Origin of the sequence: Pseudomonas sp. PDM30 (assembly GCF_019218985.1) — a bacterium.
In the GTDB taxonomy this organism is placed as follows: domain Bacteria; phylum Pseudomonadota; class Gammaproteobacteria; order Pseudomonadales; family Pseudomonadaceae; genus Aquipseudomonas; species Aquipseudomonas jessenii.
In genome coordinates this window covers 230,687-288,357 of the sequence record NZ_JAHUWM010000004.1, presented here as the reverse complement: position 1 = coordinate 288,357, position 57,671 = coordinate 230,687, and the positions used below count along the sequence as shown (strand labels likewise).

The window sequence follows — 57,671 nt, the reverse complement described above, 5'->3', positions numbered from 1 at the left end:
CGGGAAATTCGACGGCGCCTCGAGGTCGAGCAAGCGCGGCAGCACGCGGCCGTAACCGCTCGCATCGAGCAGGAAGTCAGCCTCGATGCGGTACTCGCTACCGTCTTCGCGGCGCACGCCGAGCTGCGGTTTCCCCGGGGCAATGTCGACGCTGACGATGGTTTCGCCATAGCGGATCTCCACGCCTTGCAGCGCGGCCTGATCGGCCAGCAGCTTATCGAAATCGGCGCGCTGGACCTGAAAGGTCGTCGATTTGCCGTGGCTGAACGTCTCGCCGAAATCGAAGGCGCTGTAGCGCTCGCCCCAGGCAAACGCGGCACCGGTTTTCAGCTGGAAGCCGGCGGCGTTGACGGCGTCGAGCATGCCCGCTTCTTCGACGAAATCCAGGCAATGGGCCAACAGGCTTTCGCCGATGGAAAACCGTGGAAAATGCTGCCGCTCGATCACCAGCACATCGTGTCCCTTGCGCTTGAGCAACGCGGCGGCGATGGCGCCGGAAGGTCCGGCGCCGATGATCACGACCTGGCGGCATTCCATCTCAACGGTTGGCATGGGGGCTCCTTGCGGGGACAGCGGCTTTCAGGGGGATTCGGTGCATGCCGGTCAGGGCTGGCAGCAGTGTAGCGATCAGGCCCATCAGCATCAGGGCAAAGTACAGCGGCGGGCTGATGAGTTGCTGTTGCAGCAGCAGGTTGAGAAAAACGATCTCGCTCAAGCCACGGATGTTCAGCAGCACACTTTCCCGCCAGCGGCTGGCGCCCTGGAACGAGGCCCCGGCCCAACCGAGGCCGAGCCAGTTGCCCAGCAGTTTGCTCAGCATCGGCAACAGCAGCAGGGCGACCAGTTGCCCCCAGCCGAGGCTGTCCATCGCGCTGTGCACGTTGATCTGCACGATGCCGAACGTGAGGATCAGCGGGATGGCGATGTATGTCTGCAAGCGGCTCATCCAGATGGCCGGCAACGGCAGGACCAGTGGGGCTTTCAGCGCGGCCATGATCAACACATAGCCGATACCGAAAATCAGTGCATTGAGCTTGAAGTGTTCGGCGACGACCAGCAGGGCGAAAAAGCTCAGGCTGTAGAGCCACGTCTGGCGCAGGCCCAGCAGCCGCAGCAGCACCGGGAGGCACGCGCCGGCCAGGGGCAGCAACAGGCTGCTCAGGTGCAGGCTGCCCTGGGCGATACCGAACAGGGTCCAGCAGGCGAGGTCGATGAGGATCGCGGTTTGCACCAGTCGCCGGGTGGCGGTGGGCGGGTAATCGATGTGCCGCAGGTACAGGTACAACACCGGAATCGCGGTGATGGCGAACAACAGGCCTACGGCCAGCGAGCTGATCCACGGTTGCGGCGGCAACAGCCAGACGGCCGTGGCCAGGCCGCAGGCAAACGGAATGCAAAAACTGGGCAGGGCGATTTTCAGGCTTTGGCGATCCAGTTGCAGGTCGATCACATCGCTGAGGATGTAGCCCAGCAACAGGGCAAAGCTCAGGCTGTAGAGGTTCTTCAGCCAGCCCGGCGACACCAGCTGCGCACCGCTCAATTGCCATTGGGGCTCGATCCAGAAATACATCAACAGCGGCAAGCCGAGGGTCGCCAGCAACAACTGGCTGACGATGGGAATCAGGCCGAAATGCCGGCCGACACGGGTCGCCAAGGCGAACAACACCAATGCCATCGCCCAGAACAGAACGACCATCATGTTGCCCGCTCCACGGCCGTGGGCTCATGCACCTGGCGACCGGCCCACGGTGCGAGCAGGAAGCTGAAGATCAGGCCCAGGCTCACCGACAGTCCGAAGTTGCTCACCGCCGGGGTGCTCGATACCGCCAGCAGGCCGAACGACAGCCAGGTGGTCAATGCCGCCAGCAGGGTGCCCAGCAGGCTCACGGCTGCGCCACCGACCTGTTCGCGCATCAGGATCGCGTAATCGACGCTGATCGCCGTCACCAGCAGCAGGCCGAACAGGCTGAACAGGGTCAGCGGCTGCCCTAGCCAGCCGAGGCTGGCCAGGCTGCACAACGCCGCGAGCAGGGGCAGGGACACGATGCGCAACGCACCGCCCAGGCCGAATGGCAGGATCAGCACCAGCACGATCAACACGCAGGAGGCGAGTTTCAGTTCCGCGGCACTGATTTGGGTGGCCGCGAAGACGTTGTTCAACTCACCCAGTCGATCCACCAGTGTCACGCCGGGCAGATCCTCGCCCTGGAGCCGCAGCAGGGCCGTGTTGTTGATGCCTTGCAGGCTGACCATTGCCGCCACGCCGTCTTCGGTCGGCCCCAGCCACAGGGCCCGGTAGGGTTCTGCCAACGGGCCGCTCAGCGCTGCTTCGATGTCCACGGTCGGCAATGCCTGAAGCTTCGTCAGCTCGGCTTGCAGCGCCTCGACCGGTACGCCGACTTCGAGCAAGGGTTGCCAGAACGAAGACAGTTTGCTCAACGCTGCGCGCACCTGTTGCTGTTCGTTCGGCGGGCTGACCAGTTGATTGAGCGACAGATAACCCTGGAGCTTTTCCAGGCCTGTCAATTGATCCAGTCGTTCGCGCAGTGCGTTCTGGCGTTCGAGCAGTTGCTGCTGATTGGCGGCGCGTATCAGGAAGAACTGGCTGGTGGGTTGATAGCCGGTGATTCGGGCAATGGCCTGGGCTTCGTCGGTCAATTGTTGCGGTGCGCTGATCCACTGGCGGATGTCGTTTTTGCTGCTCAGCTGCAACAGGCCGCCCACGCAAAAGGCGACCAGCAGCGCCAGCAAGACTGGCGTTTTCAGCTGTTTGAGCAGCGCTTCACGGCAACCCAGCAAAAACTCGCAAACGCGCAATGGCCAGTGCGCCGGGCGCAGGTCTACGCCCTTGAGCAATGCCGGCAGCAGGCACACGGCGGACAAATAGGCGCCGAGCAACCCTGCGGCAGAGAACGCGGCAATCTGGGTCAGCGCCGGGAAGGGTGTCCAGGCCAGGGCCAGGTAACCGATGCCGCTGGTGATCAGGCTCAGGGTCAAGCCCGGCAGGGTCAGGCGCAGGGCTGGCCAGCTGCGCCAGGGTTTCAGGCTCCAGCTCTTGGACAGGTAATGCAGGGGGTAGTCGACCGCGACACCAATCAGGCTCGAACCCAGCACCAGGGTCATTACGTGCATATGGCCGAACAACGCAACGCAGGCCACCGCACCGAAGAGCATGCCCACCAGCACCGGCACGAAGGCCAGCAAAACGCGCCAGCGCCGGAAGGCCAACAGCAGCAGCAACAAAATCCCCACGGTGGCACCGCCGCCGACCCAGGTCATCTCCCGGGCGGCCTGCTGCTGCCCACTGGCTGCGTACAACAGGCCGCTGGCGGCGAGCAGTTGCACGTCGTGCCGGGCGGCTTCTTCGCGGCTGTGCTTGAGCAGGTCGGCCACTTGCAGTGGCAGGTTCATGTCGAAGGCGTTGCCGGTGGTGCGCGCGCGCAGCAGCACCCAGCTCTTGCCATCGGCATCGGCGACCAGAGCGCCGCTGCCGATGTCCAGTTGCACCGAACCACGTTGCGGCTGGCTGTTCTGGATGCGCCCGGTCAGGCCCAGCCAGTCGTCCTGGCTCGGCACCAGGCTGTAACCGTTGAACGGGTCGAACAACGCCTGCACCCGCTGCTGGATAAAAGTGTCGGGGTGCTCGATCAGAAGTTGTCGGTCCGCCGCCTGGAGCATCGCCAGGCGACCTTGCAGCAACTGCGTGCGCAGCGCCGGCAAGTCGGCTTGCAGGGTCCATTGGACCTTTTCGAACACGCCGCTGGCCTGCCATTGTTCGCCGAGTGTCTGCGCCATGGCGACGGCCCGCTGGCGATCGCTGTGGCCGACCAGCACCAGCATTTCGCGGTTCAGCGGTTCTTGCATGCGTTGTTCGGCGCGCAGTTCCAGGGCATCGGGCGCTGTGCCGGGCACCAGATCCATCAGGTTGGCCGACAGCGGCGCGCCGTCACGCCATTGCCAACCGGCGAGCGCCAGTACTGCCAGCAGCAGGATCAGAAACAGCCGTGGCAACCACCGTTCACTCGGCAAAGTCATGCTGCTCCGCGTCGCTCAACGGTTGGGTGCTGGTGCTGTCCTGCATGCGCAACAACGTGCTGTCGCCCTGGGTCTCGAGCAGCTCAATGCTGTGTACCAGTTCTGCGCCGGTAATGTTGATCTGGTTGAACACCTGCTTGAGCAGCATCGAGCGTGGCAGCAGCGTGAGCTTCCAGTTCTGCGCGTCGCCGCTCAGGGACAGCTCGAAATCCCGTTGCAGGCCACTGCTATCGCCTTGCAGCACGGCGAGGAACAAACGGTTCTGCTCGGCACCGGCGCTTTTGCCCGGCAGCATTTGCCAAACACTGCCGTCACGTCGGGCAATGCCTTTGGCGGTGATGCGATAGTCCTGTTGCAAGGGCGTTTTCAACAGCCATAACAGGCCGTGGTTTTTTGCCAGCACGAACGTGCCCTTGCTGGTCAGCGGCTGGGGCAGGGCGCGCAGGTGTTTTTCCTGGATGAAACTGCCGTGGATCACCTCGGGTCTGGCCAGTTGATCGCTGAGCTGTTGCAGATCGAAGGCGCTGGCCAGCCCTGGAATGCCCAGTAGCACGCAGAACACTGTAGGAGCGAGCTTGCTCGCGAAAAACCTGAGGGCGCCACGGGGTGTCAGATACCCAGCGTTATCGTTAACGACCATCGCGAGCAGGCTCGCTCCTACAGGGGAACGGGGATGGCAGAACATCATGGCAGGGCCTTCTCGACAGCATCGGTAAAGACCTTCGGCGAGGCCAGTTGCATCTCGCGGCTGGCAATGTCGACGGCGACCTGTACCGACATGGCCCGGGTCAGGCGCTCACCGGTTTGCAGGTCGCTGATCAGGTAGTTGATCTTCAAGCGGTTCTCCCACTCCACCAGGTTGGCGCGCACGTTGAGTTTCTGACCGAACACCGCCCCGCGCACGTAGCGCAATTGCAGGTCGATCACCGGCCACGCATAGCCGGATTCGTTCATCGCCGTGTAGTTGTGGCCGATCTTGTCCAGCAGCGCACAGCGGGCGACTTCCAGGTATTTGACGTAATGGCCGTGCCAGACCACGTGCATGCTGTCGACGTCAAAGAACGGTACGACGATTTCCGTGTCGGTGTAGAGAAATCCCTTGCTACGCATGCAGCCTCCAGTGTTGTTCGGCGATGCGTTGCAGGCACAGGCGCAATTCGCCTTCCAGTGCGCGGTCTTCGATGACCGGTGGGAAGTCCTTGGCCAAGGCTTCATGCATGGCGGCCAACGCGGGTGGCAGGGGGCGTGCATCTTCGACCTGGCCGCGCAGCCAGACGCCCTGATTGGCCGCCAGCAGCGTAGCGGCCGCCACCTGTTCGGTGAGTTCCAGCACGCGGATCGCATCCCGGGCGGCGATGGTGCCCATGCTCACTTTGTCCTGGTTGTGGCATTCGGTGGAACGCGAGAAGACGCTGGCCGGCATGGTGTTCTTCAGCGCTTCGGCGGTCCAGGCGCTGGTGCCGATTTGCACCGCCTTGAAGCCGTGGTTGAGCATGGCGCGGTCGGCCGTGGCGCCCGACAGGTTGCTCGGCAAGCCATGGTTGTAGCGCTCGTCCACCAGCAGCGCGAGTTGCCGATCCAGCAGGTCGGCGACGTTGGCCACGAGGTTTTTCAGGCTGTCCATGGCGAAGGCGATGTGCCCGCCGTAGAAGTGCCCACCGTGCAGTACGCGCTCGGCCTCGGCGTCGATGATCGGGTTGTCGTTGGCGCTGTTGAGCTCGATCTCGATGAACGAGCGCAGCCAGTTCAGGCTGTCGGCCAGTACGCCCAGCACATGGGGCGCGCAGCGCAGGGAATAACGGTCTTGCAGGCGATGCAGTGGTGCGGTTGGCGCGTCGATGGCCAGGTCCTGGCGCAACCACGCGGCGACCTGCATCTGCCCCGGGTGTGGCTTGGTCGCGAACAGGCGCTCGTCGAAGTGCTCCGGGTTGCCTTGCAGGGCGACCACGTTCAGCGCGGTGATGCGCGTGGCCAGATGCAGCAGGTAATCGGCGCGGGCGTACGCCAGGCAGGCCAGACCGGTCATCACCGCGGTGCCGTTCATCAGCGCCAGGGCTTCTTTCGGACGCAACACCAGTGGCTGCCAGCCGAGTTCGCGGTGCACATCGGCAGCCTGCCGGCGCTCGCCGCGGAACATCACTTCGCGTTCGCCGGACAGCGTGGCGGCAACGTACGAAAGCGGCGTCAGGTCACCACTGGCGCCCACCGAACCTTCCTCCGGAATCAGCGGCAGGATGTCGTGTTCAAGGAACGCCTGCAGGCGCTCCAGCAGCTCCACGCGCACCCCGGAAACACCGTGGCACAACGACTGCAAACGCGCCGCCAGTACCGCGCGGGTGGCCTGGGCGTCGAGCAGTTTGCCCAGGCCGCAGCCGTGGAAGGTGTACAGGTGACGGGGCAGCGCCTCGACGTGATGCAGCGGCACCGCGACCACGCAGGAATCGCCATAACCGGTGGTTACGCCGTAGATCACGCCTTCCTTGTCCAGCAGAGAGTCCAGAAAACGCGCGCCCTTGGCGATGCGCTCGCGGTAGGCAGGGTCGCTTTGCAACTGCGTCGGCACCTTGCGGTTGGCCAGTGCCAGCACATCTTCAATGCGCAAAGGGCGTTCGCCGAAGGTTACCGGCTCAAGCGTTGGCGTCGTCATCGGTCTTCCAGAAAGGGTAAAAGTTGAACCATTGTTGGGGCGCTTCGAGGCAATAGTGACCCAAGCGTTCGGCGTAGCGGGAGGCCCACTGATGAATGACCTGTTCACGGTCGCTGCGCTTCCAGGTGATTGCGTCAGCGAAGGGTTCAATGGTCAGTCGATAGTCGCCGTCGGGCTTTTTCAGGCACAGCAGCAGGTTGACCGGGCATTTCAGCAGGCCGGCCAGCAGCCACGGGCCTTGGGGGAACCTGGCCGGATGACCGAGAAAGTCCACGGTCACGCAGCGCCCGCCATGCAGCGGCACTCGGTCGCCGGCAATCGCCAGCCACTCGCCGCGTTCCAGGCGCTCGCTCAGTTGCAGCATGATCCCGGGGTCCAGTTCGCTGACCTGGATCAGGCGCAAATTGGTCGCCCCGGCTTCGCCCAGCAAACGGTTGAACTGTTCGGCGTGCTTGGTGTGCACCAGCACGTTCATCGTGACTTTCTCGCCGAGCTCCGCCAGTGCGCGGCAGACTTCCAGATTACCCAGGTGCGCGCCCACCAGCATTTGCCCGCGGGCGCCGCGCAACTGGTCGCGCAGCAGCGCCGGGTCGATGATTTCGATCTGTTCGATGCTCAGCTTGCCGTTCCATACGTCGAGTTTGTCGAGCATGGAATCGGCGAAAGCCATGAACTGGCCGAACACCCGCCAGTGGCTCGGGCGCAGTTCGCTGCGACCGCTCCAGTCGGCCAGGCGTTGCTGGTATTGCCAGGCGCTGTGTCGGGCGCTGCGGCCGAACAAAAAAAAGTACAACACGATGCCGTACAACACTGGGCTCAGTACTCGACGGCCCAGCACTTTGGCACCGAACGCGGTGAGCTTCATCAGCCAGAAACTGCCCCGTTCTTCGCGGTCGGCCCAATGCTGCTTGTCTGAACTCATGCCCGCCACCGTCGCCAGAGGATCACTGGCGCGCGCAGCAACATGCCGAAGAACAGCCGCGTGTGCATGCTGGAAATCAGGACGTTGTCGTGGAACATCCGAAAATGCGAAACGCCGTCCAGCGGGTAATGGACTTTGGTTTGCAGCCATTGCATCGGCTGATTGCGCCAGGTCAGGCGCACCAGGATGTCCGAGTCGAAGTCCATGCGCTTGCCGATTTTCGCTGACTCGATCACCGCCAGGACCGGCGGCAATGGGTAAACCCGGAAACCGCACATGGAGTCGCGAATCTGCAATGACAGGGTGTTGATCCAGACCATGACGTGAGTCAGGTAGCGCGCATACAAACGGCCTTTCGGCACGCTGGCGTCATATTGCGGATAGCCGCAAATCAACGCTCGTGGGTAGCGGCGTGATTGTTCGATGAAACGCCTGACGTCCTGCAAATCGTGCTGGCCATCTGCATCCACCTGCAAGGCATGGCTGAAACCCAGGCGCGAAGCTTCGCGCAAACCGGTCATGACCGCGCCACCCTTGCCCTGGTTTTCGGCCAGCCGGATCAGGTAAACCATTTCACGCTGGGCCAGGCGATCCAGCACCCGGGCGCAGCTCGGGCTGCTGGCATCGTCCACCAGAATGCACGGCAGGTTGCTGGTGATCAGGGCATCGACCACCGTAGTGATGGCGCTTTCGTGGTTGTACACGGGGACGACGGCGCAGGGGCTATGCATGCTCCGCCTCCAGCAAGATCCGCCCGCTTGAGCAGGTGGCGGTTTCGTTGCGATAGGCGAAATACAATTTGCCGCGCGCCGGGTCGTAGCGCAGATGCAGCTGGATTTCGTCTCCCGGGCGCACCAGTTGCTGGAACTTCAAGACTTCCATGCCGGCGAATTTTTTCGGCAGGTTCATCAGTTGCCGGCCCAGGCTCAGCGCCCAGTCCACCTGCACCACGCCAGGCAACACAGGCGCCTTGGGGAAATGACCGCTGAAGTAGGCCAGGTCCGGTGGCACGGCCAGTTGCAGGCTCCACTCGCCATTGCTTTCGACTTGCTCCAGCACCTCGGGCGCTTTGGGGCGCGGCGCCAACAGCAGGGCGTCGACGTCGGCCTGGGGCAGTTTGCCCTGAGCGTTCAGTGGCAGTTGTCGCAGCAGGCGCCAGCGTCTTGGCAGGGCCAGGGCTTCGCAGTGTTGGCTCAGGTGCTGGCGCAATTGCTCGGTGAGGCTGCGTCGACCGTGATTGCGCAGCACATGCAAACCGGCCTCGCTCAGCACCAACAGCGCCCCCAGGGAGGCGCGGTTTTCCTGAACGACGCCGAGCCGAGCTTCGATGACCCATTCATGGGTCGTCAGCGCCTGTTCCAGCATCGGCAGCGAGATGCGTTTTTCTTCCAGTTTGACGATCCGGTCCAGTCGCCCGAGCAATTCGAAGCGACCATCGGCGGCGATGCGCGCTGAATCGGCAGTCTGTTCGACATGGCCGCCAGGCAAGTAGGGCGAAGCGATCAACAGCGCTCCATCACTGTCTTGAGTCAGCGTGACATCGGCAAACGGCCGCCAGAGTTCAGCGCCCTGACGCCAGGCGATGCCACCGGTTTCCGAACTGCCGAAAATTTCCGTTGGCCATTGCCCCAGGCGCTCATGCAGGCTCTTTGCGGCCTCGACCGGCAATGCGCCGCCGGAGGAAAACACCCGGCGCACGGCGCTCAAGGCCGACCAGTCGAGGTTGTCGCCCATGCGCTTGAGCAGCGCCGGGCTGGCCACCCAGGCGAAGGCCGGGTACTCGCGGCTGGCGCGTTGCAGGTCTTCCGGAAAGGCCAATTGCCGACGTACAAACGGGCGCCCGGCGCACAGCGGCCACAGCACCCGGAACAACAGTCCGTAGATGTGCTGGGTGGCGACGCTGCCAATGATGCACGCCGGGCCCAGGCCAGAGCCCCACAGCTGTTCCAGGGCTTCGACTTCATTGGCCAGTTGGCGCAGGTGTTTTTCGATGCGCTTGGGTTCGCCACTGGAGCCCGATGTGCACAGGCTGAGTTGGCAGTGATCGAGGTCCAGCGTCGCCGCACTCAGCGGTGGATGACGAAAGTCGCTCAGGTGTGCATCGTCGGGCTGATCGCTCAGCCACAGGTCAACTTCGCCTGACCAGCGTTTACGGGTCTGCGGTTGCAGGTCAGACGGCAGCAGCACGCTGACTCCGGCACGCCAGGCGCCAAGCAGTGCGACCGCCAGATCGGCCGCATCCTCAAGGTGTACGGCCATCTGCCGCACGCCCCGGGCTTGCAGGCCGGCGGCCAGGCGCAGCGCCTGTTCGCACAGTCGGGCGTGATCCAGTGCCGGAGCAGTGGTTACGGTGCGCTCCGGCTGAGCCTTGAGCAGCAGGTGCTCAAGTTTTATCCAATTCATGGGTGGCCTCGTACCCTTATTCGTATGAGCCATTCAATGGCAAACATCAGGCCTATCAATCCGTAGGAAATCAGGCCGGTGTACAACGTCCACCAGCTCAGCGGCGCCCAGAGGGTCAGGGCGGCGGCACACAAACCGTTGCAAAGAAAAAAAACGCTCCAGGCGATGGTCACCTGACGGGTATAGCGAATGCCCTCGGCCGGCAATTGCGGCTCGCGTACCCGGGCCAGGCGTTCAACGATCGGTGGGCCGAATGTCAGGCTCGATCCGAACAGCACCAACATGAAGCTGCTGATCAACACCGGATACCAGCGCAACAACACCGGGCTGTCGAACAGTGCCAGCAACAGGCAGAACACAATGGCCACCGTGGCCATCCACAGGCTGCCGGGCCGTCGTTTGCCGGTCAGCGCCCGGGCCAGCCACAGCCCGCCCAGCAGCAGCCCGAACTGCCACGGGGCGAAATGCTCCATGCCGAAATACACCGCAAAGGGATACAAAAGGCCTGCCAGCAGCAGGCCGAGGCCAATCAGTCGATTCATGCGGCGGGTTGAACCAGACGGTAGACCGCCTCGACCACGTCACTGACGGTACGCACCGATTTGAATTCTTCGGCGGCGATTTTCTTGCCGGTCTGACGTTTGATGTGATCGATCAGGTCGACCGCGTCGATGCTGTCGATTTCCAGGTCCTGATACAGGTTGGATTCCAGGCTCACACGCTCAGGGTCCAGTTCGAAAAGCTCGACCAAGGCATCGCGCAGGGTGTTGAAAATGTCGTCACGAGTTTGCATGGTCCGGTCTCAAGCTGCCTGTTTTGCGGTGACGAACGCCGCAAGGCTCGCCACGTTACTGAAGTGGTTGCGTGTGTCCTTGGCATCGGCGTCGATTTTGATGCCGTACTTTTTCTGGATGGCCAGGCCCAGTTCCAGGGCGTCCACCGAGTCCAGGCCCAGGCCTTCGCCGAACAGCGTCTGCTCGTTGCCGATGTCTTGGGCGCTGATGTCTTCGAGGCCCAGGGCGTCGATGATCAGTTCTTTGATTTCCAGCACCAGGCTAGGGGTGTTCAGATCGCTCATCTTCGGCGAGCTCCTTGATGAAGTAAGAATGCAAATAATCGTTGAGCTTGCGCGAGGCCTGCGGAGCCGGCCCCTGCGTGGCGAAGGTCTGTGGGTCTATATCGGCCCCGACCCGGAAACTGAAGTGCACGCGCCGCTTGGGGATGCGATACCAGGGTTCGGCCTTGGTCAATGTGGTCGGGCTGACCTTGATAATGACCGGGGTGAGGATTTTCGCACCACGCAGGGCGATTGCCGCGCCGCCCCGATGAAAGGCCGGCGGTTGGCCGGGCTGGGTGCGCGTACCTTCCGGGAAAATGATCAGGGTCTGACCGTCTTTCAGCGCGTCGGCAGCCGCGTCGAGCATGTCCATGCTGCCGTCGTTGCTGATGTATTCGGTGCAACCCAGCGGCCCGCGGGTGAAAGGGTTTTCCCAGAGGCTTTGCTTGACCACGCAGTTGGCGTGGCGCACCAGACCGATCAGAAACACCACGTCGATCAGCGATGGGTGATTGGCAATGATCATTTGCCCGGGGCGACCGAGTTTCTCCGCACCCTCAATGTTATAGGTCAGTACCCCGGTACGGGCCATGAAACGCACAAAAATCCAGAAACAGCGGCTGACCGTTTGCCGGGCCCGCAGCCGATGGGTCCGGGCGTCGCCCGGCAGCCAGTTCAGCACAGGGAAAATCACCAGGCGCAGGCACAGCCCGCCCAGCCCGAACAGGGCGAAGCTCGCGGCGGTGGCCAGCAAACGCCAGTAATAGGCGTCGCGGTTTTTCTCGGTCATGGGTTGCGTTGCCAGGTCCATACACGATTTTTCCAGGCATGTTGGCAGGTGGTTTGCTGGCCGAGCAGCGCACACAGCAGATTCAGCGCGTGAGGCCAGCGGGGTTTGGACAACGCATCCGAGGGGCTGTTCAGGGACAACTGCCAGTCGGTACCGGGTGTGATCAGCAAGCCGACGGCATAAGGGAACGGCACGTCGTCGATCCAGGTCGAGTAAGCCTCGGGTGGCTTCTCTTCGGTGACCACCAGCAGTACCGCGCGAGCGCCTTCAGCCAGCAGCGCGGCAGCTTCAAGCATGCCGTGTTCCAGGCCATCGCCTGCGGCGGCCAGGGCGGTCATTTCGCTGGTTTCACCCCGCATGATCGACCACAAGCCGATGATCGCGTTATGCACCGACAAGCTGAACCGGGTCGGCGACAGCGGCTGGTCGGCGGCCAGATCACTGAGAATATCGACGGTGCGGGGCGTTTCGCCGTGACGGGAAACAAAGACCAATGGCAGATCCTGCCGACCTTCGGCCAAAGGCCAGCCGACACTGAATGCCATGCGCGCCAGACGGCTGAGCCGTCGACGCTGCATGGCCGGCAGAAAGGAAACGTCGGGAGCGGCATCGCTGTCCGGCAGCACGACCGGTTGTCGGCACCAGGCCTGCCAATCGGACACGCTATCAAGCCCCGGGGCCCAGGCGCGCCATTGGGCGATGTTGAAGTTGATCACAGACATTCATCCCACCCTCACGGGCTTACTTGACGCGGGGGAGTGGCCGAGGGCCGAGACTTACCCTGCGTGGCGTTTGGCGCCGAGTGGCGCGCATTATCCCGGTGCCGGGAACGTGTAGCAAATGCTGGTTACATTTTGCTCAGAAGATGAAGCGGCAGGTTCGCAAAAATTGAATGATTGGCAACTATTCACAGAATTATTACCCCGTCTGTCGGTTCTGGCGTCGAACTGCCGGGCCGCTCAGGGCTTTTCATGCAAGAGAAGGCAACTGACTGTGTAGTCCTTGCACTGGTGAGGTAGCGTAGCCATACCGTGGACCACTACACTCGGTCATTCTTTGATACACGGAGGTTTTGACATGCGGCGCGTGGTGTTCAATCAGAAAGGTGGCGTTGGCAAATCCAGCATTGCCTGCAATCTGGCGGCAGTCAGTGCCAGCGAGGGTTTTCGCACCTTGTTGGTGGACCTCGATGCCCAGGCCAACTCCACTCAGTACCTGACGGGGCTCACCGGTAGCGATATTCCGATGGGTATCGCCGATTTCTTCAAGCAGACGCTGTCTTCCGGGCCGTTCTCCAAAAAGAATCAGGTCGACATCTACGAAACCCCGTTCGATAACCTCCATGTCATTACCGCCACCGCCGAGCTGGCGGACTTGCAGCCAAAGCTTGAAGCCAAGCACAAGATCAACAAGCTGCGTAAGTTGCTTGAAGAACTGAGCGAAGACTACGACCGGATTTACCTCGATACCCCGCCAGCGCTGAATTTTTATGCGGTTTCGGCGTTGATTGCCGCCGATCGTGTGCTGATTCCCTTCGATTGCGACAGTTTTTCACGCCAGGCACTGTACGGCCTGATGGCGGAAATCGAAGAGTTGAAGGACGACCATAATGAAGGCCTGGAAGTCGAAGGCATCGTCGTCAACCAGTTCCAGGCCCGCGCCAGCCTGCCCCAGCAAATTCTCGATGAGCTGATCGCCGAAGGCCTGCCGGTGCTGCCGGTGTACCTGGCCAGCTCGGTACGCATGCGTGAATCCCACCAGGCCAATACGCCGCTGATCCATCTCGACCCGCGGCACAAGCTGACCCAGCAGTTTGTCGAGCTGCACAACCTGCTGGAAAACGCCTGATTCTGGCGGATAACACAGAACCCCTGTGGGAGCGGGCTTGCTCGCGAAAGCGGTGTATCAGGCGACACCTCTTTTGAATGTCAGCCCGCCTTCGCGAGCAAGCTCGCTCCCACAGGGTTCCGTGTTGTTTCAGATGCCTTGACTACGCAACCAGCTCATCAGTTGCTGTAACGGGAACGCCCCGCTCTGCCGGGCGACTTCCCGGCCGTTCTTGAACAGGATCAGGCTCGGAATCGAGCGAATCCCCAACTGCGCCGACAACTGCTGGTTCGCCTCGCTGTCCAGCTTGGCCAGGCGACACTTGCCCGCCAGTTGCCCGGCTGCCCGCTCGAACACCGGTGCGAACGACTTGCACGGCCCGCACCAGTCCGCCCACACATCCACCAGCAGCGGCAGATCGCCCTTGATCTGGCTGGCGTAGTCGCCTTGCTTCAATTCAAACGGTTTGCTCAACAGGACTTCGGCCTTGCAGCGCCCGCATTTCGGGTGGTCGTTGAGGCGCTCGGCCGGGATGCGGTTGAGGCCGTTGCAGTGAGGGCAGGGGATGAGGAGTGGGTCGGTCATGACAAATCGTCCAATCGAAAGCGAATGATCCATATCTGGAGACATGACTCCAGATTTTCAATCGTGCAGTGCCTCACGATGAACAACTGATCTCCAGATGCTTGCCCCATTCCGGTGGCCGCTCGGCGTAGCTTTCCATCCCCGGTTGTTCCTCGAACGGATTGCTCAGCACCGTGTGCAGTCGACGGACTTCCGAGTAGTCGCCGTTCTGCGCTGCATCGATGGCGTTTTGCGCCAGGTAGTTGCGCAGGATGTACAACGGGTTGACCGCGTGCATCCGCTGGCGGCGCTGCTCTTGATCAAGCGTGCCTTCACGGGAAACCCTGGCGACGTAGAGCTCGCCCCAGGCGTCAAAGCCCTTGAGGTCGACGAAGTCATCACGCAAGAGGGTGATGGCCTGTTCCGGCGTTTGATCACCCAAACGGCGGAAAAACAGGCTGTAGTCGACGCCGCTGTTTTGCATGAGTTGTAGCAGGTTCTCCAGCAGTTTCTGGTCGTCATCCTCGGCGGTGGTCAGGCCGAGGCGGCGGCGCATCAGGTCCAGGTAATGGGCCTGGAACAGTGGCAGGTACAGGCCGAGGGTTTCGCGCAGGGCTTCCACGCTGATGAACGGCGTCAGGGCCTGGGCCAGGGCGCTGAGGTTCCACTGGCCAATCGGCACCTGGTTGCTGAAGGAGTAACGGCCTTGGTCGTCTGAGTGATTGCAGATGAAGTTGGCGTCGAAGTCATCGAGGAACGCGAATGGGCCGAAATCGAAGGTGATGCCCAGGATCGACATGTTGTCGGTGTTCATCACCCCGTGGCAGAAGCCATAGGCCTGCCATTTGGCGATCAGTTCGGCGTTGCGCTCCACCACTTCGCGGAACATCGCCAGGTACGGCTCCGGTTGTTCCAGGCACTGCGGGAAGTGCATGGCCAACACGTGATCACCCAACTCTTTCTGTTGCTCGGGGCGCTTGGTGTAGTAGAAATATTCGAAGTGGCCGAAGCGCACATGGCTCGGCGCCAGGCGCAGGACCATGGCTGCGCGTTCCTGCTTTTCGCGCCACACCGGGGTGTCGGAGCCGATTACGCACAAGGCGCGGGTGGTCGGGATATTCAGTGCGTTCAGGGCTTCGGAGGCGAGGAATTCGCGGATCGACGAGCGCAGTACCGCCCGGCCATCACCCATGCGTGAAAATGGCGTCTGGCCGGCGCCCTTGAGGTGCAGGTCCCAGTGTTCGCCGGCCTCGTTGTACACCTCGCCGAGCAACAGGCCGCGACCGTCGCCCAATTGCGGGTTGTAGGAACCGAACTGATGCCCGGAATAGACCATCGCCCTTGGAATTGCGTCGGCCCAGAGCTTGTGGCCGCTGAACAGTTCGGCGAACTCCGGGGTTTCGGCCACGGCCGGGTCGAGGTCCAGCAGCGCCATGGCGGCGGGGCTGGCCACGACCAGGCGTGGATTATCGATGGGCTCGGGCAGCACATGGGCGGAAAACGCATCGCCCAGGCGGTCGAAGCGATTATCGAAAGTGAGTTCGTCGAGGGCTTTCAAGGGCCGGCTCCAGCAGAATGTCCGAGCATTCTGCTGGGGAAAGGCCGGTTAGTCGAGTTTGGCGGCGGGCGGTTCTTGCGCGGGCCTGCCGTCGACGATCGGCACGATGGTTTTCGCTTCCGGCTCGATCGGCACCATCTTGTATTCCTGGCCGTGCAGGTTCTTGAGGTAGACCTCCATCTGCCGGAACGAGATGTTGATGTGCTGCTTCTTGAACTCGCGGTTGATGAAGCGGTTGACCTCGTCGAGCACCGGGTTGCGGTCGCCGAGGTCGCGCACGTGCATGCGCAACTCGTGGTCGAGGGTGCTTTCGCCGAAATTCAGGAAGTACACGTGGGGCTCCGGGTCTTTCAGCACGCGCGGGTTTTCGCGCGCGGCCTTGAGCAACAGCTCTTTCACCAGGTCCAGGTCCGAGCCGTAGTCGACGCCGAGCTTGAGGGTCACCCGGGTGATGGTGTCGGTCAGCGACCAGTTGATCAGTTGCCCGGTAATGAACGTCTTGTTCGGGACGATGATGTCCTTGCGATCGAAGTCGGTGATGGTCGTGGCGCGGATGCGGATCTTGCTCACGGTGCCCGACAGGTTGCCGATGGTGATGGTGTCACCGATCCGCACCGGACGTTCGAACAGGATCATGATGCCGGAAATGAAGTTGGCGAAGATCTCCTGCATGCCGAAACCGAGGCCGACCGACAGCGCCGCCACCAGCCATTGCAACTTGTCCCAGCTCACGCCGAGGGTCGACAGCGTCGAGACGAAACCGACGCCGGCGATCACGTAGGACAGCAACGTGGTGGTCGCGTAGGCGCTGCCCTGGGCAAGGTTGAGCTTCGACAGCACGAACACTTCGAGCAAGCCCGGCAGGTTGCGCGCCAGGGCGAAGGTGATGCCGATGATGATCAGTGCGCCGAGCATGTCGCCGATGCTGATCGGCACCATGCTCATGTTGGCGCCGGTACCGCTGGTGTATTCGTAGAGGGTGACGTTGTCCAGATACGAGAACACCGTGATCAGGTCGGCCCAGACCCAATACAGTGCCGCCATGAAGCCGCCGAGCAGCGCCAGGCGGATCAGGCGCAGGGACTGTTCGTTGACCTTCTCGATGTCCATGCTCGGCTCTTCGATCACCGCTTCGCCGTCTCCGGCCTCTTTGGCGGCCAGCCGTTTGGCCAGGGCGCGCTGGTAGGCCAGGCGCCGGGCCGCCACACTGAGGCCGCGCACGAAGGTGGCTTCGATTACCAGCCAGAACATCAGCAGGTACAGGGTGTTGATCAAACGGTCGCTGAGTTTCAGCGCGGTGTAGTAGTAGCCGAAGCACACCGCCACGAACAACGCGATGGGCAGGGCGGTGAACAGGATCCCCACCAGTTTGCGGAACAGCGAAGCGTTTTCGTGGGTCGGGCTGCTGATGAGCAGGCGGCTGAGCAGCAAGGTCATCAAGGCGTAGCAGATCAGCACCACCGGCATGCCGAGCACGTCATCGGCCAGTGCCGCCGGTTGCAGTTCGGCAACGGCGACTACGGTCACCAGTGCCATGACCACGATGCCGAGGCGGCGGATCCATCTGCGCAGGAATTCCACCTGGGGCTTTTCCCAGCGGAAATGCAGTTCTGCCACGCCACCCGGCGCGAGGATCCGGTACGCGGTGTAGAACACCAGCCAGGCCCCGGCCATTTGCAGCAGTGCCGCGCCCATATTGGCGTTCTGCCCACGGGCGTCGATTTGCAGGGCCAGCCCGCACAATGCGAGGCCCAGTGAAACCGGCATCGCCAGCAGAATGTTGATCAGAATTGCCTGCGGCGTATGCCACTGGCTGTCGCGTTTGAAGTGACCGATGTCCTGGTGAACCTTGTTCAGTCGCGCGTATAGACTCTTGCGCCGCCACAGCAGTGCGCCGATCAGCAAGGCCAGTGGCAGGAACAGCAGCGGGCGCTGGGTCAGGCCGTCGGTCAGTTCGCTCAGGCTTGAAAGTACCGGCAGTGTATCGACTTGCCGCTGGAGGCGATCCGGCACACTGTGAATCCACTCCAGGTCCAGCGGCTTGTTGCTGGGAATCCAGAACATCTGTTCATCGAGGGTCGCCCGCAGGCTTTGCGCGGTGCTGAGCAATTGCTTCTGGTTCAGTTGCAGGGTGATGGATTCATTGAGCACCGCGCTCAGTTCGCGGTTCAGTCGCTCCAGCAGGTCGGCGCGGGTGGTGGCCAGTTCCATCAGGCTTTTGCGCAACTGCGCCGTGACTTGCTCGGGGGGTTGGGTCGACAGCAGGTTTTCGACGTAGGTGGTCGGATTGCTCAGCAATTCCCGTTGCTGGCTGACTTCGAACTGATACAGGCGAATGTCGGCGATCTGATCGGCCAGGTTGCGGTCGAGCCGCAGGCGCGGCAGCGCCTGTTTCTGTTTGTAGAGAATCTTCGAGAGCAGCAGGCTGCCTTTGAGCACGTTGATTTGCTCGTCCAGGGCCGCATCGCTCTGGGTCAGGCTGTCCAGCTGCTGCTTGGTCTGCAGGTTCTGCTGGGTGACTTCGTTGAGGCGGTCGGTGCTTTTGAGCAGGTAGTCCGAGAGCTTCAGGTTGGCCGCGCTTTCGGTGGCCAAAAGGCTGCTGCCGCCGGCCTTCTGCGCCTCGATGGATTGCTGGGTGACCGTTTCCTGGGACAGCGCCAGACGCTTCTGGTTGATCAGGGTTTGCAGTTCCTGGATTTCCTTATCCAGGCGGTCGGATCGCTCCGACAACAGGTCATGCTGGCTGTTGCCGAGGTCTTGCAATTGGGTATTGCCGGCCAGTTCCTGGCGCCGCAGCGGGATCAGGGCGTTCAGCGCCGCCAACTCGGCATTGAGCTGGTCGCGCTGCTCGGCGCTCAGGGTCTTGCCGGCGTCCTTGCCGTTCTTGAGGATGGTGTTGATCTGCTGAATGCGCGTCTGGCTGCTGGATATCTCCGCCTGGGCGCGTTCGGGGCGGGTCTGGGCGGTGATGATCAGGCTGTTGGCATCGGCCAGGGCCTTTTGCAGGTCGCTTTGCTGGGTGGAGCGCTCGGTGAGCAATTGTTCAAGCTGCTGGATCGGTTCCTTGGCGAAACGCTGCGCCACCGGCACCACGGCACTGGCCTTGAGGCGGGTCAGTTCACGCTGGTTCTCGATGGTCTGTTTGGGCGCATTGCTCAATTGCTGCTTGAGCGCGACCAGCTTCTGCTCGTAGTCACGCTTGTTGTTGAGCTGGCTCAGCGTGCCTTGCAGGACCGATTGCAGGGCCTTCAGATCGGCTTCCGGCAGTTTGCGGTCGGCGATCTTGTCCAGGCTCGCTTGCACGGCTTCGCTGGAAGGCGGTTCGGCCGCTTGCGCCGCTTGCGATAAACCAAGGGTGCTGACAGAGAGACTCAAGCCCAGCAGGGCGACGGCGAAAATGGAGCGCAGATTAGGCATAAAGACCGGTCAAGCAAGTGATAGTGGAAGCAGTTTAGAGGAAGAGTCCGGGACCCGGGCGACTTCCTTCGGGGAATCTGACGCCCACTTTACCGATCTTGTTCCCGTCCATGACGGCCACGGTCCAAATGGTGTTGTTCCATTCCACCTGGTCACCCACCACCGGCGCACCGCCAACCTTCTGGGCAATGAAGTGGCCCAGGGACATGTCCGGATCGATGCCTTCGACCTTCAGGCCATAAAGGGCCGCAACCGCGGCCAGCTGGGCGTCTCCTTCGAGTACGAAGTCGCCGAAGAAGCGCAGATCGAGGCCCCGTTGTGGCGCCTGGCTGAAGAGTTTTCCGAGGGCCGGCAGGTTGTGTTCATGGCCGATAACACACAACAAATCATCGACTTCCAGCACTGTACTACCCGACGGATGGAGCAATTGCTGGCCACGAAACAGGGCGGCGATACGGGTGCCTTCGGGCATGTTCAGCTCGCGAAGGGGCGAACCGATGCACCATTTTTCCGCGCCCAGGCGATAGACGAACAGTTCCCACTCGCTGGTGACGTGCACTTCCAGGGCCGAGCGGGAGATGGGTGCAGGCTCCGGGGGCACCGTCACCTTCAGCAGCTTGGCGACCCACGGCAGGCTCGTGCCCTGAACCAGCAGCGACACCAGTACGATAAAGAACGCGAGGTTGAAGTAGAGCTGAGCGTTGGGCAGGCCGGCCATCAGCGGGAACACCGCAAGAATGATCGGGACCGCGCCGCGCAAGCCGACCCAGGAAATGAATGCCTTCTCGCGACCATGGAACGCCTTGAACGGCAGCAGGCCAACTATCACCGACAGTGGCCGGGCAAACAGAATCATCCACAGCGCCAGGGCCAGTGCCGGCAAGGCGATAGGCAGCAGGTCGTGGGGCGTCACCAGCAGCCCCAGCACCAGGAACATGCCGATCTGCGCCAGCCAGGCCATGCCGTCGAGCATGTGCAGGATGCCGTGGCGGCTGCGCACCGGACGGTTGCCGATCACCAGGCCGCAGATGTATACCGCCAGGAAGCCACTGCCGTGCAGGGCGTTGGTCAGCGCAAACACCACCAGGCCGCCGGCAATCACCAGGATCGGATACAGGCCGGTGGCCAGGTTGATGCGATTGACCAGTTGCAGCATCAGCCAGCCACCGCCCAGGCCAATGACGCCACCGATACCGAACTCGCGGATCAGGTGGGTCAGCAAACTCCAGTGCAGGCCGGTTTGGCCGCTGGCGAGCATGTCGATCAGGGTGACGGTGAGAAACACTGCCATTGGGTCGTTGCTGCCGGATTCGATCTCGAGGCTGGCGGTTACCCGTTCGTTCAGGCCCTTGCCGCCCAGCAGCGAGAACACCGCGGCGGCGTCGGTAGAACCGACGATGGCGCCGATCAGCAGGCCTTGAATCAGGTTCAAGTCGAACAGCCAGGCGGCCGCCATGCCGGTCAGCCCGGTGGTAATCAACACCCCGACCGTCGCCAGCGACAGCGCCGGCCATAACGCCACGCGGAAACTCGACACCCGGGTGCGCAAGCCGCCGTCGAGCAGGATCACCGCCAGTGCGAGGTTGCCCACCAGATAAGCCGTGGGGTAGTTATCAAAAAGAATGCCGGCGCCATCGACACCGGCCGCCATGCCGACGGCCAGGATGATCACCAGAATCGGGATGCCGAGACGGGACGAAAGTGAGCTCACCAGAATGCTCGCACCTACCAGCAACGCGCCGATCAAGAACAGGCTGTTGATGGTCGTCGCATTCAAAGGCAGTACTCCAGAAAGCTGAAAGGCGGGCGCAAACTGACCATGCAGTCTGCGTGCCAGCGATTCTAACCTGTTGAAATGTGATGCTGTCAAAAAGCTTTTTGCAGGCGATTCTTCACGCCGGGTGAAATCATTGTGGCGAGGGGGCTTGCCCCCGTTCGGCTGCGAAGCAGTCGTAAATCCGGTAGATGCGATTTAATGGATGTACGCGGTTAACAGGGAAGGGGCCGCTGCGCAGCCCAACGGGGGCAAGCCCCCTCGCCACAGAGTCAGCGGTGCTCGTTAAAGGCTGAACCGCCCAACCAGGGTGTTCAGGTCTACCGCCAGGCGCGACAGTTCATTGCTCGCCGCACTCGTCTGATTCGCCCCGGTGGCCGACTGCACCGACAGGTCACGGATGTTAACCAGGTTGCGATCCACTTCACGGGCCACCTGCGCCTGTTCTTCAGCGGCGCTGGCGATCACCAGGTTGCGCTCGTTGATTTCGACGATGGCGCTGTTGATGGTGTCCAGCGACATCCCGGCGCCGCGGGCGATGTTCAGGGTCGATTCGGCGCGTTCGGTGCTGTTGCGCATCGAATCCACCGCGTGCTCGGTGCCGCTCTGGATGCTGCCGATCATGCGTTCGATCTCGCTGGTCGACTGCTGGGTGCGGTGAGCCAGGGCACGTACCTCGTCGGCCACCACCGCAAAACCACGACCGGCCTCACCGGCGCGCGCGGCCTCGATGGCGGCGTTCAAGGCCAGCAGGTTGGTCTGGTCGGCCAGGCCACGGATTACATCCAGCACCTTGCCGATATCACGGGACTCGTTGGCCAGGTCGCCGATCAGGGTCGCGGTGCTCTGCACGTCGGCGCTCATGCGTTCGATGGCGCTGACGGTTTCCTGCACCAGGTCACGGCCGTCACCGGCAGATGTGGTGGCGTTCTTCGAGGCCTCGGATGTGCTGACCGCGTTGCGCGCGACTTCTTCCACGGCGCTGGTCATTTCGTTGACTGCGGTGGCAGCCTGTTCGATTTCGTTGTTCTGCCGGGTCAGGCCACGGGCGCTTTCGTCGGTGACACTGTTGAGTTCTTCGGCAGCGGATGCAAGTTGCGTGGCCGAGCCGGAAATGCGCTGCAGTGTGTCGCGCAGTTTTTCCTGCATCTTCGACATGGCCAGCAGCAAACGGCCGGCTTCATCCTGGCCGTCAACGGTGATCGGGCGCGTCAGGTTGCCTTCGGCAATCTGTTCGGCGGCGCCCAGGGCATTGGCGATCGGTTGGGTGATGCTGTTGGTCAGCAACCAGGCGAGCAGCAGCGTCAAGGCGGTGGCGATCACCAACAGGGTGATTACCAGGTTGAACGCCGAATCGTATTGATCCGCCGACTGCTGGTTGGTGTCGTGGCTCTGCTGGGTGTTGATCTCCAGCAGGCGGTTCAACACGGTGTTGACCGCTTCGGAGTTGTTGAGCAAATCGGTGTTGAGCAGGCTGCGCAATTCATCGATCTGATTATTGCGCGACAGGGTCTTCATCCTGTCTTCGATCTGGCGGTATTGGCCCAGCAGCTGTACGTATTGATCGTAGGTTGCGCGTTCCTGTGGGCTGGCGATCAGCTTTTCGTAGGTTGCCTGGGCGGTGCGAATCTGCTGGTTGCGCGTCTCCAGCAATTCCATGGTTTTCTGCTGCACATCAGGCTCGCGGTTCACCAGCAAGCGATAGGACAACACGCGCAGGCGCAAGGTGAGCTGGGTGAAGTCGTCCAGGCTCTTGATGCTCGGCACACTGTTGTTGGTGATGTTCTCGGCCGCGCCACGGATCTTGCTCATCTGATTCAAGGCAAACACCCCCAGAACCATCATCAAGCCGCCAATCAGGGCAAAGCTGAGGAACGCCCGAGGGGCGATATTCATATTACGAAGGGACATGGCAATCACCGAAAAGAGCGCATCCGTGCGGGGCTGAGGCTGCTGTATGGATGACTTATCGGTCGCCGGACTGAAGTCTTGAGTCCTTGCGCGTTTTTACTGCGACGGGGTGGTTACCTTGTAGGAGCGAACCCGCTCGCGAAAAACGCATGGACAACGCAATCATTCAGACAGGGCGCGATATCGTTCGCGTCCATCGCGAACAAGCTCGCTCCTGCATAGGCGGGCGACGAAGTGCAGGAACCAGATCGGGGTATCACAGTCTCTACAGTTCGCGAGAAAGGTCACTCGTCAGCAAAATCAAGGCTTTGCGCCTGTATAACCCTGGCATCCAGGGTGACTTTTCTTTATCGTACGCGCCCTTTGAAAAAGCCCGGAAAATCAAAATGTTGGAAGCATCCCTAAGCCAATTGGAACAACTGGTCAGTGACCTGGTGCAACAGAACCAGACGTTGCTCGGCACCAACCAGACCCTGATCGCAGAACTGGCCCAGGCCAAGGATGAAAACGAAAGCCTGCAACTGAACCTGATGGAGCAGGAAGAGAAGCAAGGCGCCACGGCGGCTCGCATCCAGGCCCTGGTTGAGCGCGTCAGCGCAGGCCCTGTCAGCGCATGAGTTACAACGCCGCAGGGGTAAAAGTCGTCTCGATCCTGGGGGAGGACTATTCGATCAAGGCACCGGCCGGGGAAGAACAGACCCTGCTGGACGCCGCGATGATGTTGAAGGCAGCCCTGGCCGAAACCAAGAGGAAGTACCCGACGCTGATCGGTGACCGATTGCTGGTGCTGGCGGCGATGAATCTGTGCTCCCAGCAGATCGAAATGCAGAAACAGCACAAGCTCGACCTCGACCGTTACCAAGAGCAAGTCAGCGCCACGGTTGAAGTGATTGCAAGGACCATGGGGCAAGGTTGATTGGAAGTTTTTTCATATGTGCATTTAATTGAGGGACAACCGGCAGCAGTTTTCTTTGTTAAGTGGCACGGCCAAGCGGGGAGGCGGTCTGCCTCCCGATTTTTTGTCGGTAGTCTATAAGTCAAGAATAGATTATAATTTGGACCGAGTATAAGTGCGATATAGGGTGTTTCAGGAAAAACTTAGTGCCCACTTTGATATTGCTCAAGTCGAAGCCGATTAAAGGGTCGCCGGCTGTCGCATATGGCAAAATGCTTAGGCTTGGGCTTATTGGTGTAGTTAATTCAACTGTCGGATGGTTTTCAGCTTCAACAGTCATTTTGAAGCTTAATTGCTCGTCGTCAGAGTTGTGTCTTATAAGTTCTTTCGAAGTTACGCGGTACAGTGGTGGGTTGCTAGTTCCTACTTCGAGGTAGTAGTAGGTTTCGCTGCGGTGCGCCAGTTTGATTGAATCAGTCTTACTTACCCAAATGCTTTCAGAGTCAGTTGCATTTGCGTTAGATGAGACGTCCAATTCCCCGTTCAAGGGCGAAAAAGTGACGGAGTCAAAGAATAGTCCATTTGTGCGTAATTGGAAATGTTGATGATCAACTTTAAATGTTCCTTTTGGGGTAGTTATGGAATCGCCTGCGTGCATATATCGGCCCGCTAAAGAGACTGGAGTTTCAAATTCAATCGCCGGCCAGCCTTGGCTACTTTCCAAGGTGAGTTTGCGAGTTATTTGTTCTGGAAAATAACCGGTGTGATGGTTTGATTTGAATATCTTGGAAGTTACTCTGTAGGTTCCTCTGTTATCTTCGAAGTTAAAATGATCTCCAATGTCAGCAAAGTTGATTACATCTTCCTCTGGAAGGTTTGCTTCTGACTTAATCGAAATGTCGGTAGTCATGAGATTGTTCCTGTTGGGTGTGCTGATTCACTGATGGGCGAGTGATAAGTTTCATAGGCATCGTGGTGCTTCATTTTTCGATGTTTGTTAATATTTCGTAATAAATGTTAGCTTTGGTTGAGTGGGTGTCAACTATCAGGACTGATAGTTGACAGATTTATAAGTTTTGCTTTTGTGTTTTGGTGATTTGATTGTTGGCATTTTTAAATGCAGTTGAATCAAAGAATTGCAGGTTTTTGGTAGCGATTCGAAAATGATTTACGCGCGGGACCCAGTCATGATGGTTGTAGAAAAACAAAGAGGAGGATTGAATATTACCGCTAGTCTCCGCGAATTTTTGATTGCCGTTACTGGCGAACAAAAACCTGTGCCCAGCAGATCGAAATGCAGAAACAGCACAAGCTCGACCTCGACAGTTACCAAGAGCAAGTCAGCGCCACGGTTGAAGTGATTTCCAAGACGATCAATCAGGCCTGATCGGCTTTGCGCACAACCAAAGAATAGATTGTCGGTTGGCTTGTATACAATCGGCACGGCTGTTGCAGTGTTTCAGCCTCTTATTCTTTGGGGGTGCTCCATGCAGTTCTGGCAACGCAGTATTCAATGGCAGTTGATCCTGAGCATGGGCACCGCCCTGCTGGTCAGTATCCTGATCGTGGTTGGCATTTATACCCTGGTGGTCAACCGCCTCGCCCAGAGCTATCTGGTCGAGCAAGCCTTGCCGTCGAGCATCGAAGCGATGCGCAACGACATCGAGCGGATCCTCGTCCAACCCCTTACCGCCGCCAAGGACATCGCCAGCAACAGCATGGTGCGCGACTGGCTGGCCGGGGGTGAGGACAGCGCCAAGACCGCCAGCTTCGCGCAGTATCTGGAAGGCATTCGCGCCGAGCACAAAGCCTTTACCGCGCTGATCATCGGCACCGCGTCCAGCCATTACATTACCGAAAAAGGCCTGGACCGCACCCTCAGTCGTTCCAATCCCAAAGACGCCTGGTTCTACTCGTTCCTCGACAGCAACCAGCCGCGCACCCTCAATATCGACATCGACACGGCCACCGGAGAATTGGCGCTGTTCATCGACCTCAAGGTCGAGCAGGCCGGTAAAGTCGTGGGCGTTGCCGGGCTTGGCCTGAGCATGAAAGAGCTGTCGGAGCTGATTCACAATTTCAGCTTCGGAGAGCGCGGCAAGGTCTATCTCGTGCGTTCCGACGGTTTGATCCAGGTTCACCCAGAGGCGCAATTCAGCGGCAAGCGCACCTTGGCCGAACAGATTGGCGAGTCAGCTGCGCAAGCGGTCATGGGTCAAAAAACTGCCACCAACAGCAGCTTCCAGCGTGATGGCGAAGACTTTCTCGCGTTGAGTCTGCCTTTGCGCGATCTCGGCTGGACGCTGGTGGCCGAAGTGCCGCAATCGCAGATCTACGCCGAAGCCCGGCGCGCCATGTGGATGAGCAGCGGTATCGGCCTGGCGGTGGCGATTGTGTGTCTGTTGCTGGTGGTGCTGCTGGCCCGTGGTTTGGTGCGGCCGATTCGTCAGGTAACAGCGGCATTGGTTGCCATTGGTAGCGGTGGTGGAGATTTGACCCAGCGGTTAGATTCCAGTCGCGCCGATGAGCTGGGCGACCTGGCGCGCGGCTTCAATCGCTTTCTCGACAGCCAGCGCGACATGATCGGCGAGGTGCTGACCACCAGCGAGCGACTGCGCACCGCTGTCGGCCAGGTTGCACGGGTGGTGGATAACACCGCTGAGCGCTCCGGCCGCCAACAGGAAATGACCGACATGGTGGCAACCGCTGTCCATGAAATGGGCCTGACCGTTCAGGAAATCGCCCATAACGCCGGTAATGCGGCGCTCGCATCACAAACGGCTCGGGATGAGGCGATGCAGGCACGGGAAGTGGTGGGTGGCTCGATCCGCCATATCGAAAGCATGTCTGACGAAATCGGCGTCGCGGCTACAGCGGTGGGTGAACTGGCTCATCAAGTGGCGTCGATCGACCAGGTGCTGGCGGTGATTCGGGGGATTTCCGAGCAGACCAACCTGCTGGCGCTCAACGCCGCTATCGAAGCTGCGCGAGCCGGGGACATGGGGCGCGGGTTTGCCGTGGTGGCCGATGAAGTGCGGACTTTGGCGCGGCGTACGCAGGCATCTACCGATGAAATCCAGCAGATGATCGGCAGTCTCAAGCAAGGTGCGGAGAATGCGGTGTCGTCGATGCATTCCGGGCAAGCCGCGACCGGCACGGGTGTCGAGTCCAGCCAGCGTACCGGGGCTTCGTTGACCGCGATTACCGGGCAAGTGGAGCGCATCAGCGACATGAACCATCAGGTGGCGACGGCGACGGAAGAGCAATCGGCGGTGACCGAGGAGATCAACCGGAACGTTCAGGGCATCTCCGACCTGGCGCGGGCGACGGCGGGGGAGGTCAGGGCCTGTCGGGAGGATTGTCAGACGTTGCAGCGGTTGGCGGATGATTTGGCGCGGCAGATGGGGGGGTTCAAGCTGAGTTGATGTATTGATAGTGCTGACGCCATCGCGAGCAAGCTCGCTTCCACAGGGTTTGTGTGTTGAACACAAGATTTGTGGCCAACAGGGATTCCTGTGGGAGCGAGCTTGCTCGCGATTGGTTTTCAGCTACACCACAAAGGTTGGATCAGAACCACTCATCCTGCATGCCCAGGCACACATCATCCCGGGCCTCAAGAATCGCCAGCTCATGATGGCAACCCGGCACTTCCCACGTCAGGAAGTAGCGCGCCGCCTGCAGCTTGCCTTTATAGAAGCTGACATCCGCCGCATTCCCCTTCACCAGGCCTTCTTCTGCGCGGATCGCCTGTTCCAGCCAGCGCCAGCCGATCACTGTGTGACCAAACACTTTCAGGTACAGCGCCGAGTTCGCCAGGCTGCTGTTGACCTTGCCTTGGGCCAGATCAGTCAGTAGGCCGATGGTCACGGTTTGCAAGCGGGTAACCAGTTTCTCCAGGGGCTCGCGCAGCGGCGTCAATGAATCAAACGCCTGTGCTCGTTCGCCAGTGTCGGCGATCAGGCGGATCAGTTGCTTGAGCCCCGCGCCGCCGTTCTGCGCCAGTTTGCGGCCCAAAAGGTCCAGCGACTGAATACCGTGGGTGCCTTCGTGGATCGGGTTCAGGCGGTTGTCGCGGTAGTACTGCTCCACCGGGTACTCACGGGTATAACCGTGGCCGCCGAGGATCTGGATCGCCAGTTCGTTGGCCTTCAGGCAGAACTCCGACGGCCAGGATTTGACGATTGGTGTCAGTAAATCCAGCAGTTCATGGGCCTGTTTGCGTTCGGCTTCGGTCGCAAGCGTGGTGGTGTCATCGAACAGCCGCGCCGCATACAGACCCAAGTCAAACGAACCTTCGACGTAAGCCTTCTGCGTCAACAGCATGCGTTTCACGTCGGCATGCTGAATGATCGCCACTGGTGCAGTGTTCGGGTCCTTGCTGTCTGGCACGCGGCCCTGCGGACGCTCGCGGGCGTATTCCAGCGAGTACAGATAGCCGGCGTAACCAAGCATCACCGCGCCCATGCCGACGCCGATCCGGGCTTCGTTCATCATCTGGAACATGTAACTCAAGCCATGGTGCGGCTTGCCCACCAGATAGCCGACACACTCGCCGTTATCGCCGAAATTCAGTGCGGTGGAGGTGGTGCCGCGCCAGCCCATCTTGTGGAACAACCCGGCCAGCAGCACGTCATTGCGCTTGCCCAGGCTGCCATCATCGTTAACCAGGAACTTGGGCACGATGAACAGCGAAATGCCCTTCACCCCGGCCGGTGCGTCCGGCAGCTTGGCCAGCACCATGTGCACGATGTTCTCCGACAGCGGATGATCGCCACCAGAGATGAAAATCTTGTTGCCCTTGAGGCGATAGGTGCCGTCGGACGCAGGTTCTGCGCGTGTACGAATATCCGACAGCGACGAACCCGCGTGGGGTTCGGTCAGGGCCATGGTGCCGAAGAAACGGCCATCGATCATCGGTTGCAGGAAGCGGCGCTTCTGCTCTTCAGTGCCGAAGCTCTCGATCAGGTTCGCCGCGCCCATGGTCAGGAACGGATAGGACGTCGAAGCAGCATTGGCCGATTGAAAGTGCGCGAAGCAGGCCTGGGACAGCAGCGTAGGAAGCTGCATGCCGCCAGCGTCGAAACTGCGCGCGGCGTTGAGGAAGCCGGCTTCGAGGAAGGCGTCTACCGCCGGTTTCACTTCCGGAATCAGAATCGCCTGACCGTTCTCGTAGCGCGGCTCGTTCTCGTCGCCCTTGCGGTTGTGCGGGGCGAAGAACTTCTCGGCGATGTTGCGGGCGGTGCCAATGGCGGCATCGAAGGTTTCGCGGTTGTGCTCGGCGAAACGCTCACGCTGGGTCAGGCCCTCGGCATCAAGGACTTCATACAGCTCGAAAGCCAGATTACGGGAACTGAGCAACGTCTCGGACATGGCGGCCTACCTTTTGTTGGAGTGGACCGAGTCTAGGCTTGTGAATTTATGCTGAATAGCATGATTGATGAGCGTGATGGTGGGGCAGAGCAGAGCCTTAGCAGGAACTACAAAACAACTGTGGGAGCGAGCTTGCTCGCGATGGCGGCAGATCAGTCAATATGGAAGGTGACTGATGGATCGCTATCGCGAGCAAGCTCGCTCCCACAGGGGGATTGCATACCGGGCGGCCAATGCGGCAGCCCGGCTTATCGGTTTTAGCCGATGGTCATCAAACTGGCATTACCACCCGCCGCAGCGGTGTTGACGCTCAATGCACGCTCAATCACCAGACGCTCCAGCGCAATGTTGGTTTCGCCTTGGGACAGACCCTGCACACCGACGATGGCGCCGGCACGCTTAGCAATCTGCTGGCACACCGCACGCAACTGGTCGGAATGGCCGTGATGCAGAACCGCATCAAACACCACTTCGTCCTTGTTCCAGTCGGAAACCAGCTTGATACGCGCCTGAATGTCCTTCGGCAGGCGTGCGAACAATGCCTTGGTCATGTCAGCTTCCGGCCATACCGCCGAACCGCCGACAGCCAATACCGCCGCCAGTTGCGTCAGCAGATCGCCTTCGACTTCCGCCAGGCACAGCACGTGTTCCCGTGGCAGGATCGCATAGCTGTTGCGTTCGCCGGTCGGGCCGGCCAGGAGGCGGGTGATACCGCTTTGCGATTGTGCGGCGAACTGCACGCACAGGGTGCTCAGGTCGGCGAACTTGTGGTTGTCGGCCCAGGCTTTCAAGGCGGTCAGCGGCTTGCTCATGGCATCGCGCAGACGAACGTCCGGTGCCGCGGCAGCATCGCCACGAGCGAAGGATTGTTCGATCGCATCCGCAGGGCGGGTCGACAGCAGGCGGTACAGGTACAGCGGGCCGCCGGCTTTCGGGCCGGTACCCGACAGGCCTTCGCCGCCGAATGGCTGCACGCCTACTACTGCGCCAACAATGTTGCGGTTGACGTAGACGTTACCGGCGTTGACGTTGTCGATCACCTTGGCAATGGTCTCGTCGATGCGGGTGTGCACGCCCAGGGTCAGGCCGTAGCCGGAAGCGTTGATCTGACCGATCAGTTGATCGATGTCCTTGCGCTTGTAGCGAACCACGTGCAGCACCGGGCCGAAGATCTCCCGCTGCAGTTCGTCGAAGCTTTCCAGTTCGATCAGTGTCGGCATCACGAAGGTGCCGCGTTTGACTTCTTCGGCGTCGGCGATGGCCACCTGGTACACGCTGCGACCTTTGTCGCGCATGGCCTGGATGTGCTTCTCGATGCCAGCCTTGGCTTCGGCGTCGATCACCGGGCCGATGTCCACGGACAGACGCTCAGGGTTGCCGAGACGGCTTTCAGCCATGGCACCTTTGAGCATTTCGATGACGCGGTCGGCGGAATCTTCCTGCAAGCACAGTACACGCAGAGCCGAGCAACGCTGGCCGGCGCTGTCGAACGCCGAGGACACCACGTCGATCACCACCTGTTCGGTCAGTGCCGAGGAGTCGACGATCATCGCGTTCTGGCCACCGGTTTCGGCGATCAGCGGGATTGGACGACCCTGGCTGTCCAGGCGGCCGGCGATGTTGCGTTGCAGCAAGCGCGCGACTTCGGTGGAACCGGTGAACATCACGCCTTTGACGCGATCGTCGCCGACCAGGCCGGCACCGACGGTTTCGCCACGGCCCGGCAGCAGTTGCAGCACGCCTTCCGGGATGCCGGCTTCGAGCATCAGGCGCACGGCCTGAGCGGCGACCAGCGGCGTTTGTTCCGCAGGCTTGGCCAATACCGGGTTACCAGCGGCCAATGCAGCAGCCACCTGACCACTGAAGATCGCCAGCGGGAAGTTCCACGGGCTGATGCATACGACTGGGCCCAACGGACGGTGAGCGTCATTGGTGAAATCGTTGCGTGCCTGCACCGCGTAATAACGCAGGAAATCCACGGCTTCACGCACTTCGGCGATGGCGTTGGCGAAGGTCTTGCCGGCTTCGCGGGCCAGCAGGCCCATCAGCGGCTGGATTTCGGCTTCCATCAGATCGGCGGCACGTTCCAGGATCGCGGCGCGCTCGGCGGGCGGCGTGGCCTGCCAGATCGGTGCAGCGTTGAGGGCGCACTGAATCGCGTTGTCGACGTCTTCGACGGTCGCTTCCTGCACATGACCGACCACGTCACGCAGATCGGACGGGTTCAAGACCGGTGCCGGTGCTTCGCTGCTGGAAGCGCAACCGAGCATCGGCGCCGCTTTCCAGTGGTTGTGTGCGGTTGCGAGAAGCGCGCAGGACAGGGATGCCAAACGATGTTCGTTGGCCATGTCGATGCCGCTGGAGTTGGCGCGCTCGGAGCCATACAGGTCACGCGGCAGCGGAATGCGCGGGTGCGGCAGGCCGAAACCACCTTCCACGGTCGCCATTTGCTCGATGCTGGCTACCGGATCGGCCACCAGTTCCTGGATCGAAATCGACTGGTCGGCAATACGGTTGACGAACGAAGTGTTCGCGCCGTTTTCCAGCAGGCGACGCACCAGGTAGGCCAGCAGGGTTTCGTGGGTGCCGACTGGAGCGTACACGCGGCACGGACGGTTCAGCTTGCCTTCGGAAACTTTGCCTACAACCTGTTCGTACAGCGGTTCACCCATGCCGTGCAGGCACTGGAACTCGTACTGGCCCGGGTAATAGTTCTGACCGGCGATGTGATAAATGGCCGACAGGGTGTGGGCGTTGTGCGTGGCGAACTGCGGGTAGATGACTTCCGGTACCGACAGCAGCTTGCGGGCGCAAGCGATGTAGGACACGTCGGTGTACACCTTGCGGGTGTAGACCGGGTAGCCTTCCAGGCCTTCGACCTGGGCGCGCTTGATTTCGCTGTCCCAGTACGCGCCTTTTACCAGGCGGATCATCAGGCGATGACGGCTGCGGCGAGCGAGGTCGATCACGTAGTCGATCACGTACGGGCAACGCTTCTGGTAAGCCTGGATCACGAAACCGATGCCGTTCCAGCCAGTCAGTTGCGGCTCGAAGCACAGGCGCTCGAGCAGATCCAGTGACAGCTCCAGGCGATCGGCCTCTTCGGCGTCGATGTTCAGGCCGATGTCATATTGCTTGGCCAGCAGGGTCAGCGACAGCAGGCGCGGGTACAGCTCGTCCATCACGCGCTCGTACTGGGCGCGGCTGTAACGCGGGTGCAGGGCGGACAGCTTGATCGAGATGCCCGGGCCTTCATAAATCCCGCGACCATGGGAGGCTTTGCCGATCGAGTGGATGGCTTGTTCGTACGAGGCCAGGTACTTCTGCGCGTCGTGCTCGGTGAGTGCGGCTTCACCCAGCATGTCGTAGGAATAGCGGAAACCTTTGGTTTCGAACTTGCTGGCGTTGGCCAGGGCTTCGGCGATGGTTTCGCCGGTCACGAACTGCTCGCCCATCAGGCGCATGGCCATGTCGACGCCCTTGCGGATCATCGGCTCGCCGCTCTTGCCGATGATGCGGCTCAGGGACGAAGTCAGGCCGGCTTCGTTGTGGGTCGACACCAGTTTGCCGGTCAGCAGCAAACCCCAGGTGGCGGCGTTGACGAACAGCGACGGGCTGTTGCCCAGGTGCGGCTGCCAGTTGCCGGTGCTGATCTTGTCGCGGATCAGGGCGTCGCGGGTGCCTTTGTCCGGGATGCGCAGCAGCGCTTCGGCCAGGCACATCAGCGCCACACCTTCCTGGGACGACAGGGAGAATTCCTGCAGCAGACCCTGGACGATGCCGGCACGGCCGCCAGCGCTCTTCTGGTTGCGCAGTTTTTCAGCAATCGAGGCGGCGAGTTTGTTGGTGGCTTCGGCCATCGGTGCCGGCAGGCGAGCCTGCTCGATCAGCATCGGCACGACTTCCGGCTCAGGGCGACGGTAGGCGGCGGTGATCGACGCGCGCAGTACCGATTGCGGCAGGATGCTTTCGGCGAATTCGAGGAAGCACTGGTGGGCGTGATCCAGAGGCGCGTCGACGGAGTCGTCGAAATCCTTGGTCGAACCGTTCAGCTCGGACAGGGTTGCACCACCCTCGAGTTTTTCCAGGTAATTGAAGATTGCCTGCTTGATCAGCCAGTGCGGCGTGCGATCAATCGAGGTCGCGGCGGCCTTGAGGCGTTCGCGGGTCGGGTCGTCAAGTTTGACCCCAAGGGTGGTGGTAGCCATGTTTTTATCCTCATGTTTGCCACGACTGCGTGGCATCAGCTGGCGGCAAGATTAGCCGTGCGACTGTTGAGGTGCAACCGGGTGCAACCCTTTTTTTGTCGGAATATTACGCAGCTCGTCAGGAAATAAATTCTGGTACGGCGGTGCTGCCTTTGCTTGGTGCTTTTTAGGGTGGTTGGCCCGAGTTCTTGCTCCGAAAAGGAGCAAAAAACCGGGTTTGAAATTTATTTCCGACTGGGTGCAACTTATTCTCAAGAAACTGGTTGCACCTTATTTGCTTTGTTGAATAGCATTCGCGCCCAAGGTGCAACCCGGTCGAAGCCCAGGTGCTCCGGCTGATGGCTTTCCTGGGGAAACATCAGTCATAAATGCGCGGGAATCCGGATCGTCTGTCAAACGTATGCGTTTGCGAGCGGTTCACCAGCCGCAGCTACATAAAAACAAAGCCAGGGCGTAACTTAATGAGCGTAAGCAATCCAACCCTGATCACGTTCGTGATCTACATCGCAGCAATGGTGCTGATCGGCTTGATGGCCTATCGCTCCACCAACAACCTTTCCGACTACATTCTGGGCGGTCGTAGCCTGGGCAGCGTCGTGACCGCACTGTCCGCCGGTGCCTCCGACATGAGCGGCTGGTTGTTGATGGGCTTGCCCGGCGCGATCTACATGTCCGGTCTGTCCGAAAGCTGGATCGCCATCGGCCTGATCGTCGGCGCCTACCTGAACTGGCTGTTCGTCGCCGGCCGTCTGCGTGTGCAGACCGAGCACAACGGTGATGCACTGACCCTGCCGGACTACTTCGCCAGCCGTTTCGAAGACAAAAGCGGCCTGCTGCGGATCATCTCCGCGGTCGTGATCCTAGTGTTCTTCACCATCTACTGTGCTTCCGGCATCGTAGCCGGCGCCCGTCTGTTCGAAAGCACCTTCGGCATGTCCTACGAGACTGCGCTGTGGGCCGGTGCTGCGGCGACGATTGCCTACACCTTTATCGGTGGTTTCCTGGCCGTGAGCTGGACCGATACCGTACAAGCCACCCTGATGATCTTCGCGTTGATCCTGACGCCGGTTATCGTGTTGCTGGCCACCGGCGGCGTCGACACCACTTTCCTGGCCATCGAAGCGCAAGATCCAAGCAACTTCGACATGCTCAAGGGCACCACTTTCATCGGCATCATCTCGCTGATGGGCTGGGGTTTGGGCTACTTCGGCCAGCCGCATATCCTGGCGCGTTTCATGGCTGCCGATTCGGTTAAATCGATCGCCAACGCCCGTCGCATTTCCATGACCTGGATGATCCTGTGCCTGGGCGGCACCGTGGCAGTCGGCTTCTTCGGTATCGCCTACTTCTCGGCGCACCCGGACGTGGCTGGCGCAGTCACCGAGAACCACGAGCGTGTGTTCATCGAACTGGCCAAGATCCTGTTCAACCCATGGATCGCGGGTATCCTGCTGTCGGCCATTCTGGCTGCCGTCATGAGCACCCTGAGCTGCCAGTTGCTGGTGTGCTCGAGCGCCCTGACCGAAGACTTCTACAAGACCTTCCTGCGTAAATCCGCTTCGCAGCTGGAACTGGTGTGGGTCGGCCGTGCCATGGTGTTGTTGGTTGCCCTGGTGGCGATCGCCCTGGCGTCCAACCCGGAAAACCGTGTACTGGGTCTGGTGAGCTACGCCTGGGCCGGTTTCGGTGCCGCATTCGGTCCGGTCGTGCTGATCTCCGTGATCTGGAAAGACATGACCCGCAACGGCGCACTGGCCGGTATCCTGGTCGGCGCGATCACCGTGATCGTCTGGAAACACTTCGAACTGCTGGGCCTGTACGAAATCATCCCTGGTTTCATCTTCGCCAGCCTGGCGATCTACTTCGTCAGCAAAATGGGCACGCCGACTGCCGGCATGTTCCAGCGTTTTGCTGCTGCTGAGGCGGACTATCGTTTGAACAAGTGATGAGTGATGGGTTGAACTCTTCCCGCCTCTGATAAAAGAACGGCTCGCAGCTTTAACAGTGCGGGCCGTTTTTTTTGCTTCTCCGATATCCGTGGTGCGAATTTTCCGGGCAGGGTCCTCGGACGTTTCCTTCAAAAAGTAGCGGTTTTCATGAACTGGTGCGACCGGAGATCCATCGATAGTCTTCGGTAGCCACTGACAACTCAGTGGTGGGGTGTAGGAACCCGTTAAGACCAGAAACGCTTTGACGTCGACACCTGATTTGCGGCCACTAACTTGCGCCCGTAAGATCTGTTTCGGCGGCTGTGCGCGGGCACGCTTCGGCGTGGTCGAGTTCTCTGGTCTCGATATTCCTACCCCGCGTATGGCTGCCACCCAAGCCTGTAGGAAGGCCGATGGTAGCCCTCACTTCTACCAGAGGTTTAAAAAATGAAAACGATTCACCCCGACCCACCCTACGTAAAGCCAATCCCCCATCCCGACAACCGCTTCATGGCATTGACCAGCAACTGCACCGATATGCCCACCCTGTCCATGCGCGGCTCGATCGAGTGCGAGTCCTTCATCCTCAGCGATTTCGCCTTGCTCTGCGCAATTACGTTGCGCGATGGCTGTGATGTGCTGGATGTGGTTGGGCGGCGGTTGCGGGCACGGCCTTCGGCGTAGCGCCGGGTGGCTTTTGTGGTGAGGGGGCTTGCCCCCGTTGGGTTGCGCAGCAACCCTGAGTTCAGCGACCCGGTGTTATCAGGCACACCGCAGTACTTGGGGTTGGCGACTGCTTTGCAGTCGAACGGGGGCAAGCCCCCTCGCCACAGGGCTTTGTAGTGCCTCACCGGCCGCTTGGCTGCCAACCCCTGACTTGCCGCCCGGTAAAAGGTAAACTTCCCGGCCTTCGCAGGAGCAGCCATGAATTATCGTCACGCCTTCCATGCCGGCAATCACGCCGATGTGTTCAAACACCTGACCTTGACCCGCCTCATCGCCCTGATGTCGCGCAAGGAGCAGCCGTTTGCCTATCTCGATACCCACGCCGGCATCGGTCTGTATGACCTACAGGGTGATCAGGCCAATCGTACCGGTGAGTACCTGGAAGGCATTGCGCGTTTGTGGGATCAGCCGGATCTGCCGATCCTGACCGCTGATTACATGCAGGTGCTGCACGAGATGAACCCGGATGGCCAGTTACGCTATTACCCGGGGTCGCCGGAGTTGGCGCGGCGTCTGACCCGCCCTCAGGACCGTGTGTTGCTCAACGAGAAACATCCGGAAGACGGCGTTTTGCTCAAGGACAACATGGCCGGTGATCGCCGGGTCAAGGTACACCTGGGTGAAGGCTGGCACGTGTCGCGGGCCTTGCTGCCGGTGCCGGAGAAGCGTGCGGTGATGTTGATCGATCCGCCGTTCGAGAAGCTCGACGAGATGCAGCGCTGTGCCGCGTCGTTGAAGGAAGCGATTGGCCGGATGCGTCAGACCGTGGCGGCAATCTGGTACCCGGTGAAGGATCAGCGCGCGCTGCGCCGCTTCTATCAGGACCTGGCCGGTACCGGTGCGCCGAAGTTGTTGCGGGTGGAGTTGCTGGTACATCCGCTGGATACGCCCAACAGCCTGAACGGGTCCGGGCTGGCGATCGCCAATCCGCCGTGGGGGCTGGAGGAAGAATTGCGTGAGCTGCTGCCTTGGTTGTCCGAGAAGCTTGGGCAGACCCAGGGTGGGTGGCGGATGGATTGGTTGATTGCCGAGAGTTGATCTGTAGGAGCGAGCTTGCTCGCGAAGGTCGTGAACGTTAACGCGTAAAACCGGATGCCCAGCGGCGTCCTTTGGTTTTTCGCGAGCGGGCTCGCTTCTACAGTCAATTGTCAGATCGGGCAGGTCACGCCTGTGCCGCCAATTCCGCAGTAGCCTTCCGGATTTTTCGCCAGGTATTGCTGGTGATACGTCTCGGCAAAGTAGACGGTCGGGGCCTGGTCGATTTCGGTGCTGATTTCACCGAGACCGGCCTTGGACAGCTCGGCCTGGTAGGTTTCCTTGCTCTTGAGCGCCGCGTCCAGTTGTTCCGGGCTAGTGGCGTAGATCACCGAACGGTACTGGGTGCCGATGTCATTGCCCTGGCGCATGCCTTGCGTCGGGTTGTGCAGTTCCCAGAACATCGCCAGCAGTTCTTCGTAGCTGACCTTGGCCTTGTCATACACCACCAGCACCACTTCGGCGTGACCGGTCAGGCCCGAGCAGACTTCTTCGTAGGTCGGGTTCGGTGTGAAACCGCCGGCGTAGCCGACCACGGTGCTGACCACGCCTTCACGCTGCCAGAAGCGGCGTTCCGCGCCCCAGAAGCAGCCGAGGCCGAAGATCGCGAAGTCGACATCTTCGAAGAACGGGCCGAGCAAGGGGGTGTCTTTAAACACAAAGTGCTTTTCAGGCAGGGTCATCGCGGTTTCGCGGCCAGGCAGAGCTTGTTCTTTAGTAGGGAGCACGTTTTTGTTCACCAGAATTTCCGAGCGCAGAACCATGATCAGTCCTCTCAGTCAGGTTGGGTTGTAAATAAACAGACTGTCAGTGTGCCCAATACCTGCCCGATACGCACTACCCCTGTAGGGGTGAGTCTGCTCGCGATAGCGGTGTGTCGGTGTCATGGGGGGATGACTGGTCCACCGCTATCGCGAGCAAGCTCGCTCCCACAGGTTTTTTGCCTGCCACAGAGTTTATGTCTGCCACAGGTTCTGTGTCTGTCAGGCGATTGGGCCACGCGGGTAGCGTTTGAGCTTGTCGATCAGCTCATTGCCCGGGATCGGACGGTCGAACAGGTAGCCCTGGCCGACGTCGCAGCGGTGACGGCGCAGGAACGACAACTGCTCGGCGGTTTCGATGCCTTCAGCCACGACCTTGAGTTTCAGGTTGTGGGCCATGGCGATCACCGCGGAGGTGATTTCCATGTCGTCCTGGTTGTCCGGGATTTCGTGGATAAAGCTTCGATCGATCTTGATGATGTCGATGGGGAATTTTTTCAAGTAACTGAGCGACGAGTAACCGGTGCCGAAGTCGTCCATGGCCAGGGTCAGGCCCAGGCGCTTGAGCTGGTCGAGCTGCAAGTGGGTGTCTTCGGTAGCCTCCAGCAGCAGGCCTTCGGTCAGCTCCAGCTCCAGTAAATGCGCCGGCAGGGCTTCTTCCTTGAGGATGTTGGCAATGGAGGCCACCAGGTCTGGGTCGGAAAACTGCTTGGGCGACAGGTTGATCGCCACTTGCAGGTTGCCCAGGCCGGCGGCGGTCAGCGCTTTGCTCATGCGGCAGGCCTGGCGGGCGATCCATTTTCCGATCGGAATGATCAGCCCGGTTTCCTCGGCGACGCTGATGAACTGATCCGGGCGGATCATGCCTTTTTCCGGATGGTCCCAGCGCAGCAGGGCTTCCATCCCCAGCAGGCGACCGCTGCGCAGGCACAGCTTGGGCTGGTAGAACACGTCGAGTTCGTTCTGGGTCAGGGCGCGGCGCAGGTTGTTTTCGACGAACAGCTTGTAGCTGGCCTCGGCGTTCAGCGCTTCGGTGAACACCTGCACCTGATGTTTGCCGTTGGCCTTGGCCTTGTGCAGCGCCAGCCCGGCATTGCGCATCAGGGTTTGCGGGTCGCGCCCGTGCAGTGGCGCACAGGCCAGGCCCACGGAGCCGGTGACGCTGATCAACTGGTTGTCGACGAACATCGGTTTGTCGAGGGTCGCCAGCAACTGGTTGGCCACTTGCTGGCCCGTCGTGAGGTCGCTGTTGTCCAGCAACACGGCGAATTCGTTACTGGCGAATCGCGCCAGGCTGCCGCTCGGGATCAGGCTGTTGCGCAGGCGCCGGGCCAGGCTGATCAGCAGTTTGTCGCCGGTCTGGTGGCCGAGGCTGTCGTTGATCCGCTTGAAGTTGTCGATGTCCACCAGCAACAGGCTGATCGGCGCGTCGCTGTCCCGAGCGAAGCGTTCATCGAGGTTGCGGATGAACGCCGGGCGGTTGCCGAGGTTGGTCAGGTTGTCGGTGTAGGCCAGGCGCTCGATACGTTGTTGGGCGAGCTTGGTCTGGGTGATGTCTTCGTAGATGCCGATGTAGTGGGTCAGCTCGCGGTTGTCGCCGTAAACCTTGGAGATCGACAATTGGCCCCAGTAGGGTTCGAGGTTTTTCCGGCGGCTCTTGAATTCACCTTGCCAACTGTTGCTCTTGGCCAGCGCCGAAGGTGCATCGAACAGCAGTTCGCTGAGGTTCTCCAGGGCCGGTAGTTCTGACAGCCGCTGACCGTGCACTTCTTCGGTGGAATATTGGGTGATCGCGGTGAAGCTCGGGTTGACGTATTCCACCACGCCATCGCAGTTGACCAGCAAAAAGGCGTTGGCACTTTGTTCGACCGCGCGCTGGAACAGGTGCAGGGCGCTGGTGGCGGTTCGCCGGTTGTGGTTGCTGATGACCTGGGCAAACTGGTCCGCCAGTTCTCCGGCGAACGCGATTTCATCCGATTGCCAGGCGCGGGTTGCCCCGGTTTGCTCCAGGCACAAAACGCCGACCACCTGGCCATCGACGCGGATACTGGCGTCGAGCATTGCGTTGACGTCCCGCGGGCGCAGGCTTTCGGCCATCTCCCGGGTGCGTGGGTCGCGCATGGCGTTATGGGCGTCGATGGCGCGGCCGGTGTGCAGGGCGTCGAGGTAATCGGGGAAAAGACTGACGTCGATCGGTTGCGGCAGCAGGTATTCCTGATTCGTGCGGTGATAGGCCGAGATCGGCACCAGCATCGAGCCTTCGAGGTGCCACAGGCTGGCACTGTCGATTTCGTAGATGTCGCAGGCGCTGCGGGTGATCAGCTCGGCGGCTTCGCGCAAGGAGTTGTTGCTGCTGTAGCGTTGACGGGTGAGTAGCAGGATCAGATCCTGCTGGGCCCGCACCCGCTCCAGATGCAGCAGTTGCTCCTGCTGGGCGCGCTGATTGAGTTCCAGGGCGATTTGCAGGCGCGAGTTCTGGGTTTCAAGGTCCATGGCCGGTTGCAGCGGGTCATCCTCGAACAGGCCGTCGATGACCAGCAGGTAGCCGCGCAACAGGTGTCGATTGTGTTGTTTGTAGGCTTCGCCCAGCTCCAGCAGAGTCAGGGAGCCAGCGGCGGTGTGCAGGGTATAGCGGATCAGGTAGTGCGGGCTTTCAGTCAGCTGTTGCTGGACTGCGTCGTGCAGTTGATAGCGCGCTAGCGGCTCCATCAGGCTGGCGTAGGGCGAGCCCACCAGCGCACACAGTTCCACGGCTGGCAGGCCGAACTGGCGTTCGCAATTGGGATCGAGAAACAGCAGCGCCCAGCTGGGTTCATTAAGCCGTTCGAAACGCAGCATGCCGAGCCGCGAGGGCACAGGCAACTGCGTCACTACCTCGGCCACCATACGGCTGGCGGCATCGGGCTGGCTTTTCATGGAGGGAAACTCGCTTCGAATATGCTGAACGCGCTGGGCTCTCGCCCTCTTTACTGTTGCCTGCGGCAAGGTTGCATCATTGCGACACCGACTGACAAGAGAGATGAAGGCCAAGTGCTATAAGAATATGTCGGCAGACGACAAGTTTTCTTCAGTCGGTGGCAAAAAGTATTGCCAGTCGCTGAAAAATCGCAGTTTTGCAAGTATTGCCAGTGACTGCGATCTGTTTCCGGGTCAGCGAATCGGGATGCCAATGGACTGCAAATGCTTGCCCTCCCGGTCGTGGAAATTCACCTGAAGCTGCCCGGCATCGACGACCAGGTGTGCAAAATTATCCTGGCTGATCACCTTGCTGGTCAGTTCATGTCGATAGTCGCCTGCGGCGGTGCGGACCAGGGGGGGATCGAGGACGAATGTGGCGGTCGTGGCATAGGGCAGCATTTTGCTGTTGCACAGCGGTGACGAGACGATGGTGTGGACCTCGAAGTCCGCATCCTCGCTGTGGCTCAGCCGACTGGTCAGCGAGCCGTGGACATCGCCGGAAATGAAGAAGACATTCTTGATGCGGTGTGTGCGGATGGTCTCCAGCAACCGTAGCCGTTGCTCTGGAAAGGCCTGCCAGGCGTCATCATCCGTGCGTTTGCGGTCAGGGTAGAACATGACACTGGTGACCACGAATTTGACCCGTGCCGGGCTGTGGATCAGCCAGTCGCACAAGGCTTGTTCCTGGGCTGCGTCGAGAATGCGTCGGTCAGTGGCCGACAGATTGCGTCGGGTCCGACTGTCGGTAACAAACCATTCGATATCACCTTCAGTAAATTGATACCAGTATTTGTCCAGTCGTTTATTTGTCAGCCCATCATCAGTTAGTGCATGGGCAGGACTATGACTGGCCTGATACAACTCATAGGCCCTGATTGCGTTTGCATATAAGTACTCATCGGACTTGCTCTTGTTGGCGGGCCAGTTGTCCTCTATTTCATGGTCGTCAAGGATCATGTAAGTGGGCAGATTGGACATTAACCTTGCGATATTTATCTGCGAAAACGCCACGCGATATTTATGGAGGATTTCCTTGAGTTCCCGATCAGGGGCAATAATGTTCAAGTCATCGACATAGATTTGGTCTCCCGTCATCACCAGCGCGCTGACGGGAGGATTGGCTTGCTCCACCAAACGTGAAATCGAAGCAAAGACTCTGTCGCCCAAGTGAGGGGCGGATGCTATGCCTGCGGTCATGCGCAGGTATCGGCAAGAGCCGACAATGTAGGCCCTTGGCAGGCTGGACTGGCTGGAACGGGTACGCAAGTGATAAACCTGCCGTGACCATTGCAGCGGCAGCTCCTTCACCGTGTCGACGGTGTGCGCCGGGCTGGTCAGGCTGAACCACCCGGCCTGATATTCATAGTCGGAGTCGGCGGACAGGTTGTTCAGCACGATAACTTCGCACATGTCGTGCTCGGGTTCGAGTTTCGCAAAGTTACCTTTTGACCAGTGATCTTCACCTTGTCGTCTATAGCGAATGCCAGCAAATACCAAGGTGTCTTTATTGTGTCCGCCGCGTAAAAAAATACGGGCGTGATTAGTTGTGGTGTGGCCAAGAATCGGGCCGACAGTTGGTTTGAACATGTTTGAGTCCATTCGGCTGCTAATGAATTAGTCAGATGGTTGTTTCGGATGTAATAAGTAGTCTTCCAGCCAAGACTAGTTATTTGACCCGGAAAAATATCTGGCAGAAATGGACTCGAGTTGTGGGCGGTATCAGCCACAAATGTAGGAAGACGTTTTAAGTATTAACTTCAGGCAAAAAAAGCCCCGCCAAATTGGCGGGGTTGAGGTACGAGCGTGGCGCTCGGAAACGTGGAACGCAACAGGCCCTCAGGAGAAGGAGGGCCGGTCGGTATTACAGGAGCATGGTGCGGATGTCGCCCAGCAGATCGCTCAGACGCTTGGTGAAGCGTGCAGCAGCGGCGCCGTTGATCACACGGTGATCGTAGGACAGCGACAGCGGCAGCATCAGTTTCGGCTGGAAGGCTTTGCCGTCCCAGACTGGCTGGATGGTTGCCTTGGAAACACCGAGGATCGCCACTTCCGGCGCGTTGACGATCGGCGTGAAGCCGGTGCCGCCAATGTGGCCGAGGCTGGAAATGGTGAAGCAGGCGCCTTGCATCTCGTCCGACGAGAGCTTCTTGGTCCGGGCTTTTTCAGCCAGGGAAGCAGCCTCGGCGGCCAATTGCAGCAGGCTCTTCTGGTCGACGTTCTTGATGACCGGTACCAGCAGGCCATCCGGGGTGTCGACGGCGAAGCCGATGTTCACGTATTTCTTGCGGATGATCGCTTTGCCGCTTGGCGCCAGCGAGCTGTTGAAGTCCGGCAGTTCCTTGAGCAGGTGCGCGCAGGTCTTGAGCAGCAACGGCAGGATGGTCAGCTTGACGCCGGCCTTCTCTGCAACGGCTTTCTGGGCAACACGGAACGCTTCGAGCTCGGTGATATCCGCCGAGTCGAATTGCGTCACGTGCGGTACGTTCAGCCAGCTGCGATGCAGGTTGGCGGCGCCGACCTGCATCAGGCGGGTCATCGGCACTTCTTCGATTTCACCGAAGCGGCTGAAGTCCACGACCGGAATCGGCGGGATGCCCGCGCCACCGCTTGCGCCAGCAGCAGCGGCCGGTGCTTCCTTGGCCTTCTGCATCATGGCTTTGACGTAAACCTGCACGTCTTCCTTCAGGATGCGACCGTGCGGGCCGCTGGCGCCAACGGCGCTCAGCTCGACGCCGAATTCGCGGGCCAGTTGACGCACGGCAGGGCCGGCGTGAACTTTTGCACCAGGCTTGGCTGGAGCAGCAACCGGGGCAGCAGCAGGAGCAGCGGCAGCCGGAGCAGCAGCGGCTGGAGCCGGAGCGCTCGGAGCAGCAGCGGCAGGTGCGGTCGCAGCAACAGGTGCAGCAGGAGCGGCGCCTTTGACTTTCAGTTTCAGGATCAGGTCGCCGGTTCCGACTTCGTCGTCGAGCTTGATGGAAACGCTTTCCACCACGCCAGCGGCTGGCGACGGGATTTCCATGCTCGCCTTGTCGGATTCCAGGGTGATCAGCGACTGGTCGGCCACAACGGTGTCGCCGGCTTTGACCAGGACTTCGATGATCTTGGCCTTGCCCGCCGAACCGATGTCCGGAACATGGATGTCCTGAACGCTGTCGGCCACTGGAGCGGCCGGGGCTGCGGCAGCAGCAGGTGCAGCGGCGGGTGCCGGAGCGGCAGCCTGGGCCGGAGCAGCAGCCGGAGCAGCAGCACCCGCCACTTCCAGATCCAGGATCAGGTCGCCGGTGCCGACTTCGTCGTTGAGCTTGACGCTGATGGCCTTGACCACGCCAGCGGCAGGCGACGGGATTTCCATGCTCGCCTTGTCGGATTCCAGGGTGATCAGCGACTGATCAGCCGCGACGGTGTCGCCGACCTTGACCTGGATCTCGATGATCTGGGCCTTGCCCGACGAACCGATGTCCGGCACGTGCACTTGCTGAACGCTGGCAGCGGCCGGCGCAGCAGGAGCAGGAGCAGGAGCGGCGGCAGGTGCAGCAGCCGGTTTGGCTTCAGCCTTGGCCGCCGGTGCGGCAGCCGCAGGGGCCGCAGCAGCGGCACCTTCGACTTCCAGCTCCAGCAGTTCGTCGCCTTCTTTCAGGCGATCGCCCAGCTTCACTTTCAGGCTCTTGATGATACCGGCCTTCGGCGCAGGCACTTCCATGCTCGCCTTGTCCGACTCAAGTGTCAGGATGCTCTGGTCGGCTTCGATACGGTCGCCGACCTTCACAAACAGTTCAATTACTTCACCTTCACCGCTGCCGATGTCAGGTACGCGAATGAGTTCGCTCACAGAATCTCTCCTCAGCAGTCCAGTGGGTTGCGTTTTTCCGGGTCGATCCCGAACTTGGCGATGGCTTCAGCCACCACTTTAGGTTCGATATCGCCACGGTCAGCCAGTGCTTCCAGGGCTGCCAACACCACGAAATGACGGTCGACTTCGAAGAAATGACGCAGTTTCTTGCGGCTGTCGCTGCGGCCGAAACCGTCGGTGCCCAGGACTTTGAATTCCTTGGACGGTACCCACTGACGGATCTGCTCGGCGAACAGTTTCATGTAGTCGGTAGAGGCAATGACCGGACCTTGACGGCCGTTCAGACACTCTTCCACATAGCTCAGCTTAGGCTTCTGGCCAGGGTGCAGACGGTTGGTGCGCTCAACGGCCAGGCCGTCGCGACGCAGTTCGTTGAAGCTGGTAACGCTCCACACGTCGGCGCCGACGTTGAACTGTTCACGCAGGATCTTCGCTGCTTCACGGACTTCACGCAGGATGGTGCCGGAGCCCATCAGCTGAACGTGGTGCGCCGCTTCGCGGTTGTCTTCTTCGAGCAGGTACATGCCTTTCTTGATGCCTTCTTCGGCACCGGCCGGCATGGCTGGCTGCTGGTACGACTCGTTCATCACGGTGATGTAGTAGAAGACGTCCTGTTGCTCTTCGGTCATCTTCTTCATGCCGTCCTGAATGATCACCGCCAACTCGTAGCCGTAGGTTGGATCGTAGGTGCGGCAGTTCGGGATGGTCGCGGCCAGCAGGTGGCTGTGACCGTCTTCGTGTTGCAGGCCTTCACCGTTCAGGGTGGTACGGCCGGCGGTGCCGCCGATCAGGAAGCCACGGGTGCGGCTGTCGCCAGCGGCCCAGGCCAGGTCGCCGATACGCTGGAAGCCGAACATCGAGTAGAAGATGTAGAACGGCAGCATCGGCTGGTTGTGGCTGGAGTACGAAGTACCGGCAGCGATGAAGGAGCTCATGGCGCCCGCTTCGTTGATGCCTTCTTCGAGGATCTGGCCCTTCTGGTCTTCCTTGTAGAACATCACCTGGTCTTTATCGACTGGCTCGTAGAGCTGGCCGACGGAGGAGTAGATGCCCAACTGACGGAACATGCCTTCCATACCGAAGGTACGGGCTTCGTCCGGGATGATCGGTACGATGCGTGGACCGATTTCCTTGTCCTTGACCAGTTGCGCGAGGATCCGCACGAAGGCCATGGTGGTGGAGATTTCGCGGTCGCCCGAGCCGTCCAGGATCGCCTTGAGGGTTTCCAGTGGCGGGGTCGGGATGTTGAAGCTCTTGGCGCGACGCTGAGGTACGAAGCCGCCCAGTGCGGTACGGCGCTCGCTCAGGTAACGGGCTTCGGCGCTGCCTTCTTCCGGTTTGAAGAATGGCAGGTTTTCCAGTTCATCGTCCTTGACCGGGATGTCGAAGCGGTCGCGGAACAACTTCAGGCTGTCGACGTCGACTTTCTTGGTGTTGTGCGCAGTGTTCTTCGCTTCGCCGGCACCGGTGCCATAACCCTTGATGGTCTTGGCCAGGATGACGGTCGGTTGTTCTTTGTGGTTGACCGCTTCGTGGTACGCCGCGTAGACCTTGTACGGGTCGTGGCCGCCACGGTTGAGTTTCCAGATCTCGTCGTCGGACAGATCTTCGACCATCGCCTTGAGTTCTGGCGTGTTGAAGAAGTGTTCACGTACGAACGCGCCGTCTTTGGCTTTGTAGTTCTGGTACTCGCCGTCGATGACTTCGTCCATGCGGCGTTGCAGGATGCCGTCGACGTCCTTGGCCAGCAGTGGGTCCCAGAAACGGCCCCAGATGACTTTGGTCACGTTCCACTGAGCACCGCGGAACACGCCTTCGAGTTCCTGAATGATCTTGCCGTTGCCGCGAACCGGGCCGTCGAGGCGCTGCAGGTTGCAGTTGATGACGAAGATCAGGTTGTCCAGCTTCTCGCGGCCGGCCAGGGAGATAGCGCCTAGGGATTCCGGCTCGTCGCACTCGCCATCGCCCAGGAAGCACCAGACTTTCTGTTTGCCTGGCTGGATGAAACCACGGTGTTCCAGGTACTTCATGAAGCGTGCCTGGTAGATCGCCTGGATCGGGCCCAGCCCCATGGATACGGTCGGGAACTGCCAGAAGTCAGGCATCAGCCAAGGGTGCGGGTAGGACGACAGGCCCTGACCGTCGACTTCCTGGCGGAAGTTGTTCATCTGGTCTTCGGTGATGCGGCCTTCCATGAATGCGCGGGCGTAAACGCCTGGCGAGGTGTGGCCCTGGAAGTAGATCAGGTCGCCGCCGTGTTCTTCGGTCGGGGCCTGGAAGAAGTAGTTGAAGCCGATGTCATACAGGGTCGCACTGGAGGCGAAGCTGGAGATGTGACCGCCGAGGTCAGAATCCTTCAGGTTCGTACGCATTACCATGGCCATCGCGTTCCAGCGTACCAGCGAGCGAATGCGGCGTTCCATGAACAGGTCGCCAGGCATGCGTGCTTCGTGGGTTACCGGGATGGTGTTGCGGTAAGGCGTGGTGATGGCGTAAGGCAACTGCGAACCGCTGCGGGTCGCCAGTTCACCCATACGGGTCATCAAATAGTGAGCACGGTCTTCGCCTTCTTTGTCGAGAACCGATTCCAGGGCGTCCAGCCATTCCTGGGTTTCGACGGGATCGAGGTCTTGCATGGCTTGCTCCAGGGCGGAAAGGCTACCAGAATCGGTTGCCTGAGTTAGCGACTGGCCTTGTGGGCAGACGTTATGAATTCTTGGATTGCCGACAGGTTGTTCCGGCGGCGTGTAGTTTTACTACAAATCATCCGGCATTTCAGCCCGTCTAATGTATATACGAGTAGTAAAACTACAGAAGAGCGGCTTGTGGCCCCCGGCTGCGTTGTGAGAATAATCGTTAAGGTTGGTCTTTTTCCAACTACAAAAGGTAAAAGCTTGATGCTGGCTGCCAAAATAAAAGAAATTTCAGCTATTTCTAACTTTTGTTCGACACTCCCTCAGGTAGTGGGTTTTCGAAAACCACTACATGCAGCCCGTTGCACGCCGATCAAGGATAGACCATGAGCCTCCCTTCGCTTGCCGAACTGCCCGCCATTCTCCTGCCGTTTGTCACCCGTGCCGAGCAGTCGTTCCGGGCTGCCGTCGCCGCTCTGGACGATGACCACGGGCTGTCCGCCTGGACGCCGGAACGCTGGGCGCAATTTTCCCGCGTCACCGCCGCCAGCGATTTCGTGATTGAACAGTGTGTTCGTGACCCTTTGATGTTGCTGGGGCTGGTGCAGTCCGGCGAACTGGACCGCGGCTTCGCTCCCGGTGAGTTGTGCGGGCAGATCGCGGCCGCCGCGAACGTGGCCGAGACCGATGATCAGCTTGGCCGCGCCTTGCGCCGCCAGCGTGCACGCCATCAGGTGCGGATCATCTGGCGCGACCTGACCCGCCAGGCCGATTTGATCCAGACCTGCCGCGACCTTTCGGACATGGCCGATGCCAGCATCGATCAGGCCTATCAATGGTTGTACGTGCGGCATTGCCAGCAGTTCGGCGTGCCGACCGGGCGGCGCAGCGGCGAGCCGCAGCAGATGGTCATTCTCGGCATGGGCAAGCTCGGTGCCGTGGAGCTGAACCTGTCATCGGACATCGACCTGATTTTTGCCTATCCCGAGGGTGGCGAAACAGTTGGCGTCAAACGCCCGCTGGATAACCAGGAGTTTTTCATCCGTCTGGGCCAGCGGCTGATCAAGGCCCTGGACCCGATGACCGTCGACGGCTTTGTATTTCGCGTCGACATGCGTTTGCGTCCCTACGGTTCGGCGGGCGCGCTGGTGCTGAGCTTCAACGCGCTGGAGCAGTATTACCAGGATCAGGGGCGCGACTGGGAACGCTACGCGATGATCAAGTCGCGGGTGGTGGCCGGGGATCAAGTAGCCGGCGCGCAACTGCAAGAGATGCTGCGGCCATTCGTTTACCGGCGTTACCTCGACTTTTCCGCCATCGAAGCGCTGCGCACCATGAAGCAGCTGATCCAGCAGGAAGTGCGGCGCAAGGGCATGGCCGACAACATCAAGCTCGGTTCCGGCGGTATTCGCGAAGTCGAGTTTATTGCCCAGGCGTTCCAGTTGATCCACGGCGGCCGCGATCTGAGCTTGCAGCAGCGCCCACTATTAAAGGTGCTGAGCACGCTGGAAGGTCAGGGGTACCTGCCGCCGAACGTGATCAGCGAGCTGCGTGAAGGTTACGAATTCCTGCGTTACACCGAACACGCGATTCAGGCGATTGCCGATCGCCAGACGCAAATGTTGCCCGATGGCGAGCAGGATCAGGCGCGCATTGCCTTTATGCTGGGCTTCGCGAACTGGACGGCGTTCCACGAACAACTGATGTATTGGCGCGGCCGAGTGGCCTGGCACTTCGGGCAGGTGATCGCCGATCCCGATGAAGAACAGGGCGCCGAAAGCGAAGTGGTGGTCGGCGGTGAGTGGTTGCCGCTGTGGGAAGAGGCCCAGGACGATGAGGCCGCCTGCCGTCAACTGGAAGAGGGTGGTTTCAAGGATGCCCCAAAAGCCTTGAAAGCCCTGGCTGGCTTGCGCGGCAGCCCGCAATTGAGGGCGATGCAGCGTCTGGGTCGCGAACGTCTCGATGCTTTTATTCCGCGTTTGCTGGCACAGGCCGTGGAACATGACAATCCGGACCTGGTACTGGAACGGGTGCTGCCGCTGGTCGAAGCCGTGGCCCGTCGTTCCGCGTACCTGGTGCTGTTGACCGAGAACCCCAGTGCGTTGCGGCGTTTGCTGACGCTGTGCGCGGCGAGCCCGTGGATCGCCGAGCAAATCACCCGCTTCCCGCTGCTGCTCGACGAATTGCTCAACGAAGGTCGGCTGTTCAAACCGCCACTGGCGCCAGAACTGGCGGCAGAGTTGCGCGAGCGCCTGACACGGATTCCCGAGGACGACCTCGAACAGCAAATGGAAGCTCTGCGCCATTTCAAGCTGGCGCACCGCTTGCGAGTGGCCGCCTCGGAAATCGCCGGCAGCCTGCCGCTGATGAAAGTCAGCGATTACCTGACCTGGCTCGCCGAGGCAATCCTGGAGCAAGTGCTGGCACTGGCCTGGCGGCAAACCGTGGCCAAGTACGGCACGCCGCTGCGCACCGATGGCACCTTGTGCGATCCCGGCTTCATCATTGTCGGTTATGGGAAAGTCGGCGGCCTGGAACTCGGGCATGGTTCGGACCTGGACCTGGTGTTCATCCACGATGGCGATCCACAGGCTGAAACCGATGGAGCCAAACCCATCGATGGCGCGCAATTTTTCACCCGATTGGGGCAGCGGATCATTCACTTGCTGACGGCGCAGACCAACTCCGGGCAGTTGTATGAAGTGGACATGCGTCTGCGACCGTCCGGGGCGTCGGGCTTGCTGGTGAGTTCCCTGGGTGCGTTTGCCCGCTATCAGGAAAACGAGGCCTGGACCTGGGAGCATCAGGCATTGGTGCGCGCGCGGGTGTTGGTGGGCAGTCAGGATGTCGGCCAGGCCTTCGAGAAAGTCCGTGCCACGATATTGGGCAAAACACGTGATCTGCCGACCCTGCGCCAGGAAGTCAGCGAGATGCGTGCCAAGATGCGCGATAACCTCGGCAGCAAGAGCACCGCGGCCGGCACCGGGGCAAATGCCTTCGAAGCCACGGCGCCGTTCGATATCAAGCAGGACGCCGGAGGTATCGTCGATATTGAATTTATGGTGCAATACGCGGCCCTGGCGTGGTCCGAAACACACCCGCCATTGCTACGCTGGACGGACAACATCCGCATTCTGGAAGAGCTGGAGCATGAAGGGTTGATGCCCGTCGAAGATGCCAGCCTGTTGCGTGAAGCGTATAAAGCGTACCGTTCCGCCGCCCACCGGCAGGCCTTGCAGAAGGACCCCGGGGTGATTCCGGGCGATCAGTTCGCGGACGAACGGCGGCAGGTCATGAGGATCTGGCGTGAGCTGGGGCTAAGCTGAAACGGGATATTTGATACGCCAATATTCCCTGTAGGAGCGAGCTTGCTCGCGATGGTCGTTAACGATAACGCGGCGAGCCTGACACCCTGAGGGGTTTCAGGTTCATCGTCGGATCGCCGCCCGGAGCAAGCTCGCTCCTACAGTAGTAGATTTGCGTTGTTCTGTAGAATTTTCGAGGCGGGGAGGCGTAGGCCTCCCCGGTTCGTTTATGGAAACCACATGAAAATTCTGATCGTTGGGCCCAGTTGGGTCGGTGACATGGTGATGGCGCAGACACTTTTCCAGTGTCTGAAACAACGCCACCCGCAATGCGAAATCGACGTGCTGGCCCCCGAGTGGAGCCGGCCGATTCTTGAACGCATGCCCGAAGTTCGCCAGGCCTTGAGCTTTCCGCTCGGTCACGGTGTCCTGGAGCTGGCAACGCGTCGGCGCATCGGCAAATCCCTGGCTGGCCAGTACGACCAGGCGATCCTGTTGCCCAATTCCCTGAAGTCGGCGCTGGTGCCGTTCTTTGCCGGCATCCCGAAGCGCACCGGCTGGCGTGGCGAGTTTCGCTATGGCCTGCTCAATGACGTGCGCACGCTGGACAAGGATCGTTATCCGCTGATGATCGAGCGCTTCATGGCCCTGGCTTACGAGCCGGGCTTTGAGTTGCCAAAGCCGTATCCACGTCCGAGCCTGCAGATCGACCCGGTTACCCGCGAAGCGGCGCTTGCCAAGTTCGGCCTGACCCTCGACCGCCCAGTGTTGGCCCTGTGCCCCGGCGCCGAGTTTGGTGAGTCCAAGCGTTGGCCGTCCGAGCATTACGCCAAGGTTGCCGAAGCGAAGATCCGCGAAGGCTGGCAAGTCTGGCTGTTCGGTTCGAAAAACGACCACGCCGTGGGCGAAGACATCCGCGCGCGGCTGATTCCCGGCCTGCGTGAAGAATCGGTCAACCTCAGCGGCGGCACCTCGCTGGCCGAAGCCATCGACCTGATGTCCTGCTCCGATGCGGTGGTGTCCAACGACTCCGGCCTGATGCACGTTGCCGCCGCCCTGAATCGCCCATTGGTGGCAGTCTACGGCTCGACGTCGCCAGGTTTCACGCCACCGTTGGCCGAGCACGTCGAAGTCGTTCGCCTGGGCATCGAGTGCAGTCCATGCTTCGACCGCACCTGCCGTTTCGGCCATTACAACTGCCTGCGCCAACTCATGCCGCAAGCGGTGAACGAAGCCCTGCAGCGGTTGCAAGGCACTCCGGTCGAGGTCAAATAGCTTGCGGGTTCTGTTGATCAAGACTTCTTCGCTGGGCGACGTCATTCATGCGTTGCCGGCGTTGACCGACGCGGCGCGGGCGATCCCCGGCATCAAATTCGACTGGGTGGTGGAAGAAGGCTTTGCCGAGATCCCGACCTGGCATCCGGCGGTGGGCAAGGTGATTCCGGTGGCGATACGTCGCTGGCGCAAAAACATCTGGCAGACCATCAAGAGCGGTGAGTGGAAGCGCTTCAAGCAAAGCGTTCGCGCCACGAAATATGACTTGGTGATTGACGCTCAGGGCTTGCTGAAAAGCGCCTGGCTGACCCGTTACGTCAAGGCGCCGGTGGCCGGCCTCGATAAAAACTCTGCACGCGAACCCATCGCTGCGCGCTTTTACGATCGACGCCTGGCCGTTGCCCGCGGGCAGCACGCGGTGGAGCGAGTGCGTCAGTTGTTCGCCATCGCGTTGGGCTATGACTTGCCCAAAGGCCTGGGTGACTACGGCCTGAATATCGAGCGCCTGGTGGAATTGCCGCGCAAGAATCCGTACGTGGTGTTTCTGCACGGCACCACCTGGGACACCAAGCACTGGCCCGAAGCCTATTGGCGTGAGCTGACCGAGCGGGTCGGCTACCTGGGCGTAGGGGTGAAACTGCCGTGGGGCAATGCGCTGGAGAAAGCCCGGGCCGAGCGCATCGCAGCCGGTTTCAAACACGCCGAGGTGTTGCCCAAACTGAACCTGGCCGGTGTCGGCAAGGTACTGGCGGGCGCGCAAGCTTGCGTGGCGGTGGACACCGGTCTGGGTCATTTGGCCGCCGCGCTGGATGTGCCGACGCTGTCGCTGTTCGGCCCGACCAATCCAGGCCTGACCGGCGCCTATGGCAAGGTGCAGATTCACCTGGCCAGCGACTTCCCTTGTGCGCCGTGCCTGCAAAAGAAATGCACTTATCAACCGACGGCTGAAGATGCCCGTCAGTTTGACCTGAAACGCGAGTGGCCGTTGTGCTTCACGCGTCTGAATCCCGAGCGTGTCGCGAGCCGACTGAGCACGTTGTTAATGGCTGAGGAGCTGCGCTGATGCAATTGGCATTTGTCTTGTACAAGTATTTTCCATTTGGCGGCTTGCAGCGCGATTTCATGCGAATCGCCCTGGAGTGCCAGAAGCGCGGCCATCAGATTCGCGTCTACACGCTGATTTGGGAAGGCGACGTACCGCCGGGTTTCGAAGTGCTGGTGGCGCCGGTCAAGGCGTTCTTCAACCATCGGCGCAACGAAAAGCTCAGCGAATGGATGGAAGCGGACCTGGCCAAGCGCCCGGTCGACCGCCTGATCGGCTTCAACAAGATGCCGGGCCTGGACGTCTACTACGCCGCCGACGGCTGTTTCGAAGACAAGGCGCAGAACCTGCGTAACTCGCTGTATCGCCGCTGGGGCCGCTATCGCCACTTCGCCGAATACGAGCGGGCGGTGTTTGCCAAAGAGGCGAAGACCGAAGTGCTGATGATTTCCGAGGTCCAGCAACCGCTGTTCATCAAGCATTACGACACGCCGCTGGAGCGCTTTCACCTGCTGCCACCGGGTATCGCCCAGGATCGGCGTCGGCCGGCCGATGCCGATGAAATTCGTGCCAGGTTCCGCGCTGAATTCAATCTCAAGGACGATGAACTGCTGCTGGTGCAGATCGGCTCCGGGTTCAAGACCAAGGGCGTCGATCGCAGCCTCAAGGCGTTGGCGGCATTGCCCGCTGATCTTAAGAAGCGCACCCGGCTGTTTGTAATTGGCCAGGATGACCCCAAGTTATTCCAGATGCAGAGCGCGACCTTGGGGCTGGGTGACAACGTCACGTTCCTCAAAGGGCGCAGTGACATTCCGCGTTTCCTGTTGGGTGCCGATCTGTTGATCCACCCGGCGTACAACGAGAATACCGGCACCGTGCTGCTCGAAGCCCTGGTGGCCGGCTTGCCGGTGCTGGTGAGCGCGGTGTGCGGTTACGCCCATTACATCGCCGAGGCCGATGCTGGCCTGGTGCTGGACGAACCGTTCGATCAGGCACAGCTGACGCAGTACCTGACCGGCATGTTGAACGACGCTCAAGCAAGGGCGGCCTGGAGCCGCAATGGTCTGGCCTTCGCCGAAACGGCCGACCTCTACAGCATGCCGCAGCACGCGGCGGATGTGATTCTGGCGGAGCACGCTTAAATGAAGTTGATGCTGGCTGAACCGTTCAAGAGCCTCTGGGCCGGACGCGACCCGTTCGCCGAAGTCGAGGGGCTCAAGGGCGAGGTGTACCGCGAGCTGGAAGCACGCCGGACATTACGCACGGAAGTCGACGGCAACGGGTTTTTCGTGAAAATCCACCGTGGCATCGGCTGGGGCGAAATATTCAAGAACCTGCTGACGGCCAAGCTTCCTGTACTGGGTGCCGGTCAGGAGTGGAAGGCGATTCAGCGCCTGCAGGAAGTGGGCGTGCCGACCATGACCGCCGTCGCATATGGCGAGAAGGGCCGTAACCCGGCCGATCAACATTCGTTCATCGTCACCGAAGAGCTGGCGCCAACGGTCAGCCTGGAAGATTTCAGCATCAACTGGACCCGGCAGCCACCGGAGCCAAAACTCAAGCGCGCACTGATCGCTGAAGTTGCGCGCATGACCGGCATGATGCACCGCGCCGGGGTCAACCACCGCGACTGCTACATCTGCCATTTCCTGCTGCACACCGACAAACCGGTGACCGCCGACGACTTCAAGCTTTCGGTGATCGACCTGCACCGTGCCCAGACCCGCCCGGCGATCACCTTGCGCTGGCGCAACAAGGACCTGGCTGCCCTGTACTTTTCCGCGCTGGACATCGGCCTGACCCGCCGCGACAAGCTGCGTTTCCTCAAAGGCTATTTCCAGCTACCGCTACGACAGATCCTGTGTGAAGAGGCAGCTTTGCTGGCATGGCTCGACGGCAAGGCCAACAAGCTCTACGAGCGTAAACAGCGATACGGGGATGCGCTCTGATGTCGGGTTGGAAGCTGGAACCGGCCTACAGCGAGCTGGCCGATGACTTCGGCAGCCTCGAGGCTGTGTTTGCGCTGCAAGGCGAGCGTTTGACCCGTGACGCGCTCTCGGAGGTCATCCGTGTCGAGCGCAATGGCGTCAACTATTACGTCAAACGGTATGTGGGCGCCGGCAAAGGCTTGCGACGTTACCTGGGCAAGCCTCGGGTGAAGATGGAATGGCAGAACCTCAAGCGCTTTGCCAAGTGGGGTATCCCCACTGCCGAAGTGGTGGCCTGGGGGCTGGAGCGGCGCGGTGCGGCCTACGCTCGCGGCGCGATGATTACCCGGGAGCTGCCGGGTACCGAGGACTTGTCGGCACTGGCCGAGCGCCACGACCCGAAGCTGTCGGACCGCGCCTGGGTCGATACCGTCAGTCGTCAGCTGGCCCAATACACCCGGACCATGCACGACCACCGCTTCACCCATAATGATTTGAAGTGGCGCAACCTACTGATCGACGATCAGGCTCGAGTGTTTTTGATCGATTGCCCCAACGGCGATTTCTGGCGCGGTTTCTGGCTCAAGTACCGTATTACCAAGGATCTGGCGTGCCTGGACAAGGTCGCCAAATATCAATTGTCGGCTACACAGCGCCTGCGCTTTTACCTGCAATACCGCAACCGGACCCGGCTCAACGCTGCGGACAAAAAACGCATCCGGCACGTGGTGAGATTTTTCGAGGGACGCGAATGACTGACTTTCTGGCCGCTGAAGACCGTGCGCTGCTTGAGCGCCATGGCCTCGGCACGTTCGAGGCACTCTGGACCAAACAGCTCGATGCGGTGGACGAACCCAACACCGGTGGCGGCGGCTGGAGCAGCGTGTTTCGGCTGGACCTGGAAGGTCATGGTTTCTACCTCAAGCGTCAAAGCAACTACCTGACCCGCACCTTGCGCGCACCGTTCGGCGAGCCGAGTTTCGCTCGCGAGTTTCGCAACATCTCCCGTTACCGGAAGATGGGCATTCCGGCGCTCGAAGCGGTGTTCTACGGGGAGCGCAAGGTCAATGGCGAGGTCCGCGCGATCCTGCTGACCCGTGCGCTGGACGGTTGGGACGACCTCGACTCGCTGTTGCAGCGCTGGACTCAATTGAGCCCTGAGCAGCACTCGGAAATCCTCAAGGCCAGTGGCGAACTGGCCCGGCAGCTGCACGCCGCACGCCAGGTGCATGGGTGCTTCTATCCCAAGCACATTTTCATGCGCGCCACCGGCAACGGCTATCAGGCTCAATTGATCGACCTGGAAAAGACCCGACCGCTGCTGTACGGGCAGCGTGACCGAATCAAGGATCTGGAGCCGCTGACGCGCCGTGCGCCCGAGTGGGGCGAGTCGCAACTGCGGCAATTGCTGGCCGCCTATCTGGATCAGCCGCAGGACAGCTCGCTGATCGATAGCTGGCTGCAGCGATTGACTGCGCGGCGTAGCCAAAAGAGGCCGCGCTGATGCGTTTATCCGAACTGAAGACCGCAGGCCGCACTCCCGTTTTGCCGCTGAGCGTTTCGTTGGCCGACGCCGCCGGCCCCGCCGAGCTGCAACTGCTGAGCTTGTTGCGGGTGTTGCCGGGGCAGCGTTATGTCGGTGCCGGCGTCTGGCGTGGCCGGCCGGTGTTGGCCAAATTGCTGGTCGGCAGCAAGGCTGCACGGCATTTTCAGCGCGAACTGGATGGCGTGCGCCTGCTCTCTGCCCAGGGGCTGACCACGCCGCAGCTGTTGGCCGATGGCCTGAAGGACGGCGAGGGTGGCTGGCTGCTGTTTGATTTCCTTGAGCATGCCGAAAGCCTGGGCGACACCTGGATGCAGGTGGAGCAGCAGCCCGTACTGTCCGATGGGCAAGGGGCGGTGCTGGCCGAGGCGTTGGGCGCGATCGGCCAGATGCATCGCAAGGGCCTGTGGCAGGAAGACCTGCACCTGGACAATTTGCTGCGCCAGGGCGGTCGCCTGTACCTGATCGATGGCGCAGGTATCTGCTGCGAGACACCTGGCCAGCCGCTGTCCCGGCAGAAGGTCCTGGAAAACCTCGGGGTGTTCTTCGCCCAGTTGCCGAAGTCGATTGAACCCTTCATTGAAGAGTTGCTGGTGTATTACCTGCTTAGCAACGGCGAACACGCCTTACCCATGGAGGCGTTGCAGAAGCAGATCGACAAGGTCCGCAGTTGGCGCCTCAAGGACTTCCTGATCAAGGTCGGCCGCGAGTGCACGCTGTTCAGCGTCCAGCGCGGAGCCTTCGGGTTGCGGGCGATTCGCCGCGAGGAAGTGCCGTCGATGGTGCCTGTGCTGGAGCAGGCCGATGCCTTGCTCGATCAAGGGCACCTGTACAAGACCGGCGGTGCGGCGAGCGTCGGCAAGGTCGAGGTGGATGGCCGCACGCTCGTGATCAAGCGCTACAACATCAAGGGTTTTGCCCACTGGCTCAAGCGCTTCTGGCGCCCGAGCCGGGCCTGGCATTCATGGCGCGAAGGCAACCGCCTGGCGTTCCTCGGGATTGCCACGCCCAAGCCGCTGGCGTTGCTGGAAAAGCGTTTCCTGTGGCTGCGTAGCCGGGCTTACCTGATCACCGAGTACCTGCCGGGGCCGGACATCATCGAGCGTTTTGCGCCGTATGTGGAGCGTGGTGATGCGCCGGAAGCCGAGCTGGCGGCACTGGATCATCTGTTCGCCGAGTTGATTCGTCTACGCATCAGCCATGGCGATTTCAAGGGGCATAACCTGTTCTGGCAGCGGGATCGCTGGGCGTTGATCGACCTCGATTCGATGTGCCAGCACGGCTCCCTCGGCAGTTTCTCCCCGGCGTA

At 60.7% G+C, this 57,671-nt stretch carries 42 protein-coding genes and 3 pseudogenes (2 of these 45 running past the window's edge); 17 read left to right on the top strand and 28 right to left on the bottom strand.

The window, feature by feature from the left end; all coding sequences use genetic code 11:
* The 14 genes in view from KW840_RS11865 to KW840_RS11800 are tightly spaced (at most 9 nt apart) and all read right to left on the bottom strand, a layout consistent with a single transcriptional unit that may run on beyond the window.
* A protein-coding gene (locus tag KW840_RS11865) for an NAD(P)/FAD-dependent oxidoreductase (protein WP_218495229.1) crosses the window boundary here: on the bottom strand, positions 1–552 show its 5' portion. 696 nt of this gene lie to the left of the window's left edge; the window shows 552 of its 1,248 coding nt (coding positions 1–552); it begins with the start codon at positions 550–552; its stop codon lies off the left edge, out of view.
* Positions 539–1,699 carry a sodium:proton antiporter gene (locus KW840_RS11860; RefSeq protein WP_218495228.1) on the bottom strand — a complete coding sequence of 387 codons (1,161 nt, stop codon included), beginning with the start codon at positions 1,697–1,699 and terminating at the stop codon, positions 539–541. Before KW840_RS11860 ends, KW840_RS11865 begins: the two co-directional genes overlap by 14 nt.
* On the bottom strand, positions 1,696–4,035 hold the full coding sequence (locus tag KW840_RS11855) for an MMPL family transporter (RefSeq protein WP_218495227.1): 2,340 nt from the start codon (positions 4,033–4,035) through the stop codon (positions 1,696–1,698). Before KW840_RS11855 ends, KW840_RS11860 begins: the two co-directional genes overlap by 4 nt.
* Positions 4,019–4,723, bottom strand: coding sequence for an outer membrane lipoprotein carrier protein LolA (locus KW840_RS11850; RefSeq protein ID WP_218495226.1), 705 nt, complete (start codon positions 4,721–4,723; stop codon positions 4,019–4,021). The genes KW840_RS11855 and KW840_RS11850 overlap by 17 nt, the downstream gene beginning before the upstream one ends.
* The gene (locus KW840_RS11845; RefSeq protein ID WP_057712319.1) at positions 4,720–5,145 is read right to left on the bottom strand and encodes a thioesterase family protein; all 426 of its coding nucleotides are present in this window, start codon (positions 5,143–5,145) and stop codon (positions 4,720–4,722) included. The genes KW840_RS11850 and KW840_RS11845 overlap by 4 nt, the downstream gene beginning before the upstream one ends.
* Positions 5,138–6,682 carry a histidine ammonia-lyase gene (gene hutH / locus KW840_RS11840; RefSeq protein ID WP_218495225.1) on the bottom strand — a complete coding sequence of 515 codons (1,545 nt, stop codon included), beginning with the start codon at positions 6,680–6,682 and terminating at the stop codon, positions 5,138–5,140. Before hutH ends, KW840_RS11845 begins: the two co-directional genes overlap by 8 nt.
* Positions 6,663–7,604: a glycosyl transferase gene (locus tag KW840_RS11835; protein ID WP_218495224.1), complete on the bottom strand. Its 942-nt coding sequence runs from the start codon at positions 7,602–7,604 to the stop codon at positions 6,663–6,665. Before KW840_RS11835 ends, hutH begins: the two co-directional genes overlap by 20 nt.
* The gene (locus KW840_RS11830; RefSeq protein WP_218495223.1) at positions 7,601–8,335 is read right to left on the bottom strand and encodes a glycosyltransferase family 2 protein; all 735 of its coding nucleotides are present in this window, start codon (positions 8,333–8,335) and stop codon (positions 7,601–7,603) included. Before KW840_RS11830 ends, KW840_RS11835 begins: the two co-directional genes overlap by 4 nt.
* Entirely contained in the window at positions 8,328–10,007 is a 1,680-nt protein-coding gene (locus tag KW840_RS11825; RefSeq protein ID WP_218495222.1) for an acyl-CoA synthetase family protein, read from the bottom strand. The genes KW840_RS11830 and KW840_RS11825 overlap by 8 nt, the downstream gene beginning before the upstream one ends.
* Positions 10,004–10,549, bottom strand: coding sequence for a hypothetical protein (locus KW840_RS11820; RefSeq protein WP_218495221.1), 546 nt, complete (start codon positions 10,547–10,549; stop codon positions 10,004–10,006). Before KW840_RS11820 ends, KW840_RS11825 begins: the two co-directional genes overlap by 4 nt.
* Entirely contained in the window at positions 10,546–10,800 is a 255-nt protein-coding gene (locus KW840_RS11815) for an acyl carrier protein (protein ID WP_007992314.1), read from the bottom strand. The genes KW840_RS11820 and KW840_RS11815 overlap by 4 nt, the downstream gene beginning before the upstream one ends.
* A gap of 9 nt (positions 10,801–10,809) precedes the next feature.
* The gene (locus tag KW840_RS11810; protein WP_090452740.1) at positions 10,810–11,085 is read right to left on the bottom strand and encodes a phosphopantetheine-binding protein; all 276 of its coding nucleotides are present in this window, start codon (positions 11,083–11,085) and stop codon (positions 10,810–10,812) included.
* Entirely contained in the window at positions 11,063–11,875 is an 813-nt protein-coding gene (locus tag KW840_RS11805) for a 1-acyl-sn-glycerol-3-phosphate acyltransferase (protein WP_218495220.1), read from the bottom strand. Before KW840_RS11805 ends, KW840_RS11810 begins: the two co-directional genes overlap by 23 nt.
* Complete coding sequence (locus tag KW840_RS11800) at positions 11,851–12,576, bottom strand: beta-ketoacyl synthase chain length factor (RefSeq protein WP_090452742.1); 726 nt, start codon at positions 12,574–12,576, stop codon at positions 11,851–11,853. The genes KW840_RS11805 and KW840_RS11800 overlap by 25 nt, the downstream gene beginning before the upstream one ends.
* A gap of 355 nt (positions 12,577–12,931) precedes the next feature.
* Here KW840_RS11800 and KW840_RS11795 point away from each other — a divergent pair, with 355 nt between their 5' ends.
* Complete coding sequence (locus KW840_RS11795; protein WP_015093167.1) at positions 12,932–13,702, top strand: ParA family protein; 771 nt, start codon at positions 12,932–12,934, stop codon at positions 13,700–13,702.
* Positions 13,703–13,831: 129 nt separating this feature from the next.
* Here KW840_RS11795 and trxC read toward each other — a convergent pair whose 3' ends face one another.
* The 6 genes and pseudogenes from trxC to KW840_RS28975 all read right to left on the bottom strand — a co-directional run.
* Positions 13,832–14,266 carry a thioredoxin TrxC gene (gene trxC / locus KW840_RS11790; protein WP_218495219.1) on the bottom strand — a complete coding sequence of 145 codons (435 nt, stop codon included), beginning with the start codon at positions 14,264–14,266 and terminating at the stop codon, positions 13,832–13,834.
* Between the two features lie 73 nt (positions 14,267–14,339).
* Positions 14,340–15,803 (bottom strand): protein adenylyltransferase SelO, encoded by a 1,464-nt coding sequence (gene selO, locus KW840_RS11785; RefSeq protein ID WP_218495218.1) that lies wholly within the window; start codon positions 15,801–15,803, stop codon positions 14,340–14,342.
* Between the two features lie 48 nt (positions 15,804–15,851).
* Positions 15,852–19,220 carry a mechanosensitive channel MscK gene (mscK, locus tag KW840_RS11780; protein WP_218495217.1) on the bottom strand — a complete coding sequence of 1,123 codons (3,369 nt, stop codon included), beginning with the start codon at positions 19,218–19,220 and terminating at the stop codon, positions 15,852–15,854.
* Between the two features lie 34 nt (positions 19,221–19,254).
* A complete protein-coding gene (locus tag KW840_RS11775) occupies positions 19,255–20,997 on the bottom strand; it encodes a potassium/proton antiporter (protein ID WP_154861156.1) in 1,743 nt (580 codons plus the stop codon).
* A 282-nt stretch (positions 20,998–21,279) separates the two neighbouring features.
* Positions 21,280–22,143, bottom strand: coding sequence for a methyl-accepting chemotaxis protein (locus KW840_RS28980; RefSeq protein ID WP_371318461.1), 864 nt, complete (start codon positions 22,141–22,143; stop codon positions 21,280–21,282).
* Positions 22,135–22,890, bottom strand: a pseudogene (locus KW840_RS28975) (MCP four helix bundle domain-containing protein); the annotation flags it as partial. The pseudogene KW840_RS28975 and the gene KW840_RS28980, both read right to left, overlap by 9 nt.
* Before the next feature lie 401 nt (positions 22,891–23,291).
* Between KW840_RS28975 and KW840_RS11765 the strand changes: the two are divergent.
* Entirely contained in the window at positions 23,292–23,522 is a 231-nt protein-coding gene (locus KW840_RS11765) for a hypothetical protein (protein ID WP_218495216.1), read from the top strand.
* Positions 23,519–23,821, top strand: coding sequence for a cell division protein ZapA (locus KW840_RS11760; RefSeq protein ID WP_218495215.1), 303 nt, complete (start codon positions 23,519–23,521; stop codon positions 23,819–23,821). Before KW840_RS11765 ends, KW840_RS11760 begins: the two co-directional genes overlap by 4 nt.
* A 121-nt stretch (positions 23,822–23,942) precedes the next feature.
* On the opposite strand, the gene KW840_RS11755 is transcribed toward KW840_RS11760, so the two are convergent.
* Positions 23,943–24,710 (bottom strand): hypothetical protein, encoded by a 768-nt coding sequence (locus tag KW840_RS11755; protein WP_218495214.1) that lies wholly within the window; start codon positions 24,708–24,710, stop codon positions 23,943–23,945.
* A 366-nt stretch (positions 24,711–25,076) separates the two neighbouring features.
* On the opposite strand from KW840_RS11755, the pseudogene KW840_RS11750 reads away from it, so the two are divergent.
* From KW840_RS11750 to KW840_RS28965, 3 genes and pseudogenes are all read left to right on the top strand, one after another.
* A pseudogene (locus KW840_RS11750) lies at positions 25,077–25,187 on the top strand (cell division protein ZapA); the annotation flags it as partial.
* Between the two features lie 100 nt (positions 25,188–25,287).
* Positions 25,288–26,361: pseudogene (locus KW840_RS28970) on the top strand (cache domain-containing protein); the annotation flags it as partial.
* Between the two features lie 18 nt (positions 26,362–26,379).
* A complete protein-coding gene (locus KW840_RS28965; protein ID WP_371318460.1) occupies positions 26,380–27,225 on the top strand; it encodes a methyl-accepting chemotaxis protein in 846 nt (281 codons plus the stop codon).
* A 142-nt stretch (positions 27,226–27,367) separates the two neighbouring features.
* Here KW840_RS28965 and KW840_RS11740 read toward each other — a convergent pair whose 3' ends face one another.
* Positions 27,368–29,170 carry an acyl-CoA dehydrogenase gene (locus tag KW840_RS11740; protein ID WP_218495212.1) on the bottom strand — a complete coding sequence of 601 codons (1,803 nt, stop codon included), beginning with the start codon at positions 29,168–29,170 and terminating at the stop codon, positions 27,368–27,370.
* 257 nt (positions 29,171–29,427) lie between these two features.
* On the bottom strand, positions 29,428–33,378 hold the full coding sequence (gene putA, locus KW840_RS11735; RefSeq protein WP_218495211.1) for a trifunctional transcriptional regulator/proline dehydrogenase/L-glutamate gamma-semialdehyde dehydrogenase: 3,951 nt from the start codon (positions 33,376–33,378) through the stop codon (positions 29,428–29,430).
* 461 nt (positions 33,379–33,839) lie between these two features.
* Here putA and putP point away from each other — a divergent pair, with 461 nt between their 5' ends.
* The 3 genes from putP to KW840_RS11720 all read left to right on the top strand — a co-directional run bounded on the left by putP (position 33,840) and on the right by KW840_RS11720 (position 37,070).
* Positions 33,840–35,324: a sodium/proline symporter PutP gene (gene putP, locus KW840_RS11730; RefSeq protein ID WP_057712300.1), complete on the top strand. Its 1,485-nt coding sequence runs from the start codon at positions 33,840–33,842 to the stop codon at positions 35,322–35,324.
* A gap of 429 nt (positions 35,325–35,753) precedes the next feature.
* Complete coding sequence (locus tag KW840_RS11725; RefSeq protein WP_218495210.1) at positions 35,754–35,990, top strand: hypothetical protein; 237 nt, start codon at positions 35,754–35,756, stop codon at positions 35,988–35,990.
* Positions 35,991–36,230: 240 nt separating this feature from the next.
* Positions 36,231–37,070 carry a 23S rRNA (adenine(2030)-N(6))-methyltransferase RlmJ gene (locus KW840_RS11720; protein ID WP_057712298.1) on the top strand — a complete coding sequence of 280 codons (840 nt, stop codon included), beginning with the start codon at positions 36,231–36,233 and terminating at the stop codon, positions 37,068–37,070.
* 110 nt (positions 37,071–37,180) lie between these two features.
* On the opposite strand, the gene msrA is transcribed toward KW840_RS11720, so the two are convergent.
* The 5 genes from msrA to aceE form a co-directional block, all read right to left on the bottom strand.
* Positions 37,181–37,831: a peptide-methionine (S)-S-oxide reductase MsrA gene (gene msrA / locus KW840_RS11715; protein ID WP_057712297.1), complete on the bottom strand. Its 651-nt coding sequence runs from the start codon at positions 37,829–37,831 to the stop codon at positions 37,181–37,183.
* A 219-nt stretch (positions 37,832–38,050) separates the two neighbouring features.
* Positions 38,051–40,744 carry a bifunctional diguanylate cyclase/phosphodiesterase gene (locus tag KW840_RS11710; RefSeq protein WP_090452761.1) on the bottom strand — a complete coding sequence of 898 codons (2,694 nt, stop codon included), beginning with the start codon at positions 40,742–40,744 and terminating at the stop codon, positions 38,051–38,053.
* Positions 40,745–40,978: 234 nt separating this feature from the next.
* Entirely contained in the window at positions 40,979–42,373 is a 1,395-nt protein-coding gene (locus KW840_RS11705; RefSeq protein WP_218495209.1) for an alkaline phosphatase D family protein, read from the bottom strand.
* A gap of 274 nt (positions 42,374–42,647) precedes the next feature.
* Positions 42,648–44,615, bottom strand: a complete 1,968-nt coding sequence (aceF, locus tag KW840_RS11700) for a dihydrolipoyllysine-residue acetyltransferase (protein ID WP_218495208.1) — start codon at positions 44,613–44,615, stop codon at positions 42,648–42,650.
* A gap of 11 nt (positions 44,616–44,626) precedes the next feature.
* Entirely contained in the window at positions 44,627–47,272 is a 2,646-nt protein-coding gene (gene aceE, locus KW840_RS11695; RefSeq protein WP_057712293.1) for a pyruvate dehydrogenase (acetyl-transferring), homodimeric type, read from the bottom strand.
* A gap of 383 nt (positions 47,273–47,655) precedes the next feature.
* On the opposite strand from aceE, the gene glnE reads away from it, so the two are divergent.
* From glnE to KW840_RS11655, 8 genes are all read left to right on the top strand, one after another.
* Positions 47,656–50,595, top strand: coding sequence for a bifunctional [glutamate--ammonia ligase]-adenylyl-L-tyrosine phosphorylase/[glutamate--ammonia-ligase] adenylyltransferase (gene glnE / locus KW840_RS11690; RefSeq protein WP_218495207.1), 2,940 nt, complete (start codon positions 47,656–47,658; stop codon positions 50,593–50,595).
* 219 nt (positions 50,596–50,814) lie between these two features.
* Complete coding sequence (waaF, locus tag KW840_RS11685) at positions 50,815–51,849, top strand: lipopolysaccharide heptosyltransferase II (protein WP_057712291.1); 1,035 nt, start codon at positions 50,815–50,817, stop codon at positions 51,847–51,849.
* Between the two features lies 1 nt (position 51,850).
* On the top strand, positions 51,851–52,912 hold the full coding sequence (waaC, locus tag KW840_RS11680) for a lipopolysaccharide heptosyltransferase I (RefSeq protein ID WP_046039742.1): 1,062 nt from the start codon (positions 51,851–51,853) through the stop codon (positions 52,910–52,912).
* The gene (locus tag KW840_RS11675; protein ID WP_218495206.1) at positions 52,912–54,033 is read left to right on the top strand and encodes a glycosyltransferase family 4 protein; all 1,122 of its coding nucleotides are present in this window, start codon (positions 52,912–52,914) and stop codon (positions 54,031–54,033) included. The genes waaC and KW840_RS11675 overlap by 1 nt, the downstream gene beginning before the upstream one ends.
* Positions 54,034–54,840, top strand: a complete 807-nt coding sequence (gene rfaP, locus KW840_RS11670) for a lipopolysaccharide core heptose(I) kinase RfaP (protein ID WP_218495205.1) — start codon at positions 54,034–54,036, stop codon at positions 54,838–54,840.
* On the top strand, positions 54,840–55,574 hold the full coding sequence (locus KW840_RS11665; RefSeq protein ID WP_218495204.1) for a lipopolysaccharide kinase InaA family protein: 735 nt from the start codon (positions 54,840–54,842) through the stop codon (positions 55,572–55,574). The genes rfaP and KW840_RS11665 overlap by 1 nt, the downstream gene beginning before the upstream one ends.
* Positions 55,571–56,323, top strand: a complete 753-nt coding sequence (locus tag KW840_RS11660; RefSeq protein ID WP_090452769.1) for a lipopolysaccharide kinase InaA family protein — start codon at positions 55,571–55,573, stop codon at positions 56,321–56,323. Before KW840_RS11665 ends, KW840_RS11660 begins: the two co-directional genes overlap by 4 nt.
* Positions 56,323–57,671: the 5' portion of a lipopolysaccharide kinase InaA family protein gene (locus tag KW840_RS11655; RefSeq protein WP_218495203.1), read on the top strand. 103 nt of this gene lie beyond the right edge of the window; only the first 1,349 of its 1,452 coding nucleotides appear in the window; it begins with the start codon at positions 56,323–56,325; the stop codon falls past the right edge of the window. Before KW840_RS11660 ends, KW840_RS11655 begins: the two co-directional genes overlap by 1 nt.

Bases quoted from the DNA above. Each gene is read 5' to 3' on its own strand.
- KW840_RS11845 (WP_057712319.1), bottom strand. From the start codon at position 5,145: ATGCGTAGCAAGGGATTTCTCTACACCGACACGGAAATCGTCGTACCG.
- KW840_RS11830 (WP_218495223.1), bottom strand. From the start codon at position 8,335: ATGCATAGCCCCTGCGCCGTCGTCCCCGTGTACAACCACGAAAGCGCC.
- waaF (WP_057712291.1), top strand. From the start codon at position 50,815: ATGAAAATTCTGATCGTTGGGCCCAGTTGGGTCGGTGACATGGTGATG.
- KW840_RS11765 (WP_218495216.1), top strand. From the start codon at position 23,292: ATGTTGGAAGCATCCCTAAGCCAATTGGAACAACTGGTCAGTGACCTG.
- putP (WP_057712300.1), top strand. From the start codon at position 33,840: ATGAGCGTAAGCAATCCAACCCTGATCACGTTCGTGATCTACATCGCA.
- aceE (WP_057712293.1), bottom strand. From the start codon at position 47,272: ATGCAAGACCTCGATCCCGTCGAAACCCAGGAATGGCTGGACGCCCTG.
- KW840_RS11860 (WP_218495228.1), bottom strand. From the start codon at position 1,699: ATGATGGTCGTTCTGTTCTGGGCGATGGCATTGGTGTTGTTCGCCTTG.
- trxC (WP_218495219.1), bottom strand. From the start codon at position 14,266: ATGACCGACCCACTCCTCATCCCCTGCCCTCACTGCAACGGCCTCAAC.
- putA (WP_218495211.1), bottom strand. From the start codon at position 33,378: ATGGCTACCACCACCCTTGGGGTCAAACTTGACGACCCGACCCGCGAA.
- KW840_RS11710 (WP_090452761.1), bottom strand. From the start codon at position 40,744: ATGAAAAGCCAGCCCGATGCCGCCAGCCGTATGGTGGCCGAGGTAGTG.
- KW840_RS11820 (WP_218495221.1), bottom strand. From the start codon at position 10,549: ATGAATCGACTGATTGGCCTCGGCCTGCTGCTGGCAGGCCTTTTGTAT.
- KW840_RS11675 (WP_218495206.1), top strand. From the start codon at position 52,912: ATGCAATTGGCATTTGTCTTGTACAAGTATTTTCCATTTGGCGGCTTG.
- KW840_RS11805 (WP_218495220.1), bottom strand. From the start codon at position 11,875: ATGGACCTGGCAACGCAACCCATGACCGAGAAAAACCGCGACGCCTAT.
- KW840_RS11725 (WP_218495210.1), top strand. From the start codon at position 35,754: ATGAAAACGATTCACCCCGACCCACCCTACGTAAAGCCAATCCCCCAT.
- glnE (WP_218495207.1), top strand. From the start codon at position 47,656: ATGAGCCTCCCTTCGCTTGCCGAACTGCCCGCCATTCTCCTGCCGTTT.
- KW840_RS11660 (WP_090452769.1), top strand. From the start codon at position 55,571: ATGACTGACTTTCTGGCCGCTGAAGACCGTGCGCTGCTTGAGCGCCAT.
- KW840_RS28965 (WP_371318460.1), top strand. From the start codon at position 26,380: ATGATCGGCGAGGTGCTGACCACCAGCGAGCGACTGCGCACCGCTGTC.
- KW840_RS11795 (WP_015093167.1), top strand. From the start codon at position 12,932: ATGCGGCGCGTGGTGTTCAATCAGAAAGGTGGCGTTGGCAAATCCAGC.
- KW840_RS11705 (WP_218495209.1), bottom strand. From the start codon at position 42,373: ATGTTCAAACCAACTGTCGGCCCGATTCTTGGCCACACCACAACTAAT.
- KW840_RS11855 (WP_218495227.1), bottom strand. From the start codon at position 4,035: ATGACTTTGCCGAGTGAACGGTGGTTGCCACGGCTGTTTCTGATCCTG.
- KW840_RS11755 (WP_218495214.1), bottom strand. From the start codon at position 24,710: ATGACTACCGACATTTCGATTAAGTCAGAAGCAAACCTTCCAGAGGAA.
- KW840_RS11825 (WP_218495222.1), bottom strand. From the start codon at position 10,007: ATGAATTGGATAAAACTTGAGCACCTGCTGCTCAAGGCTCAGCCGGAG.
- KW840_RS11810 (WP_090452740.1), bottom strand. From the start codon at position 11,085: ATGAGCGATCTGAACACCCCTAGCCTGGTGCTGGAAATCAAAGAACTG.
- KW840_RS11665 (WP_218495204.1), top strand. From the start codon at position 54,840: ATGTCGGGTTGGAAGCTGGAACCGGCCTACAGCGAGCTGGCCGATGAC.
- KW840_RS11815 (WP_007992314.1), bottom strand. From the start codon at position 10,800: ATGCAAACTCGTGACGACATTTTCAACACCCTGCGCGATGCCTTGGTC.
- KW840_RS11720 (WP_057712298.1), top strand. From the start codon at position 36,231: ATGAATTATCGTCACGCCTTCCATGCCGGCAATCACGCCGATGTGTTC.
- rfaP (WP_218495205.1), top strand. From the start codon at position 54,034: ATGAAGTTGATGCTGGCTGAACCGTTCAAGAGCCTCTGGGCCGGACGC.
- mscK (WP_218495217.1), bottom strand. From the start codon at position 19,220: ATGCCTAATCTGCGCTCCATTTTCGCCGTCGCCCTGCTGGGCTTGAGT.
- KW840_RS11835 (WP_218495224.1), bottom strand. From the start codon at position 7,604: ATGAGTTCAGACAAGCAGCATTGGGCCGACCGCGAAGAACGGGGCAGT.
- hutH (WP_218495225.1), bottom strand. From the start codon at position 6,682: ATGACGACGCCAACGCTTGAGCCGGTAACCTTCGGCGAACGCCCTTTG.
- KW840_RS11740 (WP_218495212.1), bottom strand. From the start codon at position 29,170: ATGTCCGAGACGTTGCTCAGTTCCCGTAATCTGGCTTTCGAGCTGTAT.
- KW840_RS11850 (WP_218495226.1), bottom strand. From the start codon at position 4,723: ATGATGTTCTGCCATCCCCGTTCCCCTGTAGGAGCGAGCCTGCTCGCG.
- KW840_RS11800 (WP_090452742.1), bottom strand. From the start codon at position 12,576: ATGTCTGTGATCAACTTCAACATCGCCCAATGGCGCGCCTGGGCCCCG.
- msrA (WP_057712297.1), bottom strand. From the start codon at position 37,831: ATGGTTCTGCGCTCGGAAATTCTGGTGAACAAAAACGTGCTCCCTACT.
- KW840_RS11760 (WP_218495215.1), top strand. From the start codon at position 23,519: ATGAGTTACAACGCCGCAGGGGTAAAAGTCGTCTCGATCCTGGGGGAG.
- KW840_RS28980 (WP_371318461.1), bottom strand. From the start codon at position 22,143: ATGCAGGAAAAACTGCGCGACACACTGCAGCGCATTTCCGGCTCGGCC.